This window comes from Virgibacillus sp. CM-4 (assembly GCF_000445495.1).
Taxonomy (GTDB): Bacteria; Bacillota; Bacilli; order Bacillales; family Amphibacillaceae; genus Virgibacillus; species Virgibacillus salexigens.
Genome location: NZ_AUQA01000008.1, coordinates 115,344 through 171,669, shown reverse-complemented (window position 1 = coordinate 171,669; position 56,326 = coordinate 115,344). Strand labels below are relative to the sequence as shown.

Genomic DNA, 56,326 nt, shown 5'->3' with positions numbered 1-56,326 from the left:
ATAAATAACCAAGGGTTAAATCTTTTGGTTTAAACAATTCACCTTCATCATAAGTAAGTTCACCAGCCATTATTTTTAATAACGTTGATTTACCTGAACCATTTCTGCCAACAATTGCTATACGATCATTTTCTTTTACTTCTAATTTAATATTGGATAGAATTTCATCAGCACCAAACGCCTTTGAAAGTCCATTTATTTGCATTAGTATCATACGTTTCACCTCATCTATACTAGTGTATCTTAATTGCGGGAAGCCAAGCAATATAATTGTGAAATCGGTCACGACTTATTTCCATTTTTCTGCTAAAATAGAGGTGGAGCTCAATAACTGTCACAATTTCTACAAGAACTATTTGCTGCGATGTAACATGTAAGCGGTCAATAAAAGGGTGTCTACCATTAAGCGATGCATCTGGTAGAACAATGGGGATTATTATCGTAAGAAAGAAGGAATAGCAATGGATCATAATAAAATACCTCAAGCAACTGCGAAGCGGCTACCATTGTATTATCGATTTATTAATAACTTAAATCATCAAGGAAAAAAGCGAGTATCTTCAAAAGAATTGAGCGATGCTGTCAAAGTTGATTCAGCTACAATTCGAAGAGATTTTTCCTATTTTGGAGCACTAGGTAAAAAAGGATATGGCTATAATGTTGAATATTTACTTGGTTTTTTTCGTAAAACCCTAGATCAGGACGAAACAACAGATGTTGCTTTAATAGGGGTAGGTAATTTGGGTACAGCATTTTTACATTATAATTTCATGAAAAATAATAATATCCTTATTAAAATGGCATTTGATAGTGATCCGGAAAAAGTAGGTACGACGATCGGCGATGTTCCTGTTTATCATATTGCAGATTTAGAAAAAAAATTAGATGGTGTGAATGTTGCTATCTTGACGATACCTGCGAGTGAAGCGGACGGGATTACTGATAGACTTGTTGCAGAGGGAATTACTGGGATTCTCAATTTTACGCCTGCTCGAATTACTGTTCCCGAGTATATTCGTGTACATCATATTGATCTTGCTGTTGAATTACAAGCGTTGGTATATTTTTTAAAGCATTATCCGCTAGAAGAGACGAAGCAGCTGGATTAAAAAAGAAGCCGAATAGGGTTTCTTTTTTCAGTAAGTGGGGTATAGCATACAATAGAAGGTCTAGATAACTTGAACTGGCTAACTATGATGTACATAGATCGAAGCATCTCTTATGTTAAGGCATACTTACTTGATGGCATCGATAAAAGTTATAATGGAGGAATCACAGTGGTAAGAAAACGCAGTATTATTTTTTTACTTCTCATCGGTATGTTGATGATTACATTGGCTGTGGGTGGAAATGAAGAAATAAAAGGGCAAAAGGTCAATGCGCAGGAGGCAATGAGCTGGAATGAAATGGAAGATGGAAATCGGGAACAACTAAATATAATGAGTTATGATGTAACAGAATATATAAATACAATTGATAGCGAATCACCGGCATATGACACAACAAAAGATTTAATGGAACAGATGGAAGTTATTCATTTGGGTGATGATCCATCATCTGACCAAAAGAATAAAAAGAAGGAATAGCAGGCTAACTGCTATTCCTTCTTTTTGTGTTTTAAGCGAAAATGAAGAGATATTAAGCGAATGCTGACACCAATCTCGAGTGTAGCAAAAACAGCTAACACCATTGTTGTTACATTCCATATCGTTTCATCTACACTTAAGATTGCAATATAGGTAAAAAATACTCCCATGATAAAATAAATGATTGCCATGGTTTTTGGTGAAATCTTCATTTGTAAAGCCCCCGTTAAATATCAAGCCCACCATAAGGCGGATCGGGGGAGATCCCCCGAAATTATAATGTTAAAATGGTTTGTAATTCCTTCAGTTGCCTTTCTAATTCAGCTGGATCAATATTATATTGCGCGATAACGACAATTGAATTCATGGCCATGTGCACGAAAATAGGGACGAGTATCCGTTTTGTTTTTACATATAAATAAGCGAAAACGAGCCCCATGGAACCATAAACCAATATATGCTGCGGTTCACCGTGGATAATCGCGAATATGAAAGCTGATAGTAATGCAGCAATCAGAAAGTTTGTCCGTGTATATAGTCTGCCAAATATAATCTTTCTGAAAATAATTTCTTCTAGTATTGGAGCAGCAAACATTGGAACAATCATGAATAATGGGGTAGCCCTGGTTATATCCATAATCATTTCCGTATTTTCCGAATTCTGTTGAATACCAAGAAATTCCGTCTGGATCATACCTGCAATTGCCTGGGCAAAGAAAGCCATAAAGACACCAAGTATGGACCAGAGTATAATCTCACTTGTCGGTGAAGCTTCTCGTTCATTCACACCCTGTTTCATATCTGGTCGCATTAACCACAGGACAACAAGGACACCTAGAATGAAACTAAGCACCATGGAATAAACAGTAGCTTCAGCTTCGTTAATAGGAAAGGCACTATACAGTAGTGGGGCAAATATTACTCCAAGAAACTGCATAATGATATACGTGATAATGACCCACCAGTATCGTTTTGGCAAAATACAACGACTCCTTTTTCTTAAGTTGAGAAAGTATACTATAGTTTATGTTTGAACTTACAAATCTATTAGCGATAAGATGGATATATACATTATTTATTTTATCATAAATAAGCCCTTGCTTATAATAGAATGATTTGTTGGAACAAATGAGAAGAAATTTGAAAAAATATGATTTTGATACTTGCATTTTTAACCGGAATTATTTATCATATTAATTGGAATTAGCACTCAATGATGTAGAGTGCTAATAACTAAAAATGATATAGAATTAAGGAGGCTTTCTTCATGATTAAACCACTAGGAGATCGCGTTGTTATCGAGCTTGTCGAGCAAGAAGAAAAAACTGCAAGCGGTATCGTACTTCCAGACTCTGCAAAAGAAAAACCACAAGAAGGAAATATTGTTGCAGTCGGTTCTGGCCGCGTAACGGAAAATGGAGAAAAAGTTGCCCTAGAAGTTTCTGAAGGTGACCGTATTATCTTTTCAAAGTTTGCTGGAACAGAAGTTAAATACGAAGGCAAAGAGTACTTAATTCTTCGTGAAAATGACATCTTAGCGGTTATTAGCTAATCTTAGATATACAGATACTTAACTTAAGAATTTAAGGAGGGCTTTATTCATGGCTAAAGAAATTAAATTCAGTGAAGACGCACGTCGCGCAATGCTTCGTGGTGTAGATACATTAGCAGATGCGGTAAAAGTTACATTAGGACCAAAAGGTCGTAACGTTGTATTAGATAAAAAATTCGGTTCCCCATTAATTACAAATGATGGTGTTACCATTGCAAAAGAAATTGAATTAGAAGATCACTTCGAAAATATGGGGGCACAGCTTGTATCTGAAGTTGCATCAAAAACAAATGATGTCGCAGGTGATGGTACAACAACTGCAACGGTACTCGCACAATCAATGATTCGCGAAGGACTTAAAAACGTAGCTTCTGGTGCTAACCCAGTAGGCGTACGTCGTGGGATTGAAAAAGCTGTTGAAGTAGCTGTTAATGAATTAAAATCAATCTCTAACCCAATTGAAAGCAAAGAATCCATTGCTCAAGTTGCTGCGGTATCCTCTGGAGATAAAGAAGTAGGTAACTTGATTTCTGAAGCGATGGAACGCGTTGGTAACGATGGTGTTATCACAATCGAAGAGTCTAAAGGCTTTAATACAGAGCTTGAAGTAGTAGAAGGTATGCAATTCGATCGCGGTTATGCTTCTCCATACATGGTTACAGATCAAGATAAAATGGAAGCTACACTTGAAGATCCTTATATCTTAATTACAGATAAGAAGATTGGTAATATCCAAGAAGTATTACCTGTACTAGAGCAAGTGGTACAACAAAGCAAACCACTTCTAATGATTGCTGAGGATGTTGAAGGCGAAGCACTTGCTACATTAGTAGTAAACAAACTTCGCGGAACATTCAATGCAGTAGCTGTTAAAGCACCTGGCTTCGGTGACCGTCGTAAAGCAATGCTAGAAGACATCGCTACACTAACTGGTGCAGAGGTTATCACAGAAGATCTTGGGCTAGATCTTAAGAGTGCTACCATCGATCAATTAGGTCGTGCTTCTAAAGTTGTTGTAACGAAAGAAAACACAACTATTGTGGAGGGCGCTGGAAACCCAGAAGCTATCTCTGCTCGTGTTTCTCAAATCCGTGCACAAGCAGAAGAAACTACTTCTGATTTCGATAAAGAAAAATTACAAGAACGCCTTGCTAAACTAGCAGGTGGTGTAGCAGTTATCAAAGTCGGTGCTGCAACAGAAACAGAACTAAAAGAACGTAAACTACGTATTGAGGATGCATTGAACTCTACACGTGCAGCAGTACAAGAAGGTATTGTAGCCGGTGGTGGTACAGCATTTGTCAATGTTTACAACAAAGTAAGTGAATTATCACTTGAAGGTGACGAAGCTACTGGTGCAAATATTGTCCGTCGTGCAATGGAAGAACCAGTTCGTCAAATCGCTCACAATGCTGGTCTAGAAGGATCTATCATTGTAGAACGTCTAAAAGGCGAAAAAGTAGGCGTTGGCTTCAACGCTGCAACTGGCGATTGGGTAGATATGGTTGACGCAGGTATCGTTGACCCAACTAAAGTTACTCGTTCCGCACTACAAAACGCTGCCTCTGTAGCGGCTATGTTCCTAACTACTGAAGCAGTAGTTGCTGACAAGCCTGAAGAAGATGGCGGCGCTGCAGGTGGCGGCGGAATGCCAGACATGGGCGGCATGGGCGGCATGGGCGGCATGATGTAAATCATCGCCCAGAAACCTTGAATTAACGGGGTTTTAGAACGTAGATTTGCGGTAATTTCGTAAAAACCTCACAAAAACCTCACAATATTTTTTAAAACTATATTTTTTCGAGGATGTTTCCGTAAAGATTTGATATTTTTTCGGAAGCATCCTTTTTCATTTTATCTGTAACATGCGTATAAATTCTCATAGTTGTATCAATGTCCTCATGACCAACTTTTTTCATTACAGTTGCAATATCTACACCAGCTTCTGCTAGCATACTTATATGCGTATGCCTAAAAATGTGAGGAGTAGCATGTTTTTTAATTGATGTTTTACTAATAAGCCTGTCCATACGAATTAATATAGTTTTTGTTACAAAAGGATAACCATTGGGGCGAGAAAAAACAAAATCTTTGTCGTGAAAATCTTCAATAAGAGTTCGGAATTGCATTTTGTGTTTATCGTTGTTCACAACAACTTCTTTTAATATTTTCATAACCGGTTCCTCTACAGTTATTTGTCTAATGGATCCATCTGTTTTAGGAGGTGTTAATTCGTAGTCTTTCATGTTGTTTTTTTCATTGTATATAGTTTTGTTAATATCAATCGTGTTTTGTTCGAAATCTAAATCCGATTTTTGGAGAGCGCACAATTCACCCGAACGCATGCCTGAAAATGCAAGAGTGTAGAAACGTTCTTTATCGTATTTTAGTCCATGCTTTTCTACAGCCTCGAAAAACTCATTTAACTCATGATGCTCCAGGTACTTTTCTTCGATATTATTTTCTCGGATTTCTTCGATTGTTTTTCTCTTTTTCGGTATAACCACATCGGTAGCAGGGTTTTCAGTTATTAAGTGATTTCTTTTCGCATATTTAAATACCATGTTAGCGGTGGTATTAATATTTTGTACAGTTGTACGGGCTCTATTTGGCGTTATATTGTTAATCACTTCTTGATAAGTAGCGTGATTAATATTACCGATCGGCATTTTAGCTATATGTTTATTTAAAACAGAAACTTCTTGCCTTCTAATTCGCAATGTATTTTTCTTTTTTCCTGTTAATTCGTAGACCTCTAACCACTTATCCGCAACTTCATCAAAGGTCATTTTGCGAGTATATTTTTTATTAACATGAGTGTCCTCAAGCGAACGTATTTCAGTTAGTACTTTATTTTTAGCCTCCTTTTGTGTTTTTCCACGTCTGGTAATCTGATTCCGTTTTCCTGTCGCCGGATTCCGTGGTCCATCGGCCACACACTCCCATCTAGTTTGACCTGATTTGAGAGTAATTTTTTCACATTTCATCATTTACCCCTCCTACTTTTGTTTATTAATTCCTTAGGCATTTCCACATAGTCAATTACATTATCAGTTAATTCCCCATTTTCATCCTTCCATATATTCTTTAATACAGGTATGTTCAGTATTTCCTCGGCTTTCTTTTGTCTCCGTTTAGCTTCCAATGGTGTAATGTTCATGATAAACCCCCTGAAAATATAATTTATTTCGATACATTTCAAATCTATGGCATGCAAATTCATATTCGACATTAAAAGTATTTGCAATTACTATCGGCGATGCATTATCAATTTGCTGGAGCATAAAGGTAGGAACAGATAAGTGATAACTAAAATTATTCGCTTGCCATTCCTGTAATTGCAGAAATAAGATAGGAATAAATTCCTGCCGTCCTTCGTGCCAAAAGAAATGACATAACTCATGAGCGAATTCTTGCCATTGTTCCTGCATGGTTTCTTTTAGCTCTAATGACATTACGTATCTTCCCTTATAACAATCAAGTTCGCTTGAATAATTCCAATATTGCACTTTTATACCCAATTGCTTTGATATGTTTTCTATATTAAGCTGTCGAGGACTTTGAATATCTAAATATTTGAGTAGCTTATAAACAAATTCCTCTGCCCTGGTGTAAGTTAACATATGATCCCCCTTAAAACAGACAATCAAACAGAATATATGTTCTATTTATGGTTATAAGAGAAGGTGCACAAAACTTGTACACCTTATAATAATGTTATTATTGCAATTGATCAGATGGAATTTTCCATATTGCTTTTCCTGATTTGAATGGATTAGAAAAGTGTAGCTCATAAGAGTCTGACTTTGGAACATCGAAAGGAATTTCTCCTCTAAGTGTTCCGCCTGGTTCTATTGATCCATCAAATTGTGCTTTTACGCCTTCAGTTAAAATTGTAGTAGTATATGCATAACCATCAGCATCTTTTAACTCTACATTCATAATAGAGGACATTGTTTGTTCTTCCTCGGTATTGTTTTCTGCTGTTAAATTAACTACAACAAATTGTTCTTCTTGTGGTTCGTCAAAATCTCCACCTGGTTCGATCCTAGCTTCATTTAATGTGATTTTCATACCGTCAAATTCAACAGCATCACCAATAGCTAGTTCTTGTGTTTTAGGCTTTTCTTTCTCTTTTTCTTCTGCGGAATCATCTTTAGCGCTTTCTGTGTCTGTATCCGCGTCTGCCTCTTTAATTTCAGATTCACCACATGCAGCTAACATGAAAATTAGCATCATTGTAAAGGAAAAAAATAAAACCTTTTTCATATTAATTAACCCCTTTGCTTGCCTAAGCAGCTATTTTCTTTTCTTTGTCTTTCTTGAAAACGCCCATTAATCCAGCTATTCCAATCATAATTGCTGAAATCAAGTAGAACATAGAGATACTTATTAAACCACCGACAGCGGAAATCAATAATAATATACCTCCGACCTTAGCCTTTGATTTAACTACAACTGATCCAACAATAGCTAATGCAGAAAATAAGAAGCCTGCCCAGCCTAGACCAATTACATCGCTTGTGCCAGATTCACTAAACGCAGCATCTACTCCCCCAATGAATAGGGCTATAATAGACCCAATAAAACCGAAAATACCGCCGATTAGACCCAGTACAAATTCACTAGTACGCATGCATACGACCCCCTTTAAGAATTTAATTTATATGTAATCCATACAAATGCATGCTAAATAACATGCATTTGCACAGTGATTACCCTAGTCGTCAAATTCCTTAAATGCTTCCCAAACCTTTTTTAATCGCAGTAAATCCTCTTCGGAGGACTCTGGTAGTTTTTTATACCATCTTTTAAGTTCTTCACTATGACGAAATGCCTCGAACGCTTCGTCTTCAGTCATGTGTGGTTGGTCCGATCTACCTAACAGGTAGTCAGTTGTCACTTCGAAAAAGTCAGCTATCTTGTTCAATGTTTCATAATCTGGATTCCTGAAACCTCTTTCGTAATTGGAAATACTTTGATTTGGGATATTTAATTTTTTAGCTAATTGTAATTGTGATAGATTCTCTCTTTCTCTTAGATGTCGCATCCTTTTACCTAGCATGATTAGTCCTCCTAATATACTAATTGTATAATATTATTCGTTTCGAATAAATAATTTCTTCAAAAAGTATAAAATAGTATTGACTTCTTCGATTCGTTTATGTATTCTTGTTATAGAACTTCTTCGAAACGTGTAAATACGGGGGTGATCAAATGAGTATTAATAAGAGAGTTCGTCAGATTCGAAAGTCAAAAGGAATTACAGGAACCTTTGTTGCAAAAAAGCTGGGAATTGCCGTTCAAACATACAACGGTTACGAACTAGGTCGTAGAAGTATAAAAGCTTCTACTTTGGAGGAAATAGCTAAGATTCTAAATGAACCAATAGAAAAATTTTTTGAAGATGATTTACACGAAACGGAGAAATTAGAACAAATTATCTAGAAAGTAATCAAATTAATTTCATCATCTTCACATCCAAGTATCAACATCTAAATGAGCGGAGCATGCCATGATCTATCAATTGTGATAGGGAGCAGCGCCAATAGTTAACGCCATGACGTTAGGTGCTGATACTTGGATGTGAAAATTCAAAGGTGATGATAACAAGGAGGTAATCATAATTAATCAATTAACAAAAATGTTTGAAGGTCAACAATTAAGGATCATCGAGCAAAATAACGAACCTTGGTTTGTAGCAAAAGATGTATGCGACATTTTAGAAATTAAAAACCCTACTGATGCATTAAAAAGACTAGACGAAGATGAACGGTCTAGATTCAATCTAGGTCGTCAAGGATACGCAAATGCAGTCAATGAGTTCGGGCTTTATACCTTGGTTTTGGGTAGTCGCAAAGAAGAAGCAAAACAATTTAAAAGATGGATTACACATGAAGTCATTCCTTCTATTAGAAAAACAGGTTCATACGGAATCGATACAACACAACTAAGCCCTGAATTACAAATGATGAATCAAATGTTTAAAGCAGTTGCTCAAAACGAACTTGAAACAAAAGAAGCAAAAAGACTAGCTACTGAAGCAACCCAATCAGTTAATAACATTTCAAACATCGTATCGATGGACAATGTCGGTTGGAGAGGTAAAACAGATGCTGTTCTTAAAAAGATATCCAGAAAGTGGTCTGGTGTTGAACCTTATAGAAGTGTTAGGAATCTGAGTTACGAGCGATTTGAAAAACGTACAGGTTGTAAATTAGACATTCGTCTTAACAATAGAAAGGAACGTGCTTCAGGACGAGGAATGACCAAATCCTACGTTAACAAGATTAATAAGTTGGATGTAATTGCAGAGGATAAACGACTTGTTGAGATTTACATCCAAGTAGTTAAAGAAATGGCTATCCAATTCAAAGTTGATATAAACGATTTCAAGGAGGTTATTTAAATGCCAGTCACAACATTCTCAGATGAAGAAGTTCAATCATTCGTAAGCGAAATCAAAAAACAGTTAGTACCTGTTTTGTTACAAGAGTTAGAACAAAAACAATTACCTCCTTTGCTCACTAGAAAACAATTCATGGAAATCGTAGATATTGGGCCTACTAAGTGCAATGAGTTGTTTAATAGAGAGGATTTCCCAGTCAATAGAGAGTTAGGTCACCCGAGGGTAGTGACGAAGTTATTCTTTGACTGGGTTAATGAAACTACTAATGCGGATGAGGTGGGACTTAAATATCGTTACAAGGTCATTTAGATAACACCGAGTGGGGATCGGTAATTACATTATAAAACATCAACCAATAGAATACTGTTCACCCTTGGAACATGTTCCACCATGGAACCGGGGGAGGTGAAACAAATGGAATTAGGAACTACATTACGCAGAATGAGAAGGAATGCTGGGTATAGTCAAGAGTTTTTCTCTGAAAAGATGCATATGTCCCGTAGCAATATTTCGAAGCTTGAAAGCAACAAATTAGATATACGGGGCAGGGACTTAATCAGATGGGCACAAGAAACAAATTCGCAAGATATTTTAATTGCTCTTGTATGCAATGTAGATGTAGCAAGTGCAGGTCAAATGATAGCCGATACATTGCAATCTGTAGGGACTATCTTGTTAGGAGGTCTTATATGAAAAAGGCAAATGATAATTATGCCGTTTTATTAGGAGCAATACCATTATTTTTCATCATTATTAATCACATTTAGGAGGGGTTATATGAAACTCGAAAATCATTTTTTACAAGCTGATATATCAAAAGCAAGTGAAGAATTTTACCGTTCTTTGGGATTGCTATCATCCATTATGAATCATGTGAATGAAGGAAATCTTTCAAAAGCGAAACACCTTTCTACGGATTTAACAATGTCACTTCACAAAATGGAAAAAATGAGCAGCGATAAGTACAACACAGATCAGTTTCATTCAGTTATACAAGATTTAGTTAACAGCGGTGCAAGCTTTCAAATAGTAAGGGATAAACTCTATGGATGAAAAAGCACATGTAATTAAAATCTGGATCGCTTTTGTTGGAATGATTGTATTTCTTGAATATGCACTAATTACAAGTTAGGAGGGATAAGGTGGAACATCCTTTAATCGCAAGAATTATGGATACTGGTTATCCAGTAATGAACCATTTAAGGAATGAAAACACTGTAGATGCTCTAGGGAATGATGTTTTCCCCGAAGATGAAATTTTAGTTCTAGAAGGTCAATTTTTCTTAGTTGATTCATTGAGTGAAGAATCGAAAGAAGTGTTGGAATTGTTGGGAGCAACTTATGAAGAAGCGCAATAAAAAGAACCCACTGCAATGGGTTCAAATAATTGATCGGTGAAATCAATTAAACTATGCCTTCATTATACTTCACTAGTGATGTAGGAGCAAGGGAGGAATTAAACAATGGCTAAAAGCACAGTAGAAATGAGCCATCAAGAATGGCTACAAGAACGCACAAAAGGGATTGGTGGAAGCGATGCTTCCATCATCCTTGGATTAAACAAATACCGTACACCTTTCGAATTGTGGCTAGAGAAAACAGGTCAATCAACTGTAGAAGATACAGCTGGAGAAGCTGCTTACTTCGGGAACTTACTAGAGGATATGGTGGCAAAAGAGTTTGAAGTTCGGTCAGGAAAGAGAGTACGTAAAAACAACTTCATGTTACAGCATCCAGAACATCCTTTTATTATGGCTAACATCGACAGGAAGGTTGTTGGAGAAAATGCACTTCTAGAGTGTAAAACCGCCAGCATGTTTCTAGCTAAAGATTGGGATAGTGAAGAAATTCCTGAAGCCTACCTGGTCCAAGTTCAACATTATTTAGGTGTTACAAGTTACGAAAAGGCATATATCGCTGTATTAATTGGCGGTCAAAAGTTTGTCTGGAAAGAAATTGAACGTGATGAAGAATTGATTCAAATGATAATCGATGCTGAGGTCCATTTCTGGAATCACCATGTACTAGGGAATAATCCGCCAGCATTAGATGGTTCTAGCTCTGCTGAGAAGTTTCTGAAAGAACGTTATGCCGAAACAGAAGAAGGAAAAACCATTGATCTTGGCTTTGACTATAAAGAAAAGTTGGACAACCTATTGGAATTGAAAGCCAATATAAAGCAATTACAAGAACTGCAAAAACAAACGGAAAATCAGATCAAAAAAGAGCTTGAAGATGCAGAAACAGGGTTTGTAAAAAATTATCAAGTGGATTGGAAGCGAGTAAAACAAAATAGGGTGGACAACAAGCTTTTAAAGAGTAAATACCCTGATGTTTATAACTCAGTGTTAAAACAAACCACATACCGTAAATTTAACGTGAAGGAGATCGGATAATATGGCTACAAATTCAAGTGTGAAAAATCAAATCGCTAATAAAAATCAAGGGAACAATGCGGTCAACCCTAATAATTTAGGACTGAAACAATTACTAAGTACACCAACAATGAGAAAGAAATTTGATGAAGTGCTTGATAAGAAAGCACCACAATTCATGTCATCATTATTAAACCTATATTCAAATGATTCTTATCTTCAAAAAGCTGAACCGATGTCGGTTGTAACAAGCGCTTTAGTAGCAGCTACATTAGATTTACCTATCGATAAAAACTTAGGTTATGCCTGGATTGTTCCATACGGCGGAAAAGCACAATTTCAACTAGGTTATAAAGGTTACATTCAATTAGCACTTAGAACAGGGCAATATCGGAATATTAACGTGATTGAGGTTTATGAAGGGGAGCTACAGTCTTTTAATCGTTTAACAGAAGAAATGGAGCTTGATTTTGAACAGAAACAATCGGACAAGGTAATTGGCTACACAGGATATTTTGAATTAATTAATGGCTTTAGAAAGACAGTTTATTGGTCTAAAGAAGCAATTGAGAAACATAAGAAAAAGTTTAGCAAGTCAGATTTTGGTTGGAAGAAAGATTGGAATGCCATGGCAAAGAAAACAGTTATTCGTAACATGCTGAATAAGTGGGGTATTCTCTCTATCGACATGCAGAAAGGCATTGTAGAGGACAATAAAGATCCTATCGAAAAAGCTAATGAATTTGATGAACAGGACATTATAGATGCTGATTTTTCAGAGATTAGTGATGATGCACAATAAATCAAATGTGCGCCTGCCTGAGTGGATATTCGAGCAGGCGCAAAATAAAGAAGAGATCAAACGTCTGGTATTAGATTATATGCGTAGGTATCCAGGTTATACCATTTTGAAGGTATCAGGTAGGTTTGCGGTTTGTGAAATTAATAGGTAAGTGGAGGGGGTGAAGTGATGCAAGGATGGATTAAGTTGCATCGCCAGTTATTAGGAAGTCCAATATTTCAGAACGAGAAACTATTAAAAGTGTTTGTATATTGCCTGTTAAAGGCTACTCATTCGGATCACCAACAATTAGTCGGCAAGCAAACAGTTTCTTTAAAACCAGGGCAATTTGTATTTGGGAGAAGAAAAGCTGCAATGGAATTAGATATGAAAGAGTCTACAGTTAGAGACTACATGAAAGTATTGAAAAACGACAACGCAATCACTATCACCCCCACCAACAAATTTAGCATTATAACCATTGTGAATTGGGAGGTTTATCAATCCAAAGAGGATAATAACCGACAACAAAATGACAACAAAATGACAGCAGAACGACAGCAGAATGACACAAACAAGAATGAAAAGAATGATAAAGAAATATCTACTACTACAAATGACGCGATCGTTTTTTATCAAAATAACTTTGGAATAATACGACCACATATGACTGAAGAAATACTGGGTTGGATAAATGATTTTGGAGATGACATGGTGATTGAAGCTTTAACCAGGTCGTTGGATCGTAATAAACCTAACTGGGGATATGCAAAAAGTATACTACAGTCTTGGGCGAATAAAGGAATTAAGAATCTAGAGCAAGCAAAAGCAGAAGAAATAGAACACAAGAATCAACAATCTACAAAAAAGCCCTATTATCCTAGGCAGTCAAAAGAGGTTGTTCCTGAATGGTTTAACAATCGAAATAGAAAAATACATGAGCAGGAGAGTAGTGAGGAAGACCAAGAGGATGTTGCTGCGATGTTAGCTAGATTTAAGGCAGGTGGTGGATAAATGAATACAGCAAACACATCGAATATTCCACTTTTACCCAGGAGTGGAGAACATGAATTCATTCTTGAGGATCTAGAACTAGTATTTAGTAAGAGGCAACTAAAGAACATTGTTAGTCAATGGAACTATGGTAGAAGCATTGAAAAGATCGCTGAAATCAATTCTAGGAATGAACATGAAATATTTTTAGCTCTATATGACCAAGCACGAAAAGAAAATATAAATCGTCCGTTTGCTTATCGGATGGGTGGGGGTGGTATAAAATGATTCAATTTACCATACCAGGAAAGCCGGTACCAGCTGTCAGAATGACTCAAAAGAGCATGTATAAAAATAAGTACGCACAGCGTTATCTGGTCTATAAAAGACAAGTTGGATGGATTGCTAAGCAGCATATGAAAGGAAAACCGATTGAGGGGCATGTGGGCGTTAATTTAACGCATTATATACATGGAAACAGGGCTGACATCGACAACCTATTCAAAGGCGTGACCGATGCTCTCAATAAGATCGTGTACAAGGATGATAGCCAGATTAAAGAAATGGGATCAAGAGTTATTCCTTGCGAAAAAGAACAACAACGGACCGAGATTGAAATATATGAATTGGTTTCTTATGGAAATATAGCAAATTAAAACATATCTGCCGATTCTGGGAGTTTAATTACTAGATTAGTAGATTTATTCATTTCAATAATACAAACGCTCAGGTTGGCTTTAAATTCTAAATATCGAGTGGGGGCAAAACATATGAGATTAAAAAAACTTCCATTCAAAGAAGGGAAGCTTAATGTCGATATAGAAAATGAGGATATGCCTTTTGTTGTCGTATATTGTCAAGGAGAGGCGAAATTAACGTATTTACCTGACCATGGTGAGACAAAGGTTATTACACATCAAGGAAGGGTGAAAAGGGTTAAATTTGATGAGGGGGAAGAGTTTTGAATGATAAATTAAATTTTATAATAGATAACTATCAAGATTTCTATAAAAATCAAAAAAACGGAGAAGGCAAGAGTTTAGATAAAGAGATGAAAGAAATTATCAAGGATAAACTACCTAATGAAATAGTGAATTTAATGAATTTAGATACTTTTTTATACATGGTGGAAGGTTCCTACGGTATGGGAAACTATACTGAAACTCCTTGGGTCTCAATTTTTGATAGGTCTATAACCAAAACTGCACAAAAAGGGTTTTATATTGTTGTTGTATTTAGAAAAGATATGTCAGGTTTTTATGTATCTTTGAATCAAGGTACTACTTATTTAACTAAAAGGTTTAAAGGGAAGCACCCAAGAGATAAGATGAGAGAGGTTGCTAGCAAGTTACGAGAAGAATTAGACATACCTCATAATGAATTAACTGCTATAGACTTAGATTTAATTTCAAAAACAACTAATGCAAAGAACTATGAAGCAGCAAATATTTGTGCTAAATACTTTAGTTATAAAAATATGAATGACAGTAAATTAATAACCACTTTATCCATATTAATGGATTTATTAGATAATATAAAAGAATTAATAGGTAGAAAAAGCATAGATGATTTTGTAGATGAATTATTAATAAAGGAGGAAATAGAAGATTTGAAATATCAAGAAGATATTTTATTATCAAAGGCGACAAATACAAGTGAGAGCCCACAAAAGAAACCTAGTCTTAATTCTTACATTAAGGAATCTTGGAATAGAGATTCGTCAATTGCAAAAGAGGCTATTATAAATGCAAAATTTTTATGTGAAGTTGATAAAACTCATGACACTTTTAAATCTTTATTATCTAAAGAAAACTACGTTGAAGCTCATCATTTAATACCGATGAATAAGCAGAATGAGTTTGAATACAGTGTTGATGTCCCGGGAAACATAATTGCCCTTTGTCCAAATTGTCATAGGGCTATTCATTATGCTGAAAAGACATTCAGAAATAAATTATTGAAAAGCTTATATAGTCAAAGAAAGGAAAAATTAAAGAAGTTTGGGCTAGATATTACCATAGAAGAATTAATTGATTGTTACTAAAGGGGGAGTATTTCAATGAATAGTTCTTCTCTTATAGAAAGTGTTATATTAGTAGTCATATTATTTAGTCTTTGCACTCATTTGATTAATAGTTGTTATTCAAGGGCGAGTGTGAAAATACTTCGAGAAACGAGAAACTTTAAAGAAAAAGTTCTATACTTTTTCTTCCCTATGTTTGAGCTTATTGATTACAGAAGATTAGTTAGTATTAAAATTAATTTAAAACAAAAAGATTATGCTGAAATTGAAAGTTTAAGAGCAGCTATTAATAGTGAATTAGAAAGGTTAAAACACTTTGCCCCGATGGGCATAATTATTACTCTAATTGTAACTACTTTTTTTGCTATTTTTAGTAACTTGATTCCAACGGTGAATGGCTGGAATAGGAGTGTAAGTAGTTTAGCTTTACAACAGAAAATTAAATCTCTGGAAAATCAAGGGCATTCAAATGAAGATATAGCAAATTCCTTATTAAATGACTTTGAGGTTGATGAGGATTTTGGTGAATTACTGCAAAATAGGGTGAATAATTTTTTTATGGATATTCTTAAAACGAATTTTCAGGTGTTTTTATTTGTATTAATTTTTTTGGTTTTATTTTGGATAAATCACCAAATAAGAATATCAAGATTATTGAAACTTAAGTATATTATGGATGAATTATAGACATATATGAAAGAAATTGAGAATTATAAAAACAGTTCTACCAGCTAACTGGAGGACACTGAATGACAGCAATAAGCTGCCGTTTGGTGTCCTTTTTAAATTTTTTCTAAAAAAGAAAGGGTGAGAAAATGTTTAATTTTATCGTTCTTGTAGTTGCAGTTCCTTCACTTGTTGTCTCGATTTTTGTATTGTTTTCCAATCTTCATCACTAAGCGTAATAACTTTTGAATAATGTTTGTAGTATTTTCTTGTTGCTGCATATGGATTCTTTCTTAGGGTTTTAATCGCAAACTTAATATCTACAATAAAGGTTTTTGTGCTTGGGTGTACCAGCGTTTCGAACCTCTTTAAGCTGTTTGCAGGAACGATACCATAGTTTGAATACAAAGGATTAAAATTTGCAGTAGTACCAAGCTTATCGTTAATTGCTAGTAATTTCTTGCCATCAAATTCAGGACGAATTGCGAATTGATAAAAACTAGGAAGCAAGTTGTGCGTAAGTCCGTCGTATAAAGTAATGTCAAAGAAACCAATATCTTTTGGAGACATATTTAGAACTTTGAAGACGATAAAACCTGATGTAGTTTGGCCAGGGTATACGGGATCTTTATCAAATGTCTCAACCCTATCAACCAACCCTGAATATTCAATAGTGACATCTAGTCTTTTTCTATTTAACCAAAAAGTTAAAAAAGAAATCACCAATGATATGCAGGAAATTAATAAAGAAATAATATTCGAATCTAGTAAAAATCTTAACAAATGAACACCCCTTTTCCGCGTATAAAAATTACTTTATCAGATTTCAAATATTTTTTAAAAATTAAGCGTTAGGAAACAAGCGATACGTTGGATTTGGGTTATACAATTTGGTGTCCTTTTTTTTACTACAAAATCATAGTTGCAACAAAAATGCCTAAAAACAGATTACTTTGCAACCGAGTGGGAGGAATCGAGATGGTATTAGCATTTCAAATCATTGGATTAATCATTATTTTATTTTCGTGGATCATCGCTTGTTATGAATCGGATAAGAAAAGACAAGAGAATATGGCATTTATTACCGCAATTGCTATGGCTCTAATTTTCGCAAGTTTGGTGTGGCTGTAATGTTTCAATGGGAAATCAGCAAGTACAGAAAAGATAAACGAGTGGGCGCTTTATTCTCCTGTGAAACGGAGCGAATATGTTAAATATCTTTTTAATGTGGGGGTTGGGTTTAATGAACAAAAAAGAGATTGAAAATACATTAAGAGATTATAAATGGATGATAAATGAGATTAAAAGACAGCGCGAGTTCTTGAAGGATGCAGGAACTAATTTAGTAGCTCAATCAGGTATCGAATCAGCTATGCCAAAAGCTCAAGGTGGTACCAGTGATCCTGTTGCTCGTGAGGTTGTTCGTAGAGATAAAAAATACACATGGGTTAATCGTTTAGAAAGAAAAGTAACATACATTCAAGAACGTATACCAGCTATATCAAATGAACGGGAACTAGCTGTATTAGAATGTTTATTAGATGGCATGAGTATGAGAGCAATTAGTAATCACATGGGTTTATCTGAAAGGCACATATTTAGGATAAGGGATGCAATCGTGTCACAGATGGCAGACATGTCATACTTGTCGCACATAATGACAGAAGAAAAACGCTGTGTGTAAAATGGATGGCAGGACGGGCAGGCAAAATCTTCCGTCCAAAACACTATGTATAGTCCGTTCAGGCATAGGTCATTATCGCATGACATGAAATAACAATCCTGTCGGATTTGTTGCCTTGTCGATAACCTAGAGTCGATGAGGAATTATTTACGATATATTGTACTAGGTATGTAAATAATGCACCTGAGTTCAATTGGCTTGGGTGCTATTATCCATTTGTAGGGGCCTATAATTAATATAAAAATTTTAATACACTGATCGAGTAAAAGAAAAAAATTACAATAAATACAAAAATTATACAAAAAAAGAAGGATTTAGTAAAAAAAGATAGAATTATATATATGATAGCTATCAAGAATACAAAAAAGGAGATGTTATTATGTTTAAAAAGGTTGCGTCCGTAATCTTGTCATTGGTTATGGTCATTTCGTTTGTAACGCCGAGTTTACATGCGTCTGCAAATGAAAGCCAAGAATTAGGTGTAACTAAGAAAGAGGTAGAAAATACGGGGATTTTGGTTGATTCTATTAACGAGTTAGATCAAAAATTGGATATGGAAAATCTATCATCGAATTCTCAAGGAGAAATAAATAAACTAAGTAAAGAAGCAAGGGAACTGTATAATGCTATTGTGAGTTATGAAGATCAAAAATCTACTCCTTTAACAGGAGATGACACTTTAACAGTGTTAAGTAGTCATATAAATAAATTAAATAGTGGAATTAACAAAATTGAAGAACCTACTGTAAAACCAATGGGTGTTATAAATTATAAAGAATATAAAATTAGTAATTCCAAAATACAGAAACTAGTTAAAGCAGCAGGATTAAATGGTGGATTTTGGGCTACTGCTACAGCTATAGCTAAGGTTTTTGGTAAAAGCCCAACTGCTTTAACATTAATGCTAGGAGCAGTACCAGTGTTAGGTGTATCAGGACTAAATATGTGTAATTCTAAAAACAAAGGTGTTATCATTACAAAAATAGGGTCAGGGGCTACAAATTCTTACTCTTGTAGATCTCAATAATAAAAACAGTGTGAGCTAGTCAAAAAGCTCACACTGTTTTTATTTATTTCTTACTTGTTTTGATATGAATTCACTAGCAAAAAAAACTATTAAACCCGTTATTAACAACAAAAAGGAATTTATTTCTATACTCTTGTTGAATAAATCAAGAATACTATTTATTAATAAAAATCCTGACCAATAAATAAATGAACAATAAAAAGCAATATTTATACTTGTTTTATCTGCATTTTTGCTTGATTTAAAAAACAACAAAACTTCCCCTTTCAGTGATGTATTTTTAATGTTGTATACAGCGTAGCATTAATTATAACATTTTTAAAACTTGTTTTTTGAGTGTACAGGCATTAATCCAAAAAATTTACGAAAGGTTAAAAACCATACATGCAACAGGCTATTTTCAATTATATTATATTACTACAAGGGGGTAGGGTGATGACATAAATGGGTAAATTAACTACAAAACAAGAGTTATTCTGTCAGGAATACATTGTTGATCTAAACGCTACTCAGGCAGCTATTAGAGCAGGTTATAGTGAAAAAACAGCTAGGCAGACAGCTGCGAGATTGTTAACAAAAGCTAACATTTCCGCGCGTGTGAAAGAATTAAAAGATAAGCGTGCTGAGAAATTAGAACTTGATGCGTATTGGGTATTGAAGCGACTAAAAGATATTTCAGATCGTTCTATGCAGGCTGAACCAGTAGAAGAATGGGATCCGAGTATAGGGGAAATGGTTTCAACTGGTGAATATCAATTCGATAGCAACGGAGCTAATAAAGCCACAGAATTGATTGGTAAGCATATTGGTATGTTTGATCCTAAATTAAAATTACAGCTTGAAGCACTTCAAATTAAGAATGAGAAAACCAAGAAAGAAACAGAATTCATTGAAGAGCGCACCAAGCTTATTAAAGGACAATCCAAGGATACTAGCTTGTTAGATGTACTTATCGATACGGTGAAGAATGATGAATAAAAATATAACAAATATTTTGAAGTATCTCCGACGATGCGGTAAAATGGCATTAGAGGTGATACTTATGGAGAAGTGGGTGAATTTAAAATACGAAGGTTACGAACGGTACCAAATAAGCAATTTTGGCAGTGTTATAGGCATGAAGGGGAGAATGAAGAGCAGAGCAAATGCTAGAGGATATTTCATCATTGGATTAAGGAAACCAAATGACAGAAAGCAAAGAATGTTCTCCATCCATAGATTGGTCGCAGAACACTTCATTGATAATCCATATGGAAAGAATTATGTTAATCACATCGATGGAGACAAGAGCAATAATACAGTCGATAATCTTGAATGGGTTACACAATCAGAAAACCAAATACATGCCTATACAACTAATTTACAAGTTAAAACTCCTGAACAAGTTGAAAGAATGAAATATTACGCTAAAAAGAAGCGCAGACCCATAAGGGTAGTCAATAAAAAACTTGGTATTGATAAGACTTTTGAAAGCATTAAAGATGCAAGTGAGCATATAGAGTGTAACGAAAAAACATTAAGAAACACTCTCAAAGGTAGAAATAAATCACGATTGGGTTATGAAGTGTTTTACTTAGATGAATCCTAGGGGGGTGGTTTTTGGGTGTCTAGAAAAATAAAACTATCTGATAAACAAAGGGCGCTTGTTAAAGCGCCTTTTAATGTTGGTCTTGAGGTTCAAGAGGGGACACCTCGATAACCGTTCTGGAAAGACAACAGGCGTGCACTTTCGTTTAGCTTATCTTTACACAATTTCAAGAGACTCCAACCATTTAGTGAGTGCTTACAACCAAGAACAGGCTTTCCGATTATTCATCGATGGTGATGGAACAGGGTTAATGCACATCTTTGGTGATCTTGCTCAAATTAAGCATGATGAGCATGGAGATCATTTAGAGATCCACACACCTAAAGGAATTAAAAAGATTTATTACAAAGGTGGAGCAAAAGCAAATAGTGTTGGAGCTATCACTGGTATGTCATTAGGAAGTGTAGCATTTGGTGAGATTAATTTGCTGCATATGTCGTTTATACAAGAATGCTTTAGGAGAACCATGGCAGCACAAGACCGATACCATATTGCAGACCTGAACCCACCTGCACCTAATCATCCAGTCATAACAGATGTATTTGAGGTACAAAATACACGCTGGACTCATTGGACCATACAAGATAATCCGATTATTAGCGAAGAACGAAAAAAGGAAATCTATGAAACGCTTATAAAGAATCCATATTTGCTTGATCGTGATTGGCATGGAAAACGAGTAATGCCAGAAGGCGTTATTTATTCCATGTTCAATACAGAAGTGAATCAGATTCCAGCTTTATTAGGAAACCCTTATGAAATGTATTTTGTTGCTGATGGTGGGCAGTCTGATGCTACTTCATGTAGCTGTAATATCGTTACATTTTATAATGGTAAATTCAGATTGAATCGAGTAGCTAACTATTACCATAGTGGTGCTGAGACAGGTCAAATAAAGGCTATGAGTACATACGCCAAAGAGATTAAAGAATTTATTCATTGGTGTGTTGAAAAGTTTGAAATGAGATTCACAGACGTATTTGTGGATCCTGCCTGTAAATCATTAAGAGAAGAGCTTCACAAAATCCAAATAGATACAAGTAGAGCGGATAACAATGCTTCGGATTCTAAAAAACAAGGTGGCGGTATTGAGGTTGGTATAGAGCGATTCCAGAACTCTATAACAAATGCACAATTCTTTTTAGTCGAAAATGATACGTATGATCATTATAACTTTATCAAAGAAATTGGGATGTACGTCCGAGATGACAACGGTAATCCAATTGATGAATTTAACCATGCTCTCGATGAGGCACGCTATAGTAACAATCACTTTTATAAAAATTATGTACTGTAGGTGGTGAGGCGATGTTCAAACGTTTAATAAATGCTGTGAAAGGAGGGCTTTATCGATTGGGGATAATTAAAGGGATTGAGAAAATAAGCAGTCATAAAAAGATATCTATTAACCAAGAAATGTACAACAATATAGATATTTGGAAGGCGCTGTATAAAGGGTACTATTCGGAATGGCATGATATTGAATATCAAACCATTAGCGGTAAGAAAAACAGGAAAATGGATACCTTAATGATGGCAAAAACAGCAGCCGCAGAAATGGCCAGTCTAGTATTTAATGAAAAGTGCGCTATTAGTATTGGAGACGGTAAAAATAAAACTTCTGAATTTATTGAAGAAGTATTTAAAAAGAACAAGTTTTATAAAAAGTTTCAAGATCATTTAGAGTATAAATTTGCCCTTGGCGGTATGGTCATTAAGCCATATGTTAAGGAAGGCAAGATCATGCTCTCTTTTGTTAGTGCGGATTGTTTCGTTCCTATATCTTGGCATAACGATACTATAACCGAAGGCGTTTTTGTTAGTGAATACAAAAAGGACAACAAAAAATATACACATCTAGAATGGCATACTTGGGAAGGCAATACGTACTACATTACCAATGAATTATATGAATCAAATGGTGATGAATTAGGCGTGAAAGTCTCTTTGTCTATCCTATTCCCAGACTTACAAGAAATAGTAGCCATAAATAATTTAAAGAAATCCTTGTTCACATACTTTAAACCGAACACTGCAAACAACATTGATATTCAATCACCATTAGGAATCTCTATTTATGCTAATGCTTTAGATACTATGAAAGCTATTGATACCGCATTTGATAGCTTTAATAGAGAATTCAGGTTAGGGAAAAAGCGTATTATCGTTCCTTCTCATATGGTTAAAACAGTGGTAGATCCGAGAACTCAAGAAATGCATAGGTATTTTGATGATACGGACGAGACTTTTGAGGCAATGAAGTTTAGAGATGATGAAGAAGGTATAAAAGACATCAATGTTACGCTTCGTGTTGATGAACATATATCTGGAATCAATGCTTTATTAAATCTATTTGCAATGCAGACAGGTTTTTCTGCTGGAACATTTTCATTTGATGGGCAAAGCGTTAAGACAGCTACAGAGGTAATCAGTGAGAACAGCAAGACCTTTAAATCAAAGAAATCACATGAAACGATTATCGAAGAAGGTTTACAGGAGTTAATTCAATCTATTATTGAAGTAGCTAAACTATATGAATTATTTAAAGGGGATGAGGAACAAGAAATAACCGTAACCTTTGATGATTCTATAGTGGAAGATAATGCAGCAGAACAAACAAGACAAATACAATTGGTTAACAACAAATTACAATCAAAAAAGCGAGCTATCATGGAAATACATGGCATGTCAGATAAAGAAGCTCTTGAGCTGATAAAAGAGATTAACGAGGAAAACAAAACGGCCAATGCTGAGGATATAGATTTCTTTGGAACTGGCGGGAGTAAGTAATGGATAAACGTAAACTACAGAAGCTATCTAAGCCAGTCACAGACGTTTATTTATCTATCGAGGAACAAATACTCTTGAATATTGCTAAACGCCTTAGGAAGCATGATTCTTTACTCAATAAAGATATTGAAGCGTGGCAATTGAAATCACTAAATGAAATAGAATCCCTGAATAAGCAAAACATGGAACTTTTAACAAAGCATTCAGGAAAAACAAGTGAAGAGATCATCAAAGCATTAGAAAAAGCTGGTTATGGCTCTTTATTGGATATGGAATCAATTCTAGAAGATGGAGCCAAAAGAGGGAAACTCAATGAAGCACCACCTATTAAATCAAGTGAATCTTTGCTTCAAGTACTAGAACAGTATGAAAGACAAGCGAAGAATAGCTTTAATCTAGTTAATTCAACGATGTTAGATCAATCCAAAATGGCTTATTTAGACATTGTAAACCAAACAACAGGCGAAGTTTTAGCAGGTGTAACTACAGCTCAACAGGCATTAAGAAAAACAGCTAGTAAATGGGCTGAACAAGGTGTTCCAGCGTTAATTGATAAAAGGGGGCGGCAATGGTCTACAGAAGCCTATACAAGTATGGTCATGCGCTCTACAAGTAATGATGTAGCGAATGGAATGCAAGATTCTAGATTCGATGAATATGGTGTTGATTTGGTTGAGGTTAGTTCTCATGCAGGAGCTAGACCATTATGCGCACCATATCAAGGACGTATTTTTAGTAGAAGTGGTAAAAGTGAAAAATATCCACCTTTATTAGATACTAGCATGGGTGAACCTGCTGGGTTATTTGGTGTTAATTGTGGTCATGTTAAGTATCCTTATTTTGAAGGGATGAAAAAGATGTATCATCCTTATGATCAGGAAACTAACGATAAGCAATATGAAAACAGTCAAAAGCAACGATATCTAGAAAGGCGTATTCGTGCTGCTAAACGTGAGGAAAACATGATGAAAGAATTAGGAGATACAGAAGGCGCTGAAATAGCGCATAGAAAGGTACTAGATAGACAAGCCAATCAAAGGCAGTTTACTAAAGATACAGGACGTACCAGAAGGTATGACAGAGAGCAGGTGAGATAATGGGTAAGAAGAAAGAAAAAGAACTGGAAGAAAAAGTAGCGCAGCTAGAAAATATGGTTCTCAAATTAGCTAAGAAAGTGTATGACTTAGAGAACAAAGACAAAGAATCTCAGTATTTTGGATAAACACGACCTAAGCATGTCGTTATAAAAGGCTTTTTTATTATGCCCATTTTAAAGGCTTGGGGTAGAACTAAGCGTATTCCTTTGCGTGGAGGGTTACACGTCAAAAAAACTAATAAGGAGCGATATAGATGGATTTACAAGAATTATTAGGTGAAGAGCTTTACAACCAAGTCGTTGAAAAAGCAGGTGATAACAAAATAGCTGTTGTATCTGATGGAAGCTATATTCCAAAAGAGAAGTTTGATGCAGTTAACACAGAGAAGAACGATTACAAGCAACAAATTGCGGATCGTGATGAACAACTAAATGAACTAAGCAAAAAAGCAAAAGGTAATGAAGAATTACAGCAAGAGATTGATCAACTTAAAGAGCAAAATGAAACAACCAAGAACGACTATGAAACTAAACTTCAACAAAAGGAATTTGACCACAAGCTAGAGAGTACTTTATCTGGTGCTAAGGCAAAAAACACGAAAGCACTAAAGGCTTTGTTAGATATGGATACAATCAAGCTAGATGGTGATACGTTGAAAGGTCTAGACACTCAACTTGAAGGTTTGAAAGAAAGTGATCCATATCTTTTCGAAGAAGATCAACAAGAAGGTGGAGGCAAGCCTTCTTTTACAACTGGGCAACATCAACAACAAGGTAATTTAGATGCCTTTGCACAAACATTATTAGGAAAATAGGAGATGATTATAAATGGCAAATGCTATCAACTTTGCAGAAAAGTATCAAACGGAATTAGATCAAGTTATTATGCAAGCTACACTTACTAACGACCTTGAAACACCAAATGTAAACTGGATGGGGGCAAGAACTTTTCATGTTCCTTCTTTAGCTGTTTCAGGTTACAAACAACACAGCCGTAATGGGGGATATAATCGTGGAACTGTAGACGTTACTCACGAACCATATACCCTGCAATTTGATCGTGATGTTGAGTTCTTTGTGGATCAAATGGATGTAGATGAATCTAATCAGTCAGCAAGCGCAGCAAACATTACTAGAGTATTTCTAAATGAAAATGCTGGTCCTGAAATTGATGCCTACCGTTTTTCTAAATTAGCAGCAAAAGCGCAAGAGGTTGGACAAGCCACAGCCGAAAACGTAACTGATGGTACACCGCAGGATGTTTTTGACAGATTGAAGGCGGATATTAAAAAAGTTCGGAAATACGGAACCGCTAACCTTAAAGTCTATGTATCTACTGATGTCATGGATGCAGTAGAAGCTTATAAAGAGGGAAAAGGAAACTTCTCATTACAGAACGAAAACACAATCATTGAAACGCGTGTTGCTGTTATAGATGGTGTAAGACTAATAGAGGTATTCGATGTAGATCGTTTCCATACTGCATTTGATTTTTCGGATGGTTTCATTCCAGCTACAGATGCACAGCAATTAAACTGGATAATTGTTTATCGTGGTGCTGTTGTTGCAAAAGCAAAACTAAATTCTGTTTACTTATTCCAACCAGGACAACATACAGAGGGTGATGGATACCTATACCAAAACCGTTCGTATCATGATTTGTTCGTAATGAAAAACCAAGCAAAAGGCGTGGTTGTATCTAATAAAGCACCAGCATCTGGGGCATAATAAGGGAGGAAATAAAAATGATTTTACGTAAAGAAAATGTCGTTTTAAAAGAGACGGATAACGGAAAAATTAAAGAACTTAAAGCAATGGGCTATCAAGAAGCTGACGAAAAAGGGAAAGTTATTGAAGATAACAAGGGGAAAACTGTTGCTGAATCCACTCATAAAAAAGTATTAAAAGAAAACAAAGAATTAAAAGAAGAGGTAAAAGCACTTAATGAAGATAATGCAGCATTGAAAAAAGAGCTAGAAGAAGCACAAAAGGCATCCTCTGATAAATAAAGGGGTGCTTTTATGTATATCGATAGAGAGTACTATCTAAACGAATATGAAGGTGTTCCCATGGAAGATGAACAAGAACTTAATCGATGTATCAAGCGTGCTAGTGAAGAAATGGACAGGCTCAGTAATTTTTCAATTGTCCAAAGTAAATTAATCGATTTTCAACAGAACATGCTGAAACAGGCAACGGCTATTATGACAGAGCATTTTGTGATGAACGGAGGCTATCAAGCTACGAAACAATTAGACCAAACACAAAGCGTTAATATAGGCTCATTTAGTTACAGTTCCAATTCGTCTGCTGCTAACGAAATACCGAACAATGTTGTTCAATATCTAGCACATGCAGGATTGCTTTATAGTGGGATAGGTGCTTTTCATGGTTATTAAGCCTATTCCTAAAAATCTTTTAGTGCATTCAATTAAATATCAGCCTTTAATTGGCAATGATGGTTGGAACAATGAATACGGTGAGGAAATAATCATTAACCATGTACGTGTTGTTCCTATAACCTCTATGAATAGAAGCTCTAATAGTGAAGGGAAACAGGCAAATCATACGGTTATTATAGATCGTGTAAATTCGTCCTATTTTCCTGCTGATGCCAAAGCTGGGGATAGAATTTCATTTCGGGGAACTGGTAGAGAAGCAACACTGGTAAAGTATCCAAGTGCTTTTGATGCAGAACCTCATCATCTAGAAATAGAGGTGATCTAGATGTTTAATGTGAAAGTTGATTTCAATAAAGCTAGTGTTACAAAAAAAGTAGTGGGGGCTATTGGCTTTGGTCAATATATTCTAGATGATGTAGTTTTGAAAGGGAGTAATTACTACATCCCTAAAGATCAAAGTTATTTAGAAGAAAGCGGACTTGCTCATTCTAAAATAGGTGAAGGGGAAGTCGCTTGGTCAACACCATATACAAGAAAGTTGTATTACAATCCACAATATAACTTTAGTAAAGACCAAAATCCTCATGCAAGCGGGCTATGGTTTGAAGAAGCAAAAGCACAACATTTACAGCAGTGGCTAGATGATGCAGAAAAAGCAACAAGATCCAAAATATAGGAGGTGTAAGCAATGGATTTTTTACATGCATTAAAATCATTTACTGAAACATTGTCATTTACGCCTCCTACTATCGGTATTGGTATGTATAATCAAAAAGGAAACAGCATAGCTATACGACCATCGCCAGCTAATATAAACGAGAGATACATGGAAGAGGGTTTAATTTACCCTTTTAGCTTTCAGTTATTAGTACATCATCAAGACAACTTAGAAGGTTATGACATGATTAATCGATTAATGAACGAATATGAAAACCTATCAAATGGAGCTATCACAAGTCGTGATGGCTCTTTTCATTTGGTTTCATTTCAATGTACAACAACACCTAATTTTGTACAGAAAACAAGTTACGGTGTTCTTTGGACTGCCTCATTTGAGGCAGAATTATATGTTTAAGGAGGATGTATATGCCTAAAGGATTTTTATTAAATTCAAAATACTTTATGGAAATAAATGTAACGCCTAGTGAAGAAACGGAAACATGGGAAAGGTTAGCAAAAGGCATCACTAGTATGGAGCCAGATCCAAACGAAGAGACTTCCCAGGATAATTATTATGATGGGGATGGTTACGGGGAAACGGATGTTATTGGTGCACAACTCATTAGTTCATTTTCAGGTCATCGCTATTATGGTGATCCAGCGCAAGACTATATCTATTCGAAGGTGCTTGAACTAGGACCATCAAGACGTACCGATTACCGTTTAACGTTACCAGATGGATCCACTTTCGAAGGACCATGCACCATAGCAAATATTGTTGGACCTGGTGGGGATGCCATGGCAAAAGGTGAGATTTCATTCGAGATACATTTTGCTGGTAAACCACAATACACAGCGCCTACTCCCTAAGGCGCCCACTAGCCTTGTCGCTTCCAATGAAACAGATACAAGTGTTGATCTAAATTGGAATGTCGCTGAGGGTGCTAGTGGGTATAACGTATATCAAGATGGTGCAAAAATTGACACTGTAACCACAAATAGTTATTCGGTATCTGGGTTAACAACAGCAACCACTTATGAATTTTATGTAACAGCTATAAATGATAAACATGGTACTGAATCGGAGCCGTCAACTGTTGTAAATGTAACTACATTATAAGAGTAGCCAAATGGCTGCTCTTTTTCTATGGGAGGAATTTAGATGAAGGAAATAGGTATTCAAAGAGCGATAGAAGAAGTTTCAATTGATGGAACATTGTATGAAATAGATACCTCAGATGATAAACGAAAGAAGTATGCGGAATTAGCTTCCAGATTAAATGAATTAGGGGATGAAATAGAAGCACAAGCAAAGCAAAATGATGAAAAAGTGCTGGTAGAAGCATTAGAAAAGGCAAAAGAAGAAACAAAATTAATCACGAACGAGGTTATTGGAGAAGGTGCTTTTGAAGATATATATCCAAAAACCAATAATTCCACAGAGCATACGATTGGTGTAGTCTCTGATGTTCTGCATTATATCAAAGAAAGGCAAGACGAACGACAGAAACAGCATTTTGAGAAAAAGCGCTCTAAATACATCAAAAAGAAGAAGTAAGAACCTATGTTTTTAACGGGGCAATTAAAAGATACATGCACTTATCAAGGTATACAACTGGAATTAGATTTAACTTTCGATAACATTCTTTTTTTCTTAGAAATGCTGAAAGATAAAGAGCTACACATTATAGAAAAGATTCTAATTGGACTAGAGATGCTTATTGAAAACTTTGAAGATATAGAGAACCTAGCTTTAGAAGAAAAAATTGATTTATATATATCTATTTTAGAAAATGAGCTTGGTTTTGTAAGGAAAGATCAAAATGATCAAGAAAATCAGGGCTTGAAGGATGATACGCAAGAACAAGAGGAACAAGAAGATAAAGACTATGATTTTAATGTTGATGGGGAGCGTATTTACGCTTCTTTTTTAATGGATTATGGCATTGATCTACTGGAACAACAAGGAAAGATGCATTGGAAAAAATTTATGTCTTTATTTAGTGGATTAAGTGAGAAAACGCCATTCATGCAAGTTGTTCAAATAAGAACAATGGAAGTTCCTTCTCCTAATAAAAATAACCAGAAAGAGCGTAATAAAATTTTAAGTCTTAAGCGAAAATATGCTCTTGATGAAAATGGCGGGAAGACAGCAGATGAAGCGTTTGAGGATATAATTACAGCCTTCGGAGGAAAGGCAGGTGGTAAATAAATGGCAGACGGTTCTATTACGATAGATACGAAAATAGACCAAAAGGGCGCTGAACAAGGGGTTGGCACGCTGCAAAAAAACCTGAATGGTACTGCAAAGAAGATGAAAAAAGTTGGCGGACAAATGTCGAAGTACGTTACTGCGCCAATGGCAGCATTAGGAACAGCTTCTATTGTAGCAGCTGACACAGTAGACAAAGCGTATAACAATATTATCGTTGGTACAGGTGCGACAGGTGACAAATTAGATAGTCTTAAATCTAGTTTTGATAATGTCTTTAAAAATGTGCCTAATAGTGCGGATGAGGTTTCTAATGCTATCTCTAACTTAAATACATTAACAGGTGCAACAGGTCCAGTATTGGAGGATTTAACCCAAAATGTATTAGATGCTTCAAGAACGCTAGGTGAAGATGGGGTCGCTAACTCGGAAGCCTTTGGTCAAGCAATGGGGCAATGGCAAATACCTGCTGACCAAGGTGTAACAAAGCTAGATGAGTTATATCAAATGACTAAAGACTATGGAGTTGGTCTAGATCAGATAACTGGTCACTTAAATACTTATGGATCTGTATTACAGAATGCAGGCTTCAACATGACGGAATCAGCAGATTTAATGGCAAGATTAGAAGCTAAAGGTATTTCTGTTTCTAGAGTTATGCCAGGTCTAAATAAGGCTTTTAGAAACTGGGCAGATGAAGGGAAAAACTCTAGGGAGGAATTTGAAAAAGTAGCAAATAAAATGAGAGATGCTGAAACAGAAACAGAAGCATTAAAAATAGCTACAGAAGCATTTGGTGCTGAAGGTGCGCAAAGAATGACCACAGCTATTCGAAATGGAGCGATACCTGCATTAGATGAATTAGGAGAAGGTTTTGATGATACGAAAGGTGGTATACAGGAAACTTCTGACCAGACTAAGACTATCGGAGAGCGATTTCAAGAATTAAAAAACAGAATCACTTCCGATATGGCACCATTAGGACAAATATTTTTAGATTTAGCAGAGCGATGGTTACCTCCTATCATCGATGGAGTAACGAAACTCGCATCCTGGTTTAATAACTTATCACCAACAACTCAAAAACTAGTAGTAGTATTGGGAGCAGTGGCTGCGGCTATTGGTCCTCTTTTATTAGTGCTTGGTAGTTTAATGTCTGCCCTTCCAGCAATTATTCCCATGATTAAAGGAGTAGGTGCAGCATTTCGTTTTATGACAGGTCCAGTAGGATTAATTATAAATCTAGTAGCATTATTAGCTATATTTGTGGTTACTCATTGGGAACAAATAAAAGCAGTAACTATTACAGTTTTTACGGCAATATGGGGCTTCTTACAATCTACATGGAACGTCATTGTCGAGGTAGTGAAGATAGCAGTACAAGGCATATGGGGTACGATACAAGCCATTTGGACCATGATCAAAACAACTACTGTTACTATATTTACAGGTATCTGGACATTCCTGCAAGCAACTTGGAATGTAATTTGGACAGTAATTAAAACTGTAGCACAGGGAATCTGGGGAACGATTAAAGCAGTTTGGAATATGATTAAGACTACTACACAAGCTGTATGGAATGCTATAAAAGTAGTCATTTCAACGGTATGGAATATAATCAAATCAATTGTTCAAGGTGCAATAAACGTTGTGAAAACAGTTATAACAACAGTCTGGAATACTATTAAGGCAGTCACAACAACCGTATGGAACACGATTAAAAAAGTAATATCTACGGTCTGGAATACCATTAAAACCATCGTATCACGAGCGATTAATGGCGTTAAAAGCACGATATCATCGGTGTGGAATGTTATTAAAAGCATTACTTCTTCAGTATGGAATGGAATTAAAGATACAGTGGGAGGATTTATTGATACTATCTGGGGCACAGTTAAAAGAGTATTTGGTAAAATTAAAGACTTTATTGGTGATGCTTGGGATGGAGTTAAAAGTGGTACTGATGACGTTTGGGATGGAATAACTGGATCTGTAAAAGGTGCGATTAATGGTGTAATAGGAGCCATTAACGGAATGATTGACGCATTGAATGGATTAAGTATTAAGCTTCCGAAAATACCAGATTGGGTACCAGGATTAGGAGGAAAAGGTGGCGGTTCTATCAGTTTTCCTAATATACCTAATATCCCTTCTCTCGATGTAGGTACTAACTTTGTTGCCAAAGATGGACTTGCTATGATTCATAAAGGTGAAGCTGTTGTACCAAAAGAATATAATCCATCCCTTGGAAATGGTAAAGGTAATGAAAATAAACAGCCAGTAATTATTAATCTACGTTTAGGAGCAAGTAACTTCAGTTCATTTGTTGATGATATCACTAGAAATCAGGATAGAAAGAGATCGACTCTAAAAAGGTTCAGGGGGTGACATCTTGTTATTTAATGATATAGACCTTTCTCCATATCTAAGAATAAAGAAAATAACTGGTAGAGGAATGACAAATAGAGAATTATCATTATTAGAGGTTCCAGGCATGTCGGGCGCTCATTTAGAAAGAATAAACTTACCGCCAAGACCGTTAGGGATTGAAGCTAATATCAAGGCAATGAATCGCCAAGAATTAAGAAATAAAATAGATGAGTTAAATGGAATACTGTCTGTCAGTGAACCAGTTCCTATAATTTTCCCTGATGAACCTAATGTTGTTTATTATGGTATTCCCGAACAGGCAGGTGAAGATGATGAATTTCCTTTCATGCATCAAGGGCAGCTTACTATTATTTGCCCAGATCCATATAAATATGAGAAAGAAAAAACAATGGAATTTGGCTCAGATGCAGGAATAGTCACAAATGAAGGTACAACCGAAGTAGAGCCGATATTTGAATTGGAAGTAACTAAAAAGGTCCCATTTGCCTTGATTCAGAACCAACACGAAGAATATATGTTGATTGGTACACCTGTGGATGTAACAAGCGAGGTTGTAGATGCAAGAACGTTGCTTTTAGAGGAACGGGGACAGACGTTAGATACATGGGATTCCTCACCAATTTCTCTTGATAATGGATATGTAGACGGAACCTTTGGAACGGATAACGATGGAATTACTGTTCCTAGTTATGGCCCAGATACTACGGATCCTGATTGGCATGGTCCTGCATTAATAAAAGAAGTACCTGTGGCGCAAGATTTTGAAGTAGAAGCAATGGTGCAAGGTCGTACTACAGAAACATCACAGACATTTAGAATTGAGTTTTCTTTATTCGATGAAAATATGAATCAACTGGGAAAGATGGCTATCAAAGATGACAGTTTAGGAATTCATAGAAAGAAAGGCGAAGGGCGTATAGGTCCTTATGTTGGAGCAAATGAAAATTATATGATTAGTTCCCAAAATTATAGTTATGATCAAGATTACTTTTACGGAATGTTGCGTTTGAAAAGAGTTGGGAAGGAATTTACCTTTTATATCACGAGAGTTAACAACAGTAACAAACACGTACAAACGCTCTCTCGTAGATTCATAAATAATCTAGGTGACTATCTAGGGAAATTAAAATACATTCAAATCCATATCGGTAAATTCGCAGATACAGACCGAGCTTATGCGCCTAAAATTGATCATATTAAAGTATTTCAATTAGCACAAGTAACTGTCGATCAAACGCCATATATAGCTAATGTCGGTGATCGAATAACCTTTGATCATGTAAACGATGAAATATTAATCAATGGCGAAGATAGAAAGGACCTTAAGAACTTTGGAGGTTCTTTTTTTACGTTAAAAAAAGGCGAGAATCAATTAATCACCCATCCAGCAAATAGCTTTCGAACAACAGTAAAATACAGACCGAAAAAAAGGTAGAAGGTGAAATCATGATCCATATCACAGACGGACAATATGATAATATATTAGACTTTATATCCATTAAAAACATCATAGACAATAATCATAGACAGTCATTAAAAGATAATTTGGAGACATTCGAATTTGTCACCTTTGCAGATAAATCGTTCTCTAAGCATTTAGGTAAAAACAATAGGGTAATTGTTCCTGCTGAAGATAAAGGCTATCAGGAATTTGTGATAGAGGAATCTGGGAAGACACACGAAGATAGTTTAGAAGCCCAGGTATTTGCATCTGCAAGTTATCTTTTGCTTAAAAAAGCTAAAGTCATGGATCCACAAACATTTGCTGAACAGACAGCAACTACATTAGTAAGCCATGCCACAAACGGCACAGAATGGCGTCCAGGCATTATTGAAGGCAGCGGCATACGGACGATGCATATTGAAAAGCATACCAATCCTTATGCCTTCTTAAAACGGATAGCAACAGAATTCGGCTTAGAATTACGCTTCCGAGTAGAAACAAATGGAAACAAAGTCATTGGTAGATATGTGGATCTGGTCGAACAAGTAGGACAATGGCGTGGTCGCGAGGTTGAATTAGGTAAAGACTTAATCGGTCTAAGGCGTATTGAAAAAACAGATAATATTTTCACAGCTTTAAAAGGTCTGGGGCCTGAAAGGGAAGATGGATCCAGACTAGAGGTGATTGTCGAGGATAAGGAAGCATTGCAGCGATGGGGTAGACCTGATCCGATAACAGGAGAATTACAGCATTTATGGGATACGTACGAACCACAATCCAGCGATCAAGACATGACCTTGGATAGGTTAACCACTCTCACCGAAAATGAGCTAGAAAAGAGAGTAAATGAAGTGGTTGAATATGAGGGAGACATCGCGGATTTAGAAAATGTGCCAGGAATGGAAAATAAGAAAATTCGTTTTGGTGATACGATCAAAATCAAGGATACAAAATTTAATCCTCCTCTTTATCTAGAGGCTAGAGTACACACTCAAGATCGAAGCATTACGGATAAATCCAAGAAAAAAGTTAAGCTTGGTGATTACATTGAATATACCGAGGAAGAAGTACAGTCTATATGGGAATCCATACAAGGGGATATCAAACGAAGATTAGCACGAATGTTAATTACTACCGTAGAATCTAGTGCTGGGAATACATTTAAAAATGGCGAAGGAAGTACAGAACTTACCGCAACCGTATTTCTATCTGGAACAGAGGTAGATAAAGACGGCTCAAATTATACGTATATTTGGAACAAGTATGATAAACGTGGCATTCCTGTTTCCAATTGGAATAAAAACGGTAAAACAATAACTGTTACCGCAGATGAAATAGATGAAAAGGCATCTTTTTCTGTTGATATCATTCAAGATTCATTGAATGAAGTTATGTCAATTGGAAGTATTACCATTACCAATGTGTTCGATGGACAAGATGGAGAGCAAGGACCACAGGGTGAACAAGGACCAGTAGGACCTGAAGGACCAATTGGACCAAACGAAATTAATGATAACACTAATTTTGCTGACAAGTTTAAAACAATTGGAAATAACTATTATTATGGTTCAAATCTAAACGAACCAGGATGGTATCGAATTGCAATGAATGCAGGTAGTAGGGCGTATGCAAAATTTATTTTAGTAGATAGAACATCCGGCAACCATCAAACAGTTAGTTTTGAAGCAACAGTTAATTATAACCGTAATCCTAAAATATCCGTTATTTCATCATCTCGATACAGTTCAGGTGTACCTTTCAGTAAAGCTAGAATACTTACAAATTCTATATATGATGATGTATTTCTAGAAGTATATGTAGATTCAAGTAACTACCCGACAAATTCCGATTGTTATATTACTGAAAATGTGCAATATACAGGCTGGGAAGGAATAGACTGGACTGCTGGAACAATACCAACAGGATATTCCGTATATGAAGTTAGTGTTGATATGGGAAGTTCTGCCTCAGATAAAGCTGATAGTGCATATGATAGAGCGGAAGAAGCGGAAGAAAATGCCAAAGGACATGCAAATGCTGTTGGTGCAGCAACTTATCAGGATGCTTTAAACGATGCACAGGATTACATGAACGCTAACGGAATTATGCAAGGAGAGAACTACAACGGTGTTAACATTTCAAACGAAGATGGTTTTGTAACTGCTAGAGGTGATGGGCTGGTTCGTACTGTCATGAATAGTTCATTAGGGTATGTTATTCAGCGTAGAGCAAGCACATACTCACCATGGGAAGATATGCTATTTTTCGATACAAACGGTAATGCCAAATACGCTGGAGAACTTCAAGGAGCAACAGGTACGTTCAGTGGACGACTTGAAGCACAAGAAGGATTTTTTGGGGATAATTTAAGGCTGCGGGATGGTAAGCTGGAAATTGTTCGTGAAGACGGTGCAATAAGTATGAGTAATGGAATGGTACGCAATGGGCTAACCGTTGTCGGTAATGATCCGCATTTTATGACATCGGGGAACGCAGAAACAGGAGCTTTTCAATCATTCGTTCCAGGGGGAACAACCGAATCAACATCTTTCCATATTTATGGAGCAACAAAAGGTTCTCTGGACGGAAGAGGTTTAAGCGGTATTAACATGGAATATTACGATGTTCGTGATGCTTTGGGTGCGTTAGCTTTTCAAAAGTACCATTTTATCCATTCGGCTAGGTATTTAGTGTTTCGGTTTAGAAAGTATTCTGGATCAAAAATCAGTGTTCACGTCATGGAAGGTTCCAGTGATGATACAAACGACCGACTGTATTTTGAGATTCTCGAAAATGGTACAAGCGGAGTAGAAGAGTTTCAAGTCGATCTAGGTGTTCCAGATTTTAAGTTAAGAACAGTAACCTTCAAAATTGGATGGACGCATAGCTGGGGCGACCGAATGGAATTTGTTAGATTTATCATGGAACGGGTGTTTTTAACAGACTTTCTATAAGAGGTGATTGGTATTGGAATATATTCAAACGTATAATACGAATGTTAATGGCGATAAAATGAAGGTGTTTTTTGTCCTTGATGAAAACGGTGGTGCTAAATCCGTTAAAGTAGGTAATCAAGTGGTTCCTTCAGAAGAAGGAATTCAATTTTATGTAGACAAGCATGTGGCATTGCAGATAGATAAATGTGATTTAATCATCGAATCAAGACCATATTTAAAAGTGAAAGACGGGGAAACAATAGAAATTCCTGACGAAGTACAACAAAGGGAAGAAAGAATTAAGGAATTAGAAAAAGAATTAGAAGAGTTGAGAGGTAACCAATAAAACGCCAAATAAGGCGTTATTTTTTATGGAGGGGACGAGGGCATAGGGATTAAATGCCCTCTGACTCATCAAATAAGGTGTCAAGAAGAGTCATTAATGATCTTCGTTAGATAAATAGGAAGTTAGGGGGTCGAGCATTGAAGGAGGAGGAACATGTGGATCTTTGGCAGAACACCGTTCAGAAAGACATTGAAAGCATAAAAAAAGACCAAGAAATAATGAAAGGTGATATTAAAGATCTTCAATACAAAGACAGGGAACATGATAAAGAGATATTCTCTTTACGTAGAACATTGGAAGAAATTAAAGATGATACAAAGTGGATAAGAAGAATGGTAACAAAAGCTATCGTGACTGCCGTTATTACAGGCGTGATCGGTGGCTTTTTAACTGTCATTTTTACCACTATATTTTAAGGAGGTGAGAACATGGATAAAGGAACTATCGTGCGTACTGCTGTTTTAATCCTAGCATTAGCTAATCAGTTTCTAGTTACAGCTGGATTGAATCCAATCCCCGGCACACAAGAAATGTGGGGGGAAATCATTACAATGATTATTACTGCTGCAGCTAGTGCATGGGCATGGTTTAAGAATAACTATGTAACGCTTAAAGGGAAACAGCAAAAAACATTATTAAAACAATCAAAGCTTATTAAGTAGTTAAACGGCTAGTCCACACGGGCAAGCCGTTTTTCTAATGCAAAAAATTAAGGAGGAATTTTTTATGACAAAAATATTTATTGATGCAGGACATGGTGGGAACGATCCAGGAGCAACAGCAAATGGACTAAGAGAGAAGGACCTTACTTTAGAGATTGCTTTAAAGCTACGTAACATTCTTAATAATGAATACGAAGGACATTCTTTAATGTTATCTCGTACAACGGATCAATCAGTAACCTTATCTTCTCGTACCAATATGGCAAATAACTGGGGAGCCGATTACGTTGTTTCTGTTCACATAAACGCTGGAGGCGGTACAGGATTTGAATCCTATACGTATAACGGTAGCTATTCAGGAAAAGAAGAAACGAACCGCTTACGTGGAATTGTACACAATGGTATTGTGGCTGAAACGGAATTCAGAGATCGAGGTAAGAAGGAAGCAAACTTCCACATGGTACGAGAATCAGCAATGCCAGCCGTTCTTACAGAGAATGGGTTCATTGACAACGCTTCTGATGCTGCAGCTTTAAAATCTGATGCATTCCTAACTAAAATTGCAAGAGGTCATGCAGAAGGATTAGCAAGTGCATTAGGGTTAAGTCGTAAGGATGGCGGAAATGATGGAGAACAGGGCTATGTGGAAATACTTGCAGATTCTTTATGGACATACAATACAGCAGATTGGAACGACAAAGCTGTTATTGTAAATAAGGATGAAGTGTTTACTGTCATTCGGGATAAGTTCCCAGTAGATGGCGGTCACATGTATCAAATTAAGAGTGGCTTGTACATTACCGCTAATCCGACTTATGTAAGGTATTACAATAGATAATATAAAAAAAGTAGGTCTCTTCGCTTCAGAGACCTACTGATATTTACCTATTTATGTTAGTATATTAGTAATATAATCATGTTATTAATTGTTTTTTTAATATAATTGTAATGCCATGGAATGGGGGGGATTGGAATTGGTATTACAGATAGAAAAGACTAGAAAAATATCGTTTGAAGAGATGATTCAACATTTAGATGAGAAAGGGATCAAGTTTGAGAGAACTACCAAAAAACAAGCACAGGAAATACTTATGAATTCTAATTTCTTTTATAAAATAAGATCCTTTAGAAAAAACTTTGAAAAGAATGAAAATGGTAAGTATTTAAACCTGGATTTTTTTATGTTAAATGATTTGGCTACTTTAGATATGAGGTTAAGGTACATTTTAATACATATGTGTTTAGATTTAGAACATACTTTGAAAACAAAATTAGTTAAAGATATCACACTAGATAATAAAGAGAATGGTAAGGATATAGTAGAGCAGTTTCTAGAAAATAGATCGAAGAAAAGCTTAGAAGATTATTATAACCCCTTACGTAATCCAAAACATCCAAATCATGGTATATATCGAAAGTTTAATAATGTAACTCCGCCTATATGGGTATTTTGTGAGTTAATTACATTTGGAGAATTAGTTGCATTTATTGAATATTATTGTTATAAATATTTGAATAAACCAACTAGATATTATAAACCATTAGGGAAAAATTTGAAGTTCATAAAAAATATTAGGAATTTAGCAGCTCATAATAGTCCAATAATAAATGAAATAACAGGAAAGAATCAAATAAGTTTTAAGAATAATATTCCTAATATACATTTACATAAGTTTCTAAATTCAGCTTGTAAAACAGATTTTCGTGATAAAGTAACAAATGCAAAAATACATGATTTGTGCTCACTTATATTTATATATGATACTTATATAACTAGCACTAAAATTAAAGGAAACAGATATAACGAATTAAAAGAATATATGGATAGGTGTAAAAGGAATAAAGAAGAATATTCAAAACATGATAATATAATTTCTGTTTTTAATTTTTTCAATAAAATTGTTGACTATATTTCAAAAAAGTTGTAGTATAAATTTAAGGAATAAATCGCTTCGCGCGGTTTGCATGGACGGGGCTTGCTCTGTCTTGAAGTTTAGGGATACATACCACCCTCTTTATAGAGGGTTATTTTTTTTACCGTGAAACATAACAAAAGATTATTAATAAAAATAAAAGCCCTCACTTATTAGTGGGGGTTTTTCTCTTTCTTAAGCTTATCCACTTGATCAATAAAACCTTCTTTTACTTCAAAATCCGTACCTTTCATATACCGTTTCATCGTTTGGTTAGTCATTTCTTTTAGATCCTCAGAAGAATATTCAATCACACCACTATTACCCTTGCTATTCCAACGATAAGTAGTGTTCCCAATTCGTTTTATGTCCAGATGATACTTAGTATATAATTTCTGTTTTGTTGCTGACATGTCTTTTTTTATTCGTTCTAATACAGCATCAATCATGCTTTGATAAACAATACTTTGTTTAGACTTCTTGAAAAGTATTTTGTCTTGTTCGAATACCTTTACAGCAAAAGGAAGAATGATGAAATCTTGCGCTAACTGTTTTAGTTCCTCATTCATGGAATCACCTCAAAGAACATTTGTTCTTATTATATGCAGTGATTAAGTTTTTATCAACTCCTTGTTCAACAATCGCGCCCTATTCTGGCACAATATTGTATAACAATACTTACGTTTTATTAGCATTTGAATCACCGTATATCTTATAAACAATGCTGCCAAACGTAAGCTTAACAGGGTATAACGAGATAATAATAGCAATTATCTGGCTGACTGTTTTGATTACTCCTGTAAGATGTAATTTTTCGTTAATGACGTAATTTGCTAATTGAATTAGACCAAATACAATACCCACCGATACCGCTAACGCAAACAAGATTAAAGTAGCTTGTGATATAGACAGTTTCCCTAATTTTTTTATGCTACCATCACTGATTGAAAAACTGATATAAGATAATGGGAGTAACAACAGATACCAGCTCGAATAACCAAATACAATCCAGGATACTCCCATTACTAAAAGTAAAATCCATCCTATTATGTTAAAAGTCTGTTTGTTCAATTTACCTTCCCCCTTTTCCAACAAAAGGCTCCGATTCTTCAACATTGGGCGCTAATCCTTGTTAGAGAATTGCGCGCTATAAAGGAATAAACACAATAAACACTATAGTTTGAATTTCTTTAGTTAAGGGTGAGAATAAACTCTTCAACATCCTTACCACGCGCGTTTGCATACCCGCTATCTTCACCCGAAATCATGAACCCACATCTTTTTAAAACCTTTATGGATCCAGTATTGTCTTTTGCAGCGCGAGCATAAAGTGGACGAATTGAAACCTGTTTTAGAAATTCTTGTAAAGCGTTGGTTGCGATTCCCTTACCCCAGTATTCCTTTCCAATCCAATAGGTTACTTCTGGTTCTCCGAACTGCTCGAAGTGTACAATATGGCCAACTACGGTGTTCTCAACAATGATAGTTTGCTTAATAATATTCTTATTCGTAAGTATTTTGTTCCAGTGTTCAGCGAAGCTATTCCAATCATTAGGGTCCTTACTTGTAAAGGCGGCCATTTGGTTTGCCTCACTGTCCCGTTGATGCTTAAAAAAAATAGGAAGGTCTTCCTCATTCACATTCCGAAGCACTAAATTGCTCATTAAACTCACCCTCTGTCGTTTACTTTATTCTAGCAAACGTACGTTCCCTAAGCAATATATTTTATCGTGTAAAACCACCTTGATATGCTTAGTACCAATTCATTTCCTTGTTCAACAAAATGGCCCTATTCTTGAATAGGAGGAAGGGTTACAAGTTTATATGTTATTACTTCTCCAGATTTTTCAGCGCATATTACATCCCATTCTTTTGCAGATAGCTCTTCCTTGATTACAATTTCCGACATTCCTGCATCCGTAAATTTATCATCATAATAACCCTCATGCATAATAACACCTCCTTATAACTACTATCGAAACAAGTTAGAAGAAGGTGGCAAATATCTAGGATATTTTAACATTAGAAAGTATTATTTTGGTTTATAGATCCCTTGTTTTTGCAAATATATTAGACTCCATTAAACCTTCTAGCCCCCCTGCTGTTCTGTTTAATAAATATTTATCCTTGAATAAATCGATAAAATTGTTTTCTTGTGACCTATGATCTTCGGTAACATAAACAAATATTCTTGTGGTATCATATGCCCGAAAACTATCTATAGATAAGATAGAGTTCTCTTTTTTACCCCAGATTAGACGATCGAATTCTTTCTGTTTGGTCCAATGTTGTTGAATTCTTTTCTTGATATCTTTGCTGGAACCTATATAAGCTTGAGCATAATCATCGAGCACCATTACATAATAACCTGGTACATTTTCAAATGAACTCAAATTATCTATTTCCTCAAATACTTTGGCTTTTTTGATGAATTTTTTGATTCCTTTGTTAAATTTACGTTTAGATAATGAATTAAAATATTCGATATTTAAATCATAATTATATAATGCATTTTGTCTTTGTTTATTTATGTATTCATCGCTATAGACTTTTCCTTTTCTTAATGAACTTTTATTACTTACCTTTATGTAATTATCTCTTGTTAGCTTTAACCCATCATGTTTATTGCGAATGTTAACCCCGAAGTGTTGTATCATGTTCTCCCCCCAAAAAAAATAGAAAAATTAATTATAGTTACTTTGCTTTTTAATGAAATCGTATGATAATCTCTTCATAAGTTCCCGTATCCTTACGAAGTGCCATAAAACAGTTACGATGAATAACTGTATTGTATTCATTATTCATCCAGAATGACTTTATGGTCATTCTGGATATCACTTTCCCGCAGCGCATTTTTTCAGATCCCTTCACGATCACTTAAACATCTTTCGTATTGTTTTGCCTGCCGCTTTACCAGTCACACGCCTACCAATTCTTTTACCTACTTTTCCTTTCCTTACAGCATCAACGTCATTCCAGATGCGAAGTATTTTATATATAGTAGATTTAAGACTCACTACTCTCGACCTCCCGTTCTCTAATTAAGGCTTTTAATTCTTCCAGATCCTCTAGTGTTGCCTGTTTTTTAACGAAATTTCTAGCAGTTGAACGATTCCTTAAATATCTACTTCTATCCCTGTTTTTTTCCTGCCACTTCTTATTCGCTTCTGTTTGATTGCTCATTAATTAATCGTTCCTTTTCTTTTATTAATTTCCTTTTGGTGTTTAATAAAATCAATTTCCATATTCCTAAGATGGCTGCGATCACTAAAAAAGTTATCAGTAATATTTTCATTATATTTATGGTATACTTAGTGATGAGAGAGGGGATTAACCTCCCCTTCTCATCTTTTTGAGTTCTTGCCTCAGTTTTTCGTTTTCTAACCTTGACTTTTGGACGGACAACCAAAGTTTGTAGGTGGATAGAAACGATATGACTGAGGCTGTTATTTTTGCTAAGTATTCCACTTGTTCACCTCCTGTCTATATTTATATTATACTATCGATAGTATAATAATTGCAAGAACTTTTTACCATTTATTCTACTTTTTTCTACAAAAATTGACCTTGAATCAGAACTAATGTTCCTATGCATTATGTGAGGTAAATTTAAAACCTCACAGAAATCTCACGAGGAAAAATAATAATATGAAAATAAACGAACATTTGTTCTGTTTAAGTGAGGATAATTTTAAATTGGATAATATGAAAGAAGGGGATGCGAAACTACCGGAAATCGTCTGAATTATGGGCGGCATGATGTAATAACCGCCCAAAATCCCTGATATTATAAGGTTGAAGGGATGGTTATTAGCAAAATGCTAACCTATTGCTAACTTCCATATTTTCTGATACGCCATATAATAACTTTTAGAGAAGACCTTTCGTTAGTTCACTGAACTTTTGAGAGGTCTTTTCTTCTATGTTTTTGGTCATATGTGCGTATATGTTCATCGTTGTATTAATGTCAGAATGCCCCAAACGTCCCTGGATCTCTTTTATACCTGCTCCAGCTTCAATAAGGAGGGATGTATGGGTATGTCTGAATCCATGAGGGGTAATATGCTTATCGATATTCATAAGCTTCATGAGACGTTGTAAACGGATAGCAACCATCTTCATAACTCTTGGATTCCCCGTATTTTCTGCAAAGATGAAGTTCTTATCTTTAAAAAACATTCGTTGTTTCATTTTTAATTTGTTTTGTTTTTTGCGATGCTCTTTAAATAACTCGACCAACTCTTTATCAATCATGATTGTACGTATGGATTTCTCTGTTTTGGGCGTTAACAACTTAAAGTCATCCTTGTTGTTGTTGGGATTATAATAAGTTTTGGAGATACGCAGTGTACAATCAGTAAAATTAATATCTGACCATTTTAGTGCTATCAACTTGCCAAGGCGTATACCTGTGTATGCCAATGTAGTAAATATTAAGTAATCCATACTTAGCCCATTTTTTCTTGCTATGGACAGAAACTCTTTAAGTTCATTTAACTCAAGAAACTTTTCTTGTATATTTTCTTGTTCAATCTCCTCCACAGTAACTTGTTTTTTGGGCATGACAAAGGAAGCAGAAGGACTACTTTGTAACAAATCTTTTCTAATTGCATATTTAAAAATCATATTTGCGGTAGTGTGGATACTGTCAATAAAGTTTCTGCTGAATTTCTTATTTAGTTTATCGAGTTCTGTTTGGTACATATGTTTTGTAATCTTCTTTATAGAAACAGAATCCCATACACAGTAAATGTTTGATAGCGTATCTTCTGGCTCTAACACTGCTGATTTTAACTTGTGTTGCGTAGTGTTCAAACCATTCTTCGGTTAGTTCTTTAAACGTGATATTTGTTTCAAATAAATGCGTACCATTAGCGAGCGCGTTTTCTACTTTGTTGGCAGCGAGTTGAGCTTCTTTTTTTGTTTTAAAACCAGACTTGGTAACCTGCTTGCGTTTGCCTTCAGAATCCTTGGCAATATTCACGATATAAGCCCATTTTTTCCCTCGTTTATGAATGTAAGCCACTAGTTTCACCTCCTTTCAAAATGAATGATAGTTTATTCAAATAGGATTTCCATCATCCGTAAAATTTTTTGTTTATCTTTAGAAGTAAGAACACGACCATAATAAGTTAAAAGTCTATCATCGGATAGTATGTGTTCAAGTTTGCTAAAGTTTTGTCTTAATTGATCCTCATTATAACTTTGGAAAAAGACTTTTCCATCACTATCATATTTTTTTACTACTGAAGGAACCGTCACTGTAATTTCTTTCATGACATCTTCAGGAGTGTAATCATCAACGAAATTTTGATTTGGTGTTTCTGTAAAAACAAATAATAGCCAGTCTTTAAACTCTTCGACACCGAAAATCTCACCTAAACGTGTACTGTATTGTTCAAGTTCTAAAGAAGAATATGTCATCTTTGATTCCATTTTAATATATTGTTCTTCCTTTATCCCTAATTTCTCCGCCATTTCCTTATTAGAAAGCTTTTTGTTTAATCGCATTAGTCTTAAATAGTCGTGTACTTCGGCATTTATAAAAAAAGTATTGGGAAAACGAATAGACACTTCAGGATTGGGAAGTTTATCGTTTAACTTTCTCCTGTTTTCTATTAATTTTCTAATATGAGGGTCATGTTTTTTCATAAAATCTATTTTAAATTCTTCTGGTGCTTCATCAATTAATTTATTTAAGAAACTTAGCGTTTTATATGCTTCATTATTGTATCCGGCAACACTTAATAAATAATAATAATCTGTATTTAAACCTACTGATATCTTCTTAATTACTTCTGGACTTGGAATGCTTCTTTTATTGTTTTCAATTTGTGATAAGTAAGAATGAGAAAGCCCCATTCGTTTTGCTGCTTCACGGATAGTTAGTTTGTTATACATTCGTGCAGTTTTAATTTCCTCACCAAAATTTTTAGAAATCATACATCGTCCCCCCTTTTCAAATACATTATACATCATTTGGTTGCAACCATAATAAGCAAACAAGCAACCAAAAATAAGAGGAGGAGATTATTTGATACACCTTGAAATTGATGAAGAACATTTGAAGGATTTATATCTGGAAAAAGTGAAAGAGAAATTGGAAGAATTGGAATCTGAAGTTTTCTTTATGAATTCAAAACAATTGTCAGCTTATCTGAACATGTCATGGAATACGATTGTCGAGCATTTGTTGTATGAGGATAATTTTCCTAGTATTCGGTTGGGTTCAAAATGGCTATTTAATAGAAAAGAAGTAGAAGCTTATATGGAAAAGTACTACAACGCTGTTAGAAATAATGGTGGAGACATTCTCCGATATAAAAGAAAGGCTTGAACTAATAGAGTGATTTATATAACGATACAGAAATGGAGTGTTCGCAAGAGAGGAGAGAAAAGATGGCTAAAAAATATTATTGGTTAAAGCTCAAAAAAACTTTTTTTAACCAAAAGGAAATTAAACGATTAAGAAAGTTGGCAGGAGGAGATACATTTACAATTATTTATTTGAAATTATTACTACTTAGCTTAGAAAATGAGGGGAAAATTTATTTTGATGGTATAGGAGATGATTTCGTCGATGAATTGGCGTTAGATATTGATGAAGATGATGATAATGTGAAAATGACACTCTCTTACTTATTTTCAAAAGGATTAATAGAAACTGTTGATGATAAGGAATATTTCCTTAGCGATATTCCAGGCATGATTGGTAGTGAGAGTGACTCTGCAAACAGAGTTAGAAGACATCGTCAAAGACAAAATCAAAAAGCGTTACATTGTAACAATGATGTAACGGCAAGTAATAGTCAAGTAACTAAAAGTAACACAGAGATAGATATAGATAAAGAAACAGAGAAAGAACAACAGCAAGAACAAGAGTCTACGTCAGAAGTTATCCAATTTTGGAATCAAAATGGATTCGGTCTCGATAATATCAGTGCAAAAAATCAGTTGTTGTTGTGGTTGGAGGATTCTTCCTTCAATCAACCAAAGCAAATAATACTTAAAGCGATGAAGATAGCATGCGCTAATAATAATAGAAGACTGAATTACATTGAAGGCATTCTTCGTAATTGGAAAAATAATTCTTTATTAACTGTTAGAGAAATAGAAATTCATGATAGTAAACAAACTGTTCAAACAGAAAATGATGATAATTACAATTATGGCTTTTAGGAGGTACCTCTGATGGAAGGAGTTAAAAAAAATGTTATATAACCAGAGCAAACGTTATTAGAAACTTATATTTGCAAAGGTTGCAATCAGCAGGTAAAACAAAAAGAACTTATTATACCTATCGGTCCCCATAGAGGAGACAAGATTATTACTAATTATGGTTGTATTTGCGAGGATATTAAACTTGCAGAGGAAACAAAACATGCTCTTTATAGCCTGAAACGAAATAGACTGATAGATAACTTTAATTATTATTCGTTAATCAATAATTCATTAAAACAAGCAACAATAGAAAACTATAATCCTACTAGTATTGAGTTAAATAAAGTTAAACAAAAGGTATTGGAGTACATTAATTCATTTGATGGAGAACAAAACCTTTTATTTACGGGGAATTGTGGAACAGGGAAAAGTCATCTTTCTATCTCTATTACTAAAAAGTTAATGGAACAAGGGTATAAATGCTTGTTCTTATCTCTTCCTAAACTGCTAACTAAAATTAAGCGAATGTATAACAAGGGAGGGGGGATAGAGGATGAATTATTAGATATTATCAGGCAGGTAGATTTATTGGTAATTGATGATATTGGTTCAGAACAACAAACAGAATGGTCTACTTCAAAATTGTTTGAGATTCTTGATGATCGTGCTGGGAAAGCAACGATTTATACCACTAATTTAAGTAGTAGTGAACTAAAAAAACGAGTGAATGAACGGAATTTCTCTAGAATGATGGAAAATACAGAAGTTGTTGTTATGAATGGTGCAGATTACAGAAGGAGGGATTTTTAAAATGTGGAGAGGAATGAAAAGTGTAATGATGTTTACCCCGAATGACAGTCAATTGCAGACGGATAGAAAATGGCGAGAGCGGTTACAACAAAAAGGCTCTGATGATGGTAAATATGTACCAACGATAGATGAAACAAGAAAGTTTTTAAGAGAGCAGGAAGATAAAAAGAAGCGATACGCCTAATACCATCTTCTTTATTCCTGCTATAAGGTCTACGATTATAGTTTATTTATTTTCATATATAAATTCAAAGTTTTTAAAATAAAAGTTTATAAAGGAGTTTTTCTTTATGGAAAGACCTTTAAATCCCATGGAAGCACAGTATTTACAGGATTTTATCAAATGTGATGACCCAGATGGAAATGGTGTTTTACTGGATGCGTACGTAAGCAATAATGATGTAATTTACTATTATCTTATTTCTCCATCAAATACTGTTCAAGGATTTCTTTTACTTCGGCAATAAGAAATTATTAATAGGAAAAGGAGTTGTCTGTATGACAGTAAAGAAATTTTTAGTTAGCTGTGTTTGTTTTATTCTAATAGTGTTTTTAGTAGCTTGCGGAAATAGAGAGATCAATGGTAAAGGAGAAATTATCGAGTTAAGTCCAGATGATATTCAAGCGTTTGTAGAAGAACAAAAAACAGGTTTTATTTATGTAAAAGATGCTTTGGAGTCAGGTATAGAAGATGAAAAATTGATTATGCGTGAAATTGAACGTGCGGCAAAAAAGGAAGATGTTAATTTTTATGTTTTCGATCAATACAAATATGAAAAATATATTGAACTTGATTTACACTCCCAATCCATTGGTTTTTATTTAAATGGAGAAAAAAAGGGCGAATTGGAATTAGCAAGAGTCAATGAACAGTCCCAAGTAGAGAAAAAAGTAGATGAATTTATTAAAAATGTAAAAACTGATTATTTTGAATGACATGGGATGGAGGCTGTTGAATGGATGAAAATGTAGTAGGAATTCTAGAAGAGTTTTCTGATCATTTAGAAATTGCTAACCCATTAGTTCATATGTTACGTGTTATCGGTTGGATGATAATCGAAGGGCTTGCTTGGGTAGTAAATGGTTTAGAAAATGTTACTAATAGAATTTTAGGTTTAAAACTTTTCTATGAACATCCTGAGTTCGTGGATTTTATTGAAAGCTTTCAACCTGTATTAGTAATTCTCTTTGCGTTTAACATTCTCTTTATTGGTTATTTGTTAATTTTCCAGAGAAAATTTAATCGTGAAGGCGTCTTAACAAATATTATTATGGCATTAATCATTGTAGTGCTTTTAGGGTCAGGGATGAAACAGGTAGACCGTTTTTCTACACAAGCAATTAACGCAATCGATGTTGGTGAAGATGACACTATTGCTAGTAAAGTAATAAAAGATAATATGACAGATGTAGCGCAATTTGATTTAAATGGATGGAAAACACCAGATTTAGAAAATCCAAATAAGATCCCACAAGAAAATGTAATCAATATTAATATCACAGAAACTATTGATACTGATTTTCAATTTGAAAGTCATAACGAGGGTGTTTCAAAAGTTGGTCGTGATGTTTTAACACATAAGTTAACTTATAGTGATTCCGGAACATCTAAATTGACTGAATTGGATACGGGATGGTTCACCATTGATGAATATTATTATCGGTGGTCATGGGATTTCTGGCACATGTTTTTAAGGTTAGGTATTATGGCAGTTGTACTTGTTACGATATCTGTTAAACTAGCACAATTATTTTTCGAATTGGCTTTCAATCAGGCTTTAGCAACATTTATTGCTCCTCTTGATATGCATAGTGGACAGAAGATGAAGCAAGTTGTTCAAAGCATCTTAAGTATATTCATTGTCATGATAATGATCTTTCTAAGCATGAAAATTTATTTAATTGGTTCTGACTGGATTGGTGAATTCTTCGATGGCGCTGTTTATTTAGTAGCAATGTTAGGATTCGCAAGAGCAGTTATTGATGGTCCAAACATTGTAGAACGATTATTTGGCATTGATGCAGGAGTTAAATCAGGTTGGAGTGCAATTGCAGGAACGTACGCATTAGGTAAAAGTGTAAGCAGTGTAACGAAAGGTCTTGGTCAAGGTGCTAGTAAATTAGGTGGAGAAGTTGCAGATAAAGGGTTAAAAACTGGTGGTTTTGCAAGTGGTATGGCACAAGAAATGTTAAGTAAACAAAAGAAAGGTAACAATCCCTTAAGCCAATCTGATAACCAAACGAACGACAATAAGAACCCTAATTTTAATGAAAATAATCAGCAACAAATGGCTCCTAATGAATTAGAAGATATGAATGAATTCACTAGTTCATATGAAGGTAATCAATCTAGTAATCTTCAATCGTCATTACAAGATGAAATTAATGCTAAGTCTTCAGAAGGAAATCAAAATAAATCTGATAAACCACAATCACTACACAAAGAAATGAAGCAAAAAGGATATGCTAATAATTCAAATTCTGCAATGCCAGGAGAAAATTATTCAAGCAATTCAAATTTAATATCTTCAGAAATGCTGAGTGAAAATGAACCAAGAAATAATAGTGATTCTGTAGAAGGTAGACATATAGGTCAAGTTTTTAAAGATAAAACAACACAAACTGTTAGAAATAATAGAATGGTACAAAACACAAAAAGAAGTTACCAGATTGGGAAAAATACTGGAAACTTCATCAGAAAAAATTATAAAAAGCAGTTAAAAAAATGAAACAAACAAGTTAAATTTAGGGCACTCAAAAATCTTGTGTATTTCTTCAATTTTTAATCATTATAGCATGCACAAAGCATGCACGAAAGCCTATTATCTATGCACAAAACCTGCATACTGGAATATTTTGGGTTGCAAAAAACCTGCACAAGTAGAAAATTCATGTACCCGTTAAAAAGTTAGGCTCTGCCTAACACCACAACGAAGTTGGGGTCATTTTTCTTTATGCTCTTTCTTTCTTTCTAAAACAAGTGATCTAGATCAGATAGTTCCAAAATAAAAAAAGGTGGTTATAAAATTGGAAATTAAAATAAGAAATTTAACCCCATCTGTTGTAAAAGAAATTGATGAAAAAGCTAAAGAGGAAAAATTATCAAGACAAGTTTATTTGAAAAATATGATAGAAAATCACACGATGATGAGTGAAATTAATGAACGAGAATTGGAGTTAAAAAACACCTTAGATAAGAATTCGGAGATTATTCATTTGGTTGGAACGCAATTAGAACGGAGTACAGACTTATTTATACAGTTAATAGAGGAAGGTGGTTTATGATGGTATTGGAAACCGATAAGAATGCATCTGTTATTGTTACTTCTCAATTTGTTCAAGGAGATAAAAAAAGATTCAAGGATTACGTAAATTATTTAGATAGAGATGAAGCTAAATACAAGAATGATTTTTCAATGTATAACAATTATATGGAAGATGAAGAAAAGGCAACATCATAACAGCAATGGGCAAGTTAGTCTTTACGATCTTTAGTGGACTTGCTCAATTTGAACAAGACATTATATCAGAACGGACAAAATCGGGGTTAGAAAGCGCTCGGGCTCGGGGGCGAAAAGGAGGAAGACCACGAAAAGATCACTCGAAGTTGGATATGGCATTTAAGATGTACGATAGTAAGGACTACAGTATTAAAGAAATCCTGGATGCAACTGGAATTAGTAGAGCAACGTTTTATAGATATTTAAGTCAAAGATAATTCTGCAATCATAATTCTGCAATCGCAAATGCTAAATGAAAATTATTCTAACTGAAACTTATCCATCGCATCTACTGTTATGTTTAAAGTAGATGCGATTTTGTAGGTTAATCTAAAAAATAGGAAAAAGTACCCTTGAAACTTGGGGAGATATTGATACCATGTCTACAAAAGTGAAAATTGAAAAAATAGTCAATCCATCAAAAAAGTTGCACTTAAGTCATCGAATTACTTTGTATACAATTAATCTTTTTTGAAAAGCGATTCAACTTTACTATAAATCCACATTAACATCGTTAAAGAATTTCCACTATGAAGAGACAATCTAAGAAAAAAGTGATACATCCATCTGTGTAAAGGAAAATGAAATAGTTCAACTATTAATCCCCATCTTGAAAAACCATAATATTACTAGAATAAAATACCATTTTCAATTTAGGTTACATTTATTTAGCGGAAAAAAGATGATAGAGATTGCTATTAAAATCGTATACAAAATATTTGGATTAAGGTGATACTTACATGCATAGCATAGAGTACCTAAACTTAAAAGAAGAAGTAGATAATATAAATTATGTATTATCACTAAACTTGGATTTTCCCCAAAAGCATATAGATTATATTAATCTAGCAATACAAAAAACAGAGAATCTTCCCTTAGGTGAAGAAAATAGCGTAGAACTACCCTGTATTAGTTTTGAATTATTAGATACATACCGATCATTATTATCTAATGGAGATTTTGATCAAATTAATGATATTTATAATCAAATTATTGAAAAAAACATCGGTCATACTATAAATGAAGGATTCACAAATTATCTAGATATGTACAAAAGGGCAAATAATAATGAATCATTTGATAATAGTGACCTGAAAAAGATAGATAAACGTATTAATTTCTATTGCGATAAACTCAAAAATTTCTATGAGGGCTTTGAAAAAAATGAAAAAATCCATCCATACAAGTTAAATGGTTTAAGAATAAAGGGATATGATATTGAAGTAAATATTAAGGATATAATTAAAAAACTGAAATCGTTGGATCAGGGTTTTGGTGAATTTATTCAATATAGTATGGAGTACGGTTATATTAACTTAGAAGAAGGTGCACATCAAGAAGGCTTTTTTTTAGAGTTACCTTATTCAAATAAAATTTACATCTATATTAGCTGTACAGGTGACTTGGATGATTTTTTAAATACTATTCATGAGATTGGGCATGCCTATCACTTTTATATTAGCCGTCAGCTAAATAACAAGAACCGTAATAATTCAACTGAGATGAAAGAGTTCTTAGCACATTCATTTGAAGCAATTTATTTAAAAAAATTCCATAAAGAATTAATAGATATATATAATATACACCAAATCTCTTCCATTCTATGGAATATTGTATTATTTAAGTTTCAAGAGAACATTTACAATAGCCATATCTCTTATTATAAATTAGATGAGAAAAATAAACTTTTTTTGTCTTTGGTTAAAAAGTATACACATAAATATCTAGAGAATAATAGTGAATTTGATAATGTACTTAAGCCGTTGTGGACTTATGAATCTTCATTATTGGAGAGTCCCTACTATAACTTAGAATATATTTTTTCCCAATTGAATTCGTTAAGATTAATTAATAAAGATAAGATAACACTTGATTACCTGAAAAAATTGGCAAATAGTAACTTAAAAAATCTGATTAGTAAGTTTTAATTGATCATTCATAATATTTTGAGAGGGGGTGATAATATGGCTAAGAAAGCAACACTTGAGATTAAAAAAGTTCCTGTAAAAAAACAAGTACCTAAGCAATCCAAAAGAAAGTATTAATGTGATTAAAGAGAATATCGATGTTAACATCGATATTCTCTTTAATACTAAGGGATGGATACCATGAAATGCATAATAAAAGATATGAATAATTGTATTATTATGGCCAAAAACGAGAATCACCAGATAGAATGTGCTGATTCTGTTTTATTTAAAAAAATATTTGATAGTATAACAGAAGGAAATGTAGAACTAGCAACAGATGAACTTCTGTTCCAGGAAGAAGTTAAAGAATTTATAGGGTCATTAGATACAGAAACTAAAGATACAGAAACAAACCCTAAAATGAATTACCTTCAAATAGACAAAGAAAATAAATTAAACAGTAAAAATAGAGCAATTATGTATTCTAATGATCAGAGTGTTATACATATTAAAAACTGTTCCATTAATTATTTGAAAAATAAGTTCATAGATAAAAATATGAAAAATAATATCTTTGTATTTGAGTTATTTAATGACTTTATTATCTCTGGTTATAATAGTTGTCTATATTGTTTAATAGAAAGGTATAAAGAGAGTATTGATAACATACTCAAAATCAACAACATGGAGTACGAATTAACAAACACTTCTAGTAGCAAACAACAAGTAGGTTATATTAAAGCTATTGCAAATTATAAATTAAAAAATAAGATGAAAAATATTGATATTATCAATAAAAGCAACTTATCGGAAATAAATACCTTTCCAATAATAAATATGAACAATTGCACGTTTTGTTCTAACAAAAATAAAGTAATGCATTCCATAAATTTATCATTAAGTAACGAAAATAATGGAAAAAATTATAGGTATCTAAATGTTGATATGGCTTGGAATGAATTAGAAAAATATGTTAATAGAGTTGGGCCTGTTAATCAGTTAAACGATCTATCAAATTTAGATTCTCTAAATTTTCATGTATATGAAAGCATTTCTAATTGTTCTATTGATGAAGTAGAGTACTCAATTCATGGTGGTAAGGGTGTAGATCAGTCAAGTGCCTTAGTAAGTGCTGTAGGCGAGGCTTTAGAGAGATATAATGCACGTATGTTTGGTAACGAAGAAATTATTGTTGGCTCATTCAATAGCTTAAACAAATCATTTACCGTTTTAAACCCTAAGTCATTAATTATAGATAATAACCTCTTAGATAAATATGATAACAATAATGAATATGAATGGATTTTATCAAAGGATATTAGTACAAATAATAATATTTTGATGCCTGCAAATACGGTTTTTTTTCCTTATTACCCAAAACAGAAAAACCATTTACTGATATCACAGTCATCTACAGGATTAGCTTCGGGATTTACTATAGAAGAAGCGATACTATCAGGGATATTTGAAGTATTAGAAAGGGATGCTTACACAATATACCACAAAAACCGTCTTTACTATGGTGAAATTCCAGAAGAAGTATATTTCCAAAAACTAAAAAGGCTTATTTCTAAGCTTAAAGAAGAGAATATACAGCCTATAATTCATTATCTAAAAACTGATTTAAATGTACACATAGTCCATTGTACATTATTTGATACAAAAAATAATTTTCCAATATATACTCATGGTTCCAACTGTAGCTTAGATATTATTTCAGCAATAGAGGGCGCTATCTTGGAAGCAATTCAACTACGTACATCTCAAATATCGCTAAAGTATTTGAATCAAGAACATATTGATCAAGAATATAAAGCTTATATTGAATGGGGGAGAGGTAACATAAGGTATGTAAAGCCTTTTCTAAATAAAACTAATCCCAATTACATAGTTGATTTCAATGATTATAGAACAGGAAGTATATATTCTAACATCAAATATCTTGTAACAAATTTGAGTGAGCTTGGATATAAAGTAATAGTCGCTGATTTATCAAGGTCTGATAATAAACTTAAGACAGTAAAAGTAGTAATTCCAGGATTCCAAGATATAGATGATTTCAATTTGAGATTATCAGATAGAATGTACTTAATTCCTGATTACTTAAGAATGAAAAAAGAAGTTAATAATCTGCCAATGTTCTCTTAAAAGGAGTGTTATAGTTGAAATTATCACATGATTTCACAATAGAAGGAAGAATAATTACTAATAGTACTTTTGGTAACTCATTAGAATTAAGTAATGATTTGATCCAATTTATATTAGAATCTCAAGATAAAGGCCTTGAACAAGCTATGTCCAATTGGAGGTTAAACATTGACGATGATATTATAAAGATCCTATTAGATAATGGTTTTATTTTAAAGGGTGAATCTATATACGAGACTATTGATCCGTTGCATACAACTGTAAATTATAACAGAACCTTTTTTAGCGTTAGTAATGGAAATTTGTATTTTGATGTTGATTCTTCTTCTAATGACTCTATAGAAGATATATATGGTTTTATTGGCGTACCTTATAATAGGGGATCATTAGTTTATAACATCGATATTGATTCACCAGATTACCTGAGAGAAAAATCTAATGATATATTAGATATCACTGTAAATAGTGAGGGGAAAACTTCTGGTTTTTATTCAACAGTACAGGAAGAATACGTATTTCAAAATTGTATAATTAGAGATTATGGTGATGTGGTCCAGCAAAATTCTGTAAATAGCTATTTTAAATCTCTTACTCAAATTGCCAGTAAAGTTGCTAATTCAAATATAAAACCTATTTATATTGGTGGTGACCACGCAGTTACTTACCCTATAGTGAAAGGTATAAACTCTGTGGGGTTTCCGTTCCAAGTTGTGCATTTAGATGCACACTCAGATACTTCACCTCCTTCGAACGGAATTATTCATCATAGTAATATAATATCTTTAATTAGCAATTTAGAAAATGTTAAAAGTATTTATCAACTTGGGTTAAGTGGTTTTCTAACAAGTGACGAATTATCCTATGCAAACCAAAATGAAAAAATTAAAGCCTATATAAAAAGGGACATTAATGAAGTAGAGATTAATCCTAACCTCCCCGTTTATCTTACAATTGATGTAGATGTTTTCGACTCTTCTGTTATTCCTTCTGTATCATATCCTAATTACTATGGGTGGAATAGTGATGATTTTATACGATTCTTAAAAGACCATGTAAGTAAATTAAATATTATAGGAATTGATATTGTAGAATATGATAAAAGTAAAGATCCATATGGTAGTTCTGCTATATATATAAATAATATTATTTTAGAGATTTTGGCAAATATATAGGAGTCTAACATGAGTAAAAGTAATAAAGAAATTTTAAAAATAAAGTATCAATATTATTTTATTGAAGCTATTTATAATTTAGGTATAGT

General features: G+C 34.4%; 79 protein-coding genes and 1 pseudogene (2 of these 80 only partly in view). 60 read left to right on the top strand and 20 right to left on the bottom strand.

All coding sequences use genetic code 11. The annotated features are described in order from the left end of the window. On the bottom strand, positions 1-214 hold the 5' portion of the coding sequence (locus tag M948_RS41825) for an ABC-F family ATP-binding cassette domain-containing protein (RefSeq protein ID WP_021292634.1). The gene continues 1,715 nt to the left of window position 1, outside the view; 214 of the gene's 1,929 nt are visible here — the first part of the coding sequence; its start codon is at positions 212-214; its stop codon lies off the left edge, out of view. Between the two features lie 247 nt (positions 215-461). Between M948_RS41825 and M948_RS41820 the strand changes: the two genes are divergently transcribed. Both M948_RS41820 and M948_RS41815 read left to right on the top strand, forming a co-directional pair. Continuing rightward, entirely contained in the window at positions 462-1,109 is a 648-nt protein-coding gene (locus M948_RS41820) for a redox-sensing transcriptional repressor Rex (RefSeq protein WP_021292633.1), read from the top strand. Positions 1,110-1,178: 69 nt separating this feature from the next. Next, positions 1,179-1,586 carry a hypothetical protein gene (locus tag M948_RS41815; protein ID WP_021292632.1) on the top strand — a complete coding sequence of 136 codons (408 nt, stop codon included), beginning with the start codon at positions 1,179-1,181 and terminating at the stop codon, positions 1,584-1,586. Positions 1,587-1,597: 11 nt separating this feature from the next. Here M948_RS41815 and M948_RS41810 read toward each other — a convergent pair whose 3' ends face one another. Then, complete coding sequence (locus tag M948_RS41810) at positions 1,598-1,798, bottom strand: YdiK family protein (protein ID WP_021292631.1); 201 nt, start codon at positions 1,796-1,798, stop codon at positions 1,598-1,600. Positions 1,799-1,860: 62 nt separating this feature from the next. After that, a complete protein-coding gene (locus M948_RS41805; protein WP_021292630.1) occupies positions 1,861-2,565 on the bottom strand; it encodes a CPBP family intramembrane glutamic endopeptidase in 705 nt (234 codons plus the stop codon). Between the two features lie 288 nt (positions 2,566-2,853). Between M948_RS41805 and groES the strand changes: the two genes are divergently transcribed. Both groES and groL read left to right on the top strand, forming a co-directional pair. Beyond that, positions 2,854-3,138: a co-chaperone GroES gene (gene groES, locus M948_RS41800; protein ID WP_021292629.1), complete on the top strand. Its 285-nt coding sequence runs from the start codon at positions 2,854-2,856 to the stop codon at positions 3,136-3,138. Positions 3,139-3,187: 49 nt separating this feature from the next. Then, complete coding sequence (gene groL, locus M948_RS41795) at positions 3,188-4,831, top strand: chaperonin GroEL (RefSeq protein WP_021292628.1); 1,644 nt, start codon at positions 3,188-3,190, stop codon at positions 4,829-4,831. Between the two features lie 97 nt (positions 4,832-4,928). On the opposite strand, the gene M948_RS41790 is transcribed toward groL, so the two are convergent. The 6 genes from M948_RS41790 to M948_RS41770 all read right to left on the bottom strand — a co-directional run bounded on the left by M948_RS41790 (position 4,929) and on the right by M948_RS41770 (position 8,203). Then, on the bottom strand, positions 4,929-6,128 hold the full coding sequence (locus tag M948_RS41790; protein WP_041203233.1) for a tyrosine-type recombinase/integrase: 1,200 nt from the start codon (positions 6,126-6,128) through the stop codon (positions 4,929-4,931). Continuing rightward, positions 6,125-6,298: a hypothetical protein gene (locus tag M948_RS43380; protein WP_021292626.1), complete on the bottom strand. Its 174-nt coding sequence runs from the start codon at positions 6,296-6,298 to the stop codon at positions 6,125-6,127. The genes M948_RS41790 and M948_RS43380 overlap by 4 nt, the downstream gene beginning before the upstream one ends. Next, a complete protein-coding gene (locus M948_RS41785; protein ID WP_021292625.1) occupies positions 6,273-6,761 on the bottom strand; it encodes an ImmA/IrrE family metallo-endopeptidase in 489 nt (162 codons plus the stop codon). The genes M948_RS43380 and M948_RS41785 overlap by 26 nt, the downstream gene beginning before the upstream one ends. Positions 6,762-6,858: 97 nt before the next feature. Continuing rightward, the gene (locus tag M948_RS41780) at positions 6,859-7,407 is read right to left on the bottom strand and encodes a DUF4352 domain-containing protein (RefSeq protein ID WP_021292624.1); all 549 of its coding nucleotides are present in this window, start codon (positions 7,405-7,407) and stop codon (positions 6,859-6,861) included. A gap of 22 nt (positions 7,408-7,429) precedes the next feature. After that, positions 7,430-7,774: a DUF4064 domain-containing protein gene (locus M948_RS41775; protein ID WP_021292623.1), complete on the bottom strand. Its 345-nt coding sequence runs from the start codon at positions 7,772-7,774 to the stop codon at positions 7,430-7,432. 84 nt (positions 7,775-7,858) lie between these two features. Further along, positions 7,859-8,203, bottom strand: coding sequence for a helix-turn-helix domain-containing protein (locus tag M948_RS41770; protein WP_021292622.1), 345 nt, complete (start codon positions 8,201-8,203; stop codon positions 7,859-7,861). Between the two features lie 152 nt (positions 8,204-8,355). Between M948_RS41770 and M948_RS41765 the strand changes: the two genes are divergently transcribed. The 14 genes from M948_RS41765 (at position 8,356) to M948_RS41705 (ending at position 16,406) form a co-directional block, all read left to right on the top strand. Beyond that, positions 8,356-8,586: a helix-turn-helix domain-containing protein gene (locus M948_RS41765; protein WP_021292621.1), complete on the top strand. Its 231-nt coding sequence runs from the start codon at positions 8,356-8,358 to the stop codon at positions 8,584-8,586. A gap of 196 nt (positions 8,587-8,782) precedes the next feature. Next, positions 8,783-9,547: a BRO-N domain-containing protein gene (locus M948_RS43795; protein WP_021292620.1), complete on the top strand. Its 765-nt coding sequence runs from the start codon at positions 8,783-8,785 to the stop codon at positions 9,545-9,547. Next, positions 9,548-9,856 (top strand): hypothetical protein, encoded by a 309-nt coding sequence (locus tag M948_RS41755; protein ID WP_021292619.1) that lies wholly within the window; start codon positions 9,548-9,550, stop codon positions 9,854-9,856. Positions 9,857-9,961: 105 nt separating this feature from the next. After that, complete coding sequence (locus M948_RS0122420) at positions 9,962-10,240, top strand: helix-turn-helix domain-containing protein (protein WP_021292618.1); 279 nt, start codon at positions 9,962-9,964, stop codon at positions 10,238-10,240. Between the two features lie 84 nt (positions 10,241-10,324). Continuing rightward, positions 10,325-10,600, top strand: coding sequence for a hypothetical protein (locus M948_RS41750; RefSeq protein ID WP_021292617.1), 276 nt, complete (start codon positions 10,325-10,327; stop codon positions 10,598-10,600). A gap of 89 nt (positions 10,601-10,689) precedes the next feature. Continuing rightward, positions 10,690-10,905 (top strand): hypothetical protein, encoded by a 216-nt coding sequence (locus tag M948_RS41745; protein WP_021292616.1) that lies wholly within the window; start codon positions 10,690-10,692, stop codon positions 10,903-10,905. A gap of 105 nt (positions 10,906-11,010) precedes the next feature. After that, entirely contained in the window at positions 11,011-11,943 is a 933-nt protein-coding gene (locus M948_RS41740) for a YqaJ viral recombinase family nuclease (RefSeq protein WP_021292615.1), read from the top strand. Position 11,944: 1 nt separating this feature from the next. Beyond that, the gene (locus M948_RS41735; RefSeq protein ID WP_021292614.1) at positions 11,945-12,724 is read left to right on the top strand and encodes a recombinase RecT; all 780 of its coding nucleotides are present in this window, start codon (positions 11,945-11,947) and stop codon (positions 12,722-12,724) included. Between the two features lie 168 nt (positions 12,725-12,892). Continuing rightward, a complete protein-coding gene (locus tag M948_RS41730; RefSeq protein ID WP_021292613.1) occupies positions 12,893-13,717 on the top strand; it encodes a DnaD domain-containing protein in 825 nt (274 codons plus the stop codon). Continuing rightward, positions 13,718-13,984, top strand: a complete 267-nt coding sequence (locus tag M948_RS41725) for a hypothetical protein (RefSeq protein ID WP_021292612.1) — start codon at positions 13,718-13,720, stop codon at positions 13,982-13,984. Beyond that, entirely contained in the window at positions 13,981-14,352 is a 372-nt protein-coding gene (locus tag M948_RS41720; protein ID WP_021292611.1) for a RusA family crossover junction endodeoxyribonuclease, read from the top strand. Before M948_RS41725 ends, M948_RS41720 begins: the two co-directional genes overlap by 4 nt. 114 nt (positions 14,353-14,466) lie before the next feature. Beyond that, positions 14,467-14,661: an XtrA/YqaO family protein gene (locus M948_RS41715; RefSeq protein WP_021292610.1), complete on the top strand. Its 195-nt coding sequence runs from the start codon at positions 14,467-14,469 to the stop codon at positions 14,659-14,661. Further along, positions 14,658-15,740 (top strand): MrcB family domain-containing protein, encoded by a 1,083-nt coding sequence (locus M948_RS41710; RefSeq protein WP_021292609.1) that lies wholly within the window; start codon positions 14,658-14,660, stop codon positions 15,738-15,740. The genes M948_RS41715 and M948_RS41710 overlap by 4 nt, the downstream gene beginning before the upstream one ends. Before the next feature lie 15 nt (positions 15,741-15,755). Beyond that, positions 15,756-16,406: a hypothetical protein gene (locus M948_RS41705; RefSeq protein WP_021292608.1), complete on the top strand. Its 651-nt coding sequence runs from the start codon at positions 15,756-15,758 to the stop codon at positions 16,404-16,406. Between the two features lie 138 nt (positions 16,407-16,544). On the opposite strand, the gene M948_RS41700 is transcribed toward M948_RS41705, so the two are convergent. After that, positions 16,545-17,168, bottom strand: a complete 624-nt coding sequence (locus M948_RS41700) for a hypothetical protein (RefSeq protein ID WP_021292607.1) — start codon at positions 17,166-17,168, stop codon at positions 16,545-16,547. 195 nt (positions 17,169-17,363) lie between these two features. Between M948_RS41700 and M948_RS43550 the strand changes: the two genes are divergently transcribed. The 28 genes and pseudogenes from M948_RS43550 to M948_RS41565 all read left to right on the top strand — a co-directional run bounded on the left by M948_RS43550 (position 17,364) and on the right by M948_RS41565 (position 39,551). Then, positions 17,364-17,516, top strand: coding sequence for a hypothetical protein (locus tag M948_RS43550; protein ID WP_021292606.1), 153 nt, complete (start codon positions 17,364-17,366; stop codon positions 17,514-17,516). A gap of 112 nt (positions 17,517-17,628) precedes the next feature. After that, positions 17,629-18,069 (top strand): response regulator transcription factor, encoded by a 441-nt coding sequence (locus M948_RS41695; RefSeq protein ID WP_021292605.1) that lies wholly within the window; start codon positions 17,629-17,631, stop codon positions 18,067-18,069. Between the two features lie 379 nt (positions 18,070-18,448). Beyond that, on the top strand, positions 18,449-19,096 hold the full coding sequence (locus tag M948_RS41690) for a hypothetical protein (protein WP_021292604.1): 648 nt from the start codon (positions 18,449-18,451) through the stop codon (positions 19,094-19,096). Between the two features lie 444 nt (positions 19,097-19,540). Next, complete coding sequence (locus M948_RS41680; protein WP_021292602.1) at positions 19,541-20,074, top strand: terminase small subunit; 534 nt, start codon at positions 19,541-19,543, stop codon at positions 20,072-20,074. Continuing rightward, the gene (locus M948_RS43040) at positions 20,064-20,684 is read left to right on the top strand and encodes an HNH endonuclease signature motif containing protein (RefSeq protein ID WP_231378713.1); all 621 of its coding nucleotides are present in this window, start codon (positions 20,064-20,066) and stop codon (positions 20,682-20,684) included. Before M948_RS41680 ends, M948_RS43040 begins: the two co-directional genes overlap by 11 nt. Before the next feature lie 15 nt (positions 20,685-20,699). After that, positions 20,700-21,981: pseudogene (locus M948_RS41670) on the top strand (PBSX family phage terminase large subunit). A gap of 11 nt (positions 21,982-21,992) precedes the next feature. Continuing rightward, entirely contained in the window at positions 21,993-23,474 is a 1,482-nt protein-coding gene (locus M948_RS41665; protein WP_021292600.1) for a phage portal protein, read from the top strand. Beyond that, the gene (locus M948_RS41660; RefSeq protein WP_021292599.1) at positions 23,474-24,571 is read left to right on the top strand and encodes a phage minor capsid protein; all 1,098 of its coding nucleotides are present in this window, start codon (positions 23,474-23,476) and stop codon (positions 24,569-24,571) included. Before M948_RS41665 ends, M948_RS41660 begins: the two co-directional genes overlap by 1 nt. After that, entirely contained in the window at positions 24,571-24,696 is a 126-nt protein-coding gene (locus M948_RS43905; RefSeq protein ID WP_021292598.1) for a hypothetical protein, read from the top strand. The genes M948_RS41660 and M948_RS43905 overlap by 1 nt, the downstream gene beginning before the upstream one ends. A gap of 128 nt (positions 24,697-24,824) precedes the next feature. Next, on the top strand, positions 24,825-25,385 hold the full coding sequence (locus M948_RS41655; protein WP_021292597.1) for a phage scaffolding protein: 561 nt from the start codon (positions 24,825-24,827) through the stop codon (positions 25,383-25,385). Between the two features lie 13 nt (positions 25,386-25,398). After that, positions 25,399-26,298 (top strand): hypothetical protein, encoded by a 900-nt coding sequence (locus M948_RS41650; protein ID WP_021292596.1) that lies wholly within the window; start codon positions 25,399-25,401, stop codon positions 26,296-26,298. A gap of 17 nt (positions 26,299-26,315) precedes the next feature. After that, on the top strand, positions 26,316-26,579 hold the full coding sequence (locus tag M948_RS41645; RefSeq protein WP_021292595.1) for a hypothetical protein: 264 nt from the start codon (positions 26,316-26,318) through the stop codon (positions 26,577-26,579). Between the two features lie 12 nt (positions 26,580-26,591). Then, the gene (locus M948_RS41640; RefSeq protein WP_021292594.1) at positions 26,592-26,969 is read left to right on the top strand and encodes a hypothetical protein; all 378 of its coding nucleotides are present in this window, start codon (positions 26,592-26,594) and stop codon (positions 26,967-26,969) included. Next, positions 26,959-27,297, top strand: a complete 339-nt coding sequence (locus M948_RS41635; RefSeq protein WP_021292593.1) for a putative minor capsid protein — start codon at positions 26,959-26,961, stop codon at positions 27,295-27,297. Before M948_RS41640 ends, M948_RS41635 begins: the two co-directional genes overlap by 11 nt. Beyond that, the gene (locus M948_RS41630; RefSeq protein WP_021292592.1) at positions 27,298-27,648 is read left to right on the top strand and encodes a minor capsid protein; all 351 of its coding nucleotides are present in this window, start codon (positions 27,298-27,300) and stop codon (positions 27,646-27,648) included. It abuts the gene before it with no gap. A gap of 12 nt (positions 27,649-27,660) precedes the next feature. Next, positions 27,661-28,047 (top strand): phage tail terminator protein, encoded by a 387-nt coding sequence (locus M948_RS41625; RefSeq protein WP_021292591.1) that lies wholly within the window; start codon positions 27,661-27,663, stop codon positions 28,045-28,047. 11 nt (positions 28,048-28,058) lie between these two features. Further along, complete coding sequence (locus tag M948_RS41620; RefSeq protein ID WP_021292590.1) at positions 28,059-28,502, top strand: phage tail tube protein; 444 nt, start codon at positions 28,059-28,061, stop codon at positions 28,500-28,502. Next, positions 28,465-28,752, top strand: coding sequence for a fibronectin type III domain-containing protein (locus M948_RS43035; protein ID WP_041203231.1), 288 nt, complete (start codon positions 28,465-28,467; stop codon positions 28,750-28,752). Before M948_RS41620 ends, M948_RS43035 begins: the two co-directional genes overlap by 38 nt. 42 nt (positions 28,753-28,794) lie before the next feature. Further along, entirely contained in the window at positions 28,795-29,190 is a 396-nt protein-coding gene (locus M948_RS41610) for a hypothetical protein (protein ID WP_021292589.1), read from the top strand. 6 nt (positions 29,191-29,196) lie between these two features. Continuing rightward, positions 29,197-29,844: a Gp15 family bacteriophage protein gene (locus tag M948_RS41605; RefSeq protein ID WP_021292588.1), complete on the top strand. Its 648-nt coding sequence runs from the start codon at positions 29,197-29,199 to the stop codon at positions 29,842-29,844. Continuing rightward, positions 29,845-32,232 carry a phage tail tape measure protein gene (locus M948_RS42660; protein WP_021292587.1) on the top strand — a complete coding sequence of 796 codons (2,388 nt, stop codon included), beginning with the start codon at positions 29,845-29,847 and terminating at the stop codon, positions 32,230-32,232. A gap of 4 nt (positions 32,233-32,236) precedes the next feature. After that, the gene (locus M948_RS41595) at positions 32,237-33,670 is read left to right on the top strand and encodes a distal tail protein Dit (protein WP_021292586.1); all 1,434 of its coding nucleotides are present in this window, start codon (positions 32,237-32,239) and stop codon (positions 33,668-33,670) included. 11 nt (positions 33,671-33,681) lie between these two features. Continuing rightward, a complete protein-coding gene (locus M948_RS41590; RefSeq protein WP_021292585.1) occupies positions 33,682-36,633 on the top strand; it encodes a phage tail spike protein in 2,952 nt (983 codons plus the stop codon). Positions 36,634-36,646: 13 nt separating this feature from the next. Continuing rightward, the gene (locus M948_RS41585; RefSeq protein WP_021292584.1) at positions 36,647-36,961 is read left to right on the top strand and encodes a hypothetical protein; all 315 of its coding nucleotides are present in this window, start codon (positions 36,647-36,649) and stop codon (positions 36,959-36,961) included. A gap of 137 nt (positions 36,962-37,098) precedes the next feature. Next, positions 37,099-37,377 (top strand): hemolysin XhlA family protein, encoded by a 279-nt coding sequence (locus M948_RS41580; protein ID WP_021292583.1) that lies wholly within the window; start codon positions 37,099-37,101, stop codon positions 37,375-37,377. Between the two features lie 12 nt (positions 37,378-37,389). Beyond that, positions 37,390-37,623, top strand: coding sequence for a phage holin (locus M948_RS41575; protein ID WP_021292582.1), 234 nt, complete (start codon positions 37,390-37,392; stop codon positions 37,621-37,623). A 64-nt stretch (positions 37,624-37,687) separates the two neighbouring features. Next, positions 37,688-38,461 (top strand): N-acetylmuramoyl-L-alanine amidase, encoded by a 774-nt coding sequence (locus M948_RS41570; protein ID WP_021292581.1) that lies wholly within the window; start codon positions 37,688-37,690, stop codon positions 38,459-38,461. Between the two features lie 136 nt (positions 38,462-38,597). Beyond that, a complete protein-coding gene (locus tag M948_RS41565) occupies positions 38,598-39,551 on the top strand; it encodes an Abi family protein (protein WP_021292580.1) in 954 nt (317 codons plus the stop codon). A gap of 158 nt (positions 39,552-39,709) precedes the next feature. Here the strand turns inward: M948_RS41565 and M948_RS41560 are convergent, their stop codons facing one another. The 10 genes from M948_RS41560 to M948_RS42655 form a co-directional block, all read right to left on the bottom strand. Continuing rightward, complete coding sequence (locus M948_RS41560) at positions 39,710-40,105, bottom strand: hypothetical protein (protein ID WP_021292579.1); 396 nt, start codon at positions 40,103-40,105, stop codon at positions 39,710-39,712. Positions 40,106-40,214: 109 nt separating this feature from the next. Continuing rightward, the gene (locus tag M948_RS41555; RefSeq protein ID WP_021292578.1) at positions 40,215-40,607 is read right to left on the bottom strand and encodes a hypothetical protein; all 393 of its coding nucleotides are present in this window, start codon (positions 40,605-40,607) and stop codon (positions 40,215-40,217) included. A gap of 119 nt (positions 40,608-40,726) precedes the next feature. Continuing rightward, the gene (locus tag M948_RS41550; protein ID WP_021292577.1) at positions 40,727-41,200 is read right to left on the bottom strand and encodes a GNAT family N-acetyltransferase; all 474 of its coding nucleotides are present in this window, start codon (positions 41,198-41,200) and stop codon (positions 40,727-40,729) included. A 125-nt stretch (positions 41,201-41,325) separates the two neighbouring features. After that, positions 41,326-41,487 (bottom strand): hypothetical protein, encoded by a 162-nt coding sequence (locus M948_RS43375; RefSeq protein WP_021292576.1) that lies wholly within the window; start codon positions 41,485-41,487, stop codon positions 41,326-41,328. A 91-nt stretch (positions 41,488-41,578) separates the two neighbouring features. Continuing rightward, positions 41,579-42,193, bottom strand: a complete 615-nt coding sequence (locus M948_RS41545; RefSeq protein ID WP_021292575.1) for a GIY-YIG nuclease family protein — start codon at positions 42,191-42,193, stop codon at positions 41,579-41,581. Between the two features lie 216 nt (positions 42,194-42,409). Next, on the bottom strand, positions 42,410-42,553 hold the full coding sequence (locus tag M948_RS43545; RefSeq protein ID WP_021292574.1) for a hypothetical protein: 144 nt from the start codon (positions 42,551-42,553) through the stop codon (positions 42,410-42,412). After that, positions 42,543-42,719, bottom strand: a complete 177-nt coding sequence (locus tag M948_RS43540; RefSeq protein WP_021292573.1) for a hypothetical protein — start codon at positions 42,717-42,719, stop codon at positions 42,543-42,545. Before M948_RS43540 ends, M948_RS43545 begins: the two co-directional genes overlap by 11 nt. Positions 42,720-43,406: 687 nt before the next feature. After that, positions 43,407-44,240: a site-specific integrase gene (locus M948_RS41540; RefSeq protein WP_231378712.1), complete on the bottom strand. Its 834-nt coding sequence runs from the start codon at positions 44,238-44,240 to the stop codon at positions 43,407-43,409. Then, positions 44,218-44,562, bottom strand: a complete 345-nt coding sequence (locus M948_RS43790) for an Arm DNA-binding domain-containing protein (protein ID WP_231378711.1) — start codon at positions 44,560-44,562, stop codon at positions 44,218-44,220. The genes M948_RS41540 and M948_RS43790 overlap by 23 nt, the downstream gene beginning before the upstream one ends. Positions 44,563-44,594: 32 nt before the next feature. Beyond that, positions 44,595-45,479 (bottom strand): helix-turn-helix domain-containing protein, encoded by an 885-nt coding sequence (locus tag M948_RS42655; protein ID WP_021292570.1) that lies wholly within the window; start codon positions 45,477-45,479, stop codon positions 44,595-44,597. A gap of 91 nt (positions 45,480-45,570) precedes the next feature. On the opposite strand from M948_RS42655, the gene M948_RS0122385 reads away from it, so the two are divergent. The 14 genes from M948_RS0122385 to M948_RS43030 form a co-directional block, all read left to right on the top strand. Beyond that, positions 45,571-45,873, top strand: coding sequence for a helix-turn-helix domain-containing protein (locus M948_RS0122385; RefSeq protein WP_021292569.1), 303 nt, complete (start codon positions 45,571-45,573; stop codon positions 45,871-45,873). 62 nt (positions 45,874-45,935) lie between these two features. Continuing rightward, positions 45,936-46,715, top strand: coding sequence for a phage replisome organizer N-terminal domain-containing protein (locus M948_RS43785; protein ID WP_021292568.1), 780 nt, complete (start codon positions 45,936-45,938; stop codon positions 46,713-46,715). A 69-nt stretch (positions 46,716-46,784) separates the two neighbouring features. Beyond that, positions 46,785-47,507 carry an ATP-binding protein gene (locus tag M948_RS43780; RefSeq protein WP_308437227.1) on the top strand — a complete coding sequence of 241 codons (723 nt, stop codon included), beginning with the start codon at positions 46,785-46,787 and terminating at the stop codon, positions 47,505-47,507. Between the two features lies 1 nt (position 47,508). Continuing rightward, positions 47,509-47,691: a hypothetical protein gene (locus M948_RS41525; protein ID WP_021292566.1), complete on the top strand. Its 183-nt coding sequence runs from the start codon at positions 47,509-47,511 to the stop codon at positions 47,689-47,691. A 106-nt stretch (positions 47,692-47,797) separates the two neighbouring features. After that, complete coding sequence (locus M948_RS43370) at positions 47,798-47,974, top strand: hypothetical protein (protein WP_021292565.1); 177 nt, start codon at positions 47,798-47,800, stop codon at positions 47,972-47,974. 31 nt (positions 47,975-48,005) lie between these two features. Next, entirely contained in the window at positions 48,006-48,443 is a 438-nt protein-coding gene (locus M948_RS41520; protein ID WP_021292564.1) for a hypothetical protein, read from the top strand. Between the two features lie 20 nt (positions 48,444-48,463). Further along, entirely contained in the window at positions 48,464-50,236 is a 1,773-nt protein-coding gene (locus M948_RS42650) for a pLS20_p028 family conjugation system transmembrane protein (RefSeq protein ID WP_021292563.1), read from the top strand. A gap of 298 nt (positions 50,237-50,534) precedes the next feature. Further along, on the top strand, positions 50,535-50,792 hold the full coding sequence (locus M948_RS41515; protein WP_021292562.1) for a hypothetical protein: 258 nt from the start codon (positions 50,535-50,537) through the stop codon (positions 50,790-50,792). Next, positions 50,789-50,968: a relaxase MobL gene (locus M948_RS43365; RefSeq protein ID WP_148530731.1), complete on the top strand. Its 180-nt coding sequence runs from the start codon at positions 50,789-50,791 to the stop codon at positions 50,966-50,968. The genes M948_RS41515 and M948_RS43365 overlap by 4 nt, the downstream gene beginning before the upstream one ends. 5 nt (positions 50,969-50,973) lie before the next feature. Next, positions 50,974-51,225, top strand: a complete 252-nt coding sequence (locus tag M948_RS41510; protein WP_021292560.1) for a helix-turn-helix domain-containing protein — start codon at positions 50,974-50,976, stop codon at positions 51,223-51,225. Positions 51,226-51,747: 522 nt separating this feature from the next. Next, positions 51,748-52,935 (top strand): hypothetical protein, encoded by a 1,188-nt coding sequence (locus tag M948_RS41505; protein WP_021292559.1) that lies wholly within the window; start codon positions 51,748-51,750, stop codon positions 52,933-52,935. 180 nt (positions 52,936-53,115) lie between these two features. Beyond that, positions 53,116-55,065 carry a YcaO-like family protein gene (locus tag M948_RS41500; protein ID WP_021292558.1) on the top strand — a complete coding sequence of 650 codons (1,950 nt, stop codon included), beginning with the start codon at positions 53,116-53,118 and terminating at the stop codon, positions 55,063-55,065. Between the two features lie 14 nt (positions 55,066-55,079). Further along, the gene (locus M948_RS41495; RefSeq protein WP_021292557.1) at positions 55,080-56,237 is read left to right on the top strand and encodes an arginase family protein; all 1,158 of its coding nucleotides are present in this window, start codon (positions 55,080-55,082) and stop codon (positions 56,235-56,237) included. A gap of 9 nt (positions 56,238-56,246) precedes the next feature. Further along, positions 56,247-56,326 carry the 5' portion of an MFS transporter gene (locus M948_RS43030; protein WP_021292556.1) on the top strand. The gene runs 1,147 nt beyond the window's last position, so only the first 80 of its 1,227 coding nucleotides appear in the window; the start codon lies at positions 56,247-56,249; the stop codon falls past the right edge of the window.

Bases quoted from the DNA above. Each gene is read 5' to 3' on its own strand.
- M948_RS41820 (WP_021292633.1), top strand. From the start codon at position 462: ATGGATCATAATAAAATACCTCAAGCAACTGCGAAGCGGCTACCATTG.
- M948_RS41810 (WP_021292631.1), bottom strand. From the start codon at position 1,798: ATGAAGATTTCACCAAAAACCATGGCAATCATTTATTTTATCATGGGA.
- groES (WP_021292629.1), top strand. From the start codon at position 2,854: ATGATTAAACCACTAGGAGATCGCGTTGTTATCGAGCTTGTCGAGCAA.
- groL (WP_021292628.1), top strand. From the start codon at position 3,188: ATGGCTAAAGAAATTAAATTCAGTGAAGACGCACGTCGCGCAATGCTT.
- M948_RS41790 (WP_041203233.1), bottom strand. From the start codon at position 6,128: ATGATGAAATGTGAAAAAATTACTCTCAAATCAGGTCAAACTAGATGG.
- M948_RS43380 (WP_021292626.1), bottom strand. From the start codon at position 6,298: ATGAACATTACACCATTGGAAGCTAAACGGAGACAAAAGAAAGCCGAG.
- M948_RS41785 (WP_021292625.1), bottom strand. From the start codon at position 6,761: ATGTTAACTTACACCAGGGCAGAGGAATTTGTTTATAAGCTACTCAAA.
- M948_RS41780 (WP_021292624.1), bottom strand. From the start codon at position 7,407: ATGAAAAAGGTTTTATTTTTTTCCTTTACAATGATGCTAATTTTCATG.
- M948_RS41775 (WP_021292623.1), bottom strand. From the start codon at position 7,774: ATGCGTACTAGTGAATTTGTACTGGGTCTAATCGGCGGTATTTTCGGT.
- M948_RS41770 (WP_021292622.1), bottom strand. From the start codon at position 8,203: ATGCTAGGTAAAAGGATGCGACATCTAAGAGAAAGAGAGAATCTATCA.
- M948_RS41765 (WP_021292621.1), top strand. From the start codon at position 8,356: ATGAGTATTAATAAGAGAGTTCGTCAGATTCGAAAGTCAAAAGGAATT.
- M948_RS43795 (WP_021292620.1), top strand. From the start codon at position 8,783: ATGTTTGAAGGTCAACAATTAAGGATCATCGAGCAAAATAACGAACCT.
- M948_RS41755 (WP_021292619.1), top strand. From the start codon at position 9,548: ATGCCAGTCACAACATTCTCAGATGAAGAAGTTCAATCATTCGTAAGC.
- M948_RS0122420 (WP_021292618.1), top strand. From the start codon at position 9,962: ATGGAATTAGGAACTACATTACGCAGAATGAGAAGGAATGCTGGGTAT.
- M948_RS41750 (WP_021292617.1), top strand. From the start codon at position 10,325: ATGAAACTCGAAAATCATTTTTTACAAGCTGATATATCAAAAGCAAGT.
- M948_RS41740 (WP_021292615.1), top strand. From the start codon at position 11,011: ATGGCTAAAAGCACAGTAGAAATGAGCCATCAAGAATGGCTACAAGAA.
- M948_RS41735 (WP_021292614.1), top strand. From the start codon at position 11,945: ATGGCTACAAATTCAAGTGTGAAAAATCAAATCGCTAATAAAAATCAA.
- M948_RS41730 (WP_021292613.1), top strand. From the start codon at position 12,893: ATGCAAGGATGGATTAAGTTGCATCGCCAGTTATTAGGAAGTCCAATA.
- M948_RS41725 (WP_021292612.1), top strand. From the start codon at position 13,718: ATGAATACAGCAAACACATCGAATATTCCACTTTTACCCAGGAGTGGA.
- M948_RS41720 (WP_021292611.1), top strand. From the start codon at position 13,981: ATGATTCAATTTACCATACCAGGAAAGCCGGTACCAGCTGTCAGAATG.
- M948_RS41715 (WP_021292610.1), top strand. From the start codon at position 14,467: ATGAGATTAAAAAAACTTCCATTCAAAGAAGGGAAGCTTAATGTCGAT.
- M948_RS41705 (WP_021292608.1), top strand. From the start codon at position 15,756: ATGAATAGTTCTTCTCTTATAGAAAGTGTTATATTAGTAGTCATATTA.
- M948_RS43550 (WP_021292606.1), top strand. From the start codon at position 17,364: ATGGTATTAGCATTTCAAATCATTGGATTAATCATTATTTTATTTTCG.
- M948_RS41695 (WP_021292605.1), top strand. From the start codon at position 17,629: ATGAACAAAAAAGAGATTGAAAATACATTAAGAGATTATAAATGGATG.
- M948_RS41690 (WP_021292604.1), top strand. From the start codon at position 18,449: ATGTTTAAAAAGGTTGCGTCCGTAATCTTGTCATTGGTTATGGTCATT.
- M948_RS41680 (WP_021292602.1), top strand. From the start codon at position 19,541: ATGGGTAAATTAACTACAAAACAAGAGTTATTCTGTCAGGAATACATT.
- M948_RS43040 (WP_231378713.1), top strand. From the start codon at position 20,064: ATGATGAATAAAAATATAACAAATATTTTGAAGTATCTCCGACGATGC.
- M948_RS41665 (WP_021292600.1), top strand. From the start codon at position 21,993: ATGTTCAAACGTTTAATAAATGCTGTGAAAGGAGGGCTTTATCGATTG.
- M948_RS41660 (WP_021292599.1), top strand. From the start codon at position 23,474: ATGGATAAACGTAAACTACAGAAGCTATCTAAGCCAGTCACAGACGTT.
- M948_RS43905 (WP_021292598.1), top strand. From the start codon at position 24,571: ATGGGTAAGAAGAAAGAAAAAGAACTGGAAGAAAAAGTAGCGCAGCTA.
- M948_RS41655 (WP_021292597.1), top strand. From the start codon at position 24,825: ATGGATTTACAAGAATTATTAGGTGAAGAGCTTTACAACCAAGTCGTT.
- M948_RS41650 (WP_021292596.1), top strand. From the start codon at position 25,399: ATGGCAAATGCTATCAACTTTGCAGAAAAGTATCAAACGGAATTAGAT.
- M948_RS41645 (WP_021292595.1), top strand. From the start codon at position 26,316: ATGATTTTACGTAAAGAAAATGTCGTTTTAAAAGAGACGGATAACGGA.
- M948_RS41640 (WP_021292594.1), top strand. From the start codon at position 26,592: ATGTATATCGATAGAGAGTACTATCTAAACGAATATGAAGGTGTTCCC.
- M948_RS41635 (WP_021292593.1), top strand. From the start codon at position 26,959: ATGGTTATTAAGCCTATTCCTAAAAATCTTTTAGTGCATTCAATTAAA.
- M948_RS41630 (WP_021292592.1), top strand. From the start codon at position 27,298: ATGTTTAATGTGAAAGTTGATTTCAATAAAGCTAGTGTTACAAAAAAA.
- M948_RS41625 (WP_021292591.1), top strand. From the start codon at position 27,661: ATGGATTTTTTACATGCATTAAAATCATTTACTGAAACATTGTCATTT.
- M948_RS41620 (WP_021292590.1), top strand. From the start codon at position 28,059: ATGCCTAAAGGATTTTTATTAAATTCAAAATACTTTATGGAAATAAAT.
- M948_RS41610 (WP_021292589.1), top strand. From the start codon at position 28,795: ATGAAGGAAATAGGTATTCAAAGAGCGATAGAAGAAGTTTCAATTGAT.
- M948_RS41605 (WP_021292588.1), top strand. From the start codon at position 29,197: ATGTTTTTAACGGGGCAATTAAAAGATACATGCACTTATCAAGGTATA.
- M948_RS42660 (WP_021292587.1), top strand. From the start codon at position 29,845: ATGGCAGACGGTTCTATTACGATAGATACGAAAATAGACCAAAAGGGC.
- M948_RS41590 (WP_021292585.1), top strand. From the start codon at position 33,682: ATGATCCATATCACAGACGGACAATATGATAATATATTAGACTTTATA.
- M948_RS41575 (WP_021292582.1), top strand. From the start codon at position 37,390: ATGGATAAAGGAACTATCGTGCGTACTGCTGTTTTAATCCTAGCATTA.
- M948_RS41570 (WP_021292581.1), top strand. From the start codon at position 37,688: ATGACAAAAATATTTATTGATGCAGGACATGGTGGGAACGATCCAGGA.
- M948_RS41560 (WP_021292579.1), bottom strand. From the start codon at position 40,105: ATGAATGAGGAACTAAAACAGTTAGCGCAAGATTTCATCATTCTTCCT.
- M948_RS41550 (WP_021292577.1), bottom strand. From the start codon at position 41,200: ATGAGCAATTTAGTGCTTCGGAATGTGAATGAGGAAGACCTTCCTATT.
- M948_RS43375 (WP_021292576.1), bottom strand. From the start codon at position 41,487: ATGCATGAGGGTTATTATGATGATAAATTTACGGATGCAGGAATGTCG.
- M948_RS41545 (WP_021292575.1), bottom strand. From the start codon at position 42,193: ATGATACAACACTTCGGGGTTAACATTCGCAATAAACATGATGGGTTA.
- M948_RS43540 (WP_021292573.1), bottom strand. From the start codon at position 42,719: ATGAGCAATCAAACAGAAGCGAATAAGAAGTGGCAGGAAAAAAACAGG.
- M948_RS41540 (WP_231378712.1), bottom strand. From the start codon at position 44,240: ATGTACCAAACAGAACTCGATAAACTAAATAAGAAATTCAGCAGAAAC.
- M948_RS42655 (WP_021292570.1), bottom strand. From the start codon at position 45,479: ATGATTTCTAAAAATTTTGGTGAGGAAATTAAAACTGCACGAATGTAT.
- M948_RS43785 (WP_021292568.1), top strand. From the start codon at position 45,936: ATGGCTAAAAAATATTATTGGTTAAAGCTCAAAAAAACTTTTTTTAAC.
- M948_RS41525 (WP_021292566.1), top strand. From the start codon at position 47,509: ATGTGGAGAGGAATGAAAAGTGTAATGATGTTTACCCCGAATGACAGT.
- M948_RS43370 (WP_021292565.1), top strand. From the start codon at position 47,798: ATGGAAAGACCTTTAAATCCCATGGAAGCACAGTATTTACAGGATTTT.
- M948_RS41520 (WP_021292564.1), top strand. From the start codon at position 48,006: ATGACAGTAAAGAAATTTTTAGTTAGCTGTGTTTGTTTTATTCTAATA.
- M948_RS42650 (WP_021292563.1), top strand. From the start codon at position 48,464: ATGGATGAAAATGTAGTAGGAATTCTAGAAGAGTTTTCTGATCATTTA.
- M948_RS43365 (WP_148530731.1), top strand. From the start codon at position 50,789: ATGATGGTATTGGAAACCGATAAGAATGCATCTGTTATTGTTACTTCT.
- M948_RS41510 (WP_021292560.1), top strand. From the start codon at position 50,974: ATGGGCAAGTTAGTCTTTACGATCTTTAGTGGACTTGCTCAATTTGAA.
- M948_RS41505 (WP_021292559.1), top strand. From the start codon at position 51,748: ATGCATAGCATAGAGTACCTAAACTTAAAAGAAGAAGTAGATAATATA.
- M948_RS41500 (WP_021292558.1), top strand. From the start codon at position 53,116: ATGAAATGCATAATAAAAGATATGAATAATTGTATTATTATGGCCAAA.